The 41422-nt window shown below is 66.3% G+C and carries 39 protein-coding genes and 1 pseudogene; 24 read left to right on the top strand and 16 right to left on the bottom strand.

The genetic code is table 11. The features are described 5' to 3' along the window. Positions 1–282: 282 nt before the first annotated feature. Both ASD15_RS32275 and ASD15_RS12160 read right to left on the bottom strand, forming a co-directional pair. Positions 283–621, bottom strand: coding sequence for a hypothetical protein (locus ASD15_RS32275; protein ID WP_157200913.1), 339 nt, complete (start codon positions 619–621; stop codon positions 283–285). Then, a complete protein-coding gene (locus ASD15_RS12160) occupies positions 605–1723 on the bottom strand; it encodes an RDD family protein (RefSeq protein ID WP_082551784.1) in 1119 nt (372 codons plus the stop codon). The genes ASD15_RS32275 and ASD15_RS12160 overlap by 17 nt, the downstream gene beginning before the upstream one ends. A 370-nt stretch (positions 1724–2093) precedes the next feature. Here ASD15_RS12160 and fdhD point away from each other — a divergent pair, with 370 nt between their 5' ends. Beyond that, complete coding sequence (gene fdhD / locus ASD15_RS12155; protein WP_057155192.1) at positions 2094–2918, top strand: formate dehydrogenase accessory sulfurtransferase FdhD; 825 nt, start codon at positions 2094–2096, stop codon at positions 2916–2918. A 1-nt stretch (position 2919) separates the two neighbouring features. On the opposite strand, the gene ASD15_RS12150 is transcribed toward fdhD, so the two are convergent. Next, positions 2920–4359 (bottom strand): PLP-dependent aminotransferase family protein, encoded by a 1440-nt coding sequence (locus ASD15_RS12150; RefSeq protein WP_057155217.1) that lies wholly within the window; start codon positions 4357–4359, stop codon positions 2920–2922. Positions 4360–4503: 144 nt separating this feature from the next. Between ASD15_RS12150 and ASD15_RS12145 the strand changes: the two genes are divergently transcribed. Further along, on the top strand, positions 4504–4944 hold the full coding sequence (locus tag ASD15_RS12145) for a carboxymuconolactone decarboxylase family protein (RefSeq protein WP_057155191.1): 441 nt from the start codon (positions 4504–4506) through the stop codon (positions 4942–4944). 49 nt (positions 4945–4993) lie between these two features. Beyond that, complete coding sequence (locus tag ASD15_RS12140; RefSeq protein WP_057155189.1) at positions 4994–5515, top strand: GNAT family N-acetyltransferase; 522 nt, start codon at positions 4994–4996, stop codon at positions 5513–5515. Positions 5516–5540: 25 nt separating this feature from the next. Here the strand turns inward: ASD15_RS12140 and ASD15_RS12135 are convergent, their stop codons facing one another. The 3 genes from ASD15_RS12135 to ASD15_RS12120 form a co-directional block, all read right to left on the bottom strand. After that, entirely contained in the window at positions 5541–6086 is a 546-nt protein-coding gene (locus tag ASD15_RS12135; protein WP_082551783.1) for a protein tyrosine phosphatase family protein, read from the bottom strand. A 349-nt stretch (positions 6087–6435) separates the two neighbouring features. Next, entirely contained in the window at positions 6436–7005 is a 570-nt protein-coding gene (locus tag ASD15_RS12125; RefSeq protein ID WP_157200912.1) for a DUF3806 domain-containing protein, read from the bottom strand. A gap of 11 nt (positions 7006–7016) precedes the next feature. Next, positions 7017–7583, bottom strand: a complete 567-nt coding sequence (locus tag ASD15_RS12120) for a dihydrofolate reductase family protein (RefSeq protein ID WP_057155215.1) — start codon at positions 7581–7583, stop codon at positions 7017–7019. Positions 7584–7671: 88 nt separating this feature from the next. Between ASD15_RS12120 and ASD15_RS12115 the strand changes: the two genes are divergently transcribed. From ASD15_RS12115 to ASD15_RS12065, 11 genes are all read left to right on the top strand, one after another. Further along, the gene (locus ASD15_RS12115; RefSeq protein ID WP_057155182.1) at positions 7672–8895 is read left to right on the top strand and encodes an MFS transporter; all 1224 of its coding nucleotides are present in this window, start codon (positions 7672–7674) and stop codon (positions 8893–8895) included. Continuing rightward, positions 8892–9551: a metalloregulator ArsR/SmtB family transcription factor gene (locus ASD15_RS12110; protein ID WP_057155180.1), complete on the top strand. Its 660-nt coding sequence runs from the start codon at positions 8892–8894 to the stop codon at positions 9549–9551. The genes ASD15_RS12115 and ASD15_RS12110 overlap by 4 nt, the downstream gene beginning before the upstream one ends. A 78-nt stretch (positions 9552–9629) precedes the next feature. Beyond that, on the top strand, positions 9630–9920 hold the full coding sequence (locus tag ASD15_RS12105; RefSeq protein WP_057155178.1) for a hypothetical protein: 291 nt from the start codon (positions 9630–9632) through the stop codon (positions 9918–9920). A gap of 17 nt (positions 9921–9937) precedes the next feature. Beyond that, on the top strand, positions 9938–10447 hold the full coding sequence (locus ASD15_RS12100) for a phage tail protein (protein ID WP_057155176.1): 510 nt from the start codon (positions 9938–9940) through the stop codon (positions 10445–10447). Positions 10448–10467: 20 nt separating this feature from the next. Beyond that, a complete protein-coding gene (locus ASD15_RS12095) occupies positions 10468–11001 on the top strand; it encodes a phage tail protein (RefSeq protein WP_082551782.1) in 534 nt (177 codons plus the stop codon). 8 nt (positions 11002–11009) lie between these two features. Next, positions 11010–11531 (top strand): phage tail protein, encoded by a 522-nt coding sequence (locus ASD15_RS12090; protein WP_057155174.1) that lies wholly within the window; start codon positions 11010–11012, stop codon positions 11529–11531. Positions 11532–11533: 2 nt separating this feature from the next. Then, positions 11534–12034, top strand: a complete 501-nt coding sequence (locus ASD15_RS12085) for a GNAT family N-acetyltransferase (RefSeq protein WP_057155172.1) — start codon at positions 11534–11536, stop codon at positions 12032–12034. Between the two features lie 2 nt (positions 12035–12036). Beyond that, positions 12037–12495 carry a hypothetical protein gene (locus ASD15_RS12080; RefSeq protein ID WP_057155170.1) on the top strand — a complete coding sequence of 153 codons (459 nt, stop codon included), beginning with the start codon at positions 12037–12039 and terminating at the stop codon, positions 12493–12495. 59 nt (positions 12496–12554) lie between these two features. Next, positions 12555–22433 (top strand): YDG domain-containing protein, encoded by a 9879-nt coding sequence (locus ASD15_RS12075; RefSeq protein ID WP_057155168.1) that lies wholly within the window; start codon positions 12555–12557, stop codon positions 22431–22433. Then, entirely contained in the window at positions 22433–24160 is a 1728-nt protein-coding gene (locus ASD15_RS12070) for a ShlB/FhaC/HecB family hemolysin secretion/activation protein (protein ID WP_057155166.1), read from the top strand. Before ASD15_RS12075 ends, ASD15_RS12070 begins: the two co-directional genes overlap by 1 nt. Positions 24161–24240: 80 nt before the next feature. Further along, positions 24241–24498 (top strand): hypothetical protein, encoded by a 258-nt coding sequence (locus ASD15_RS12065; RefSeq protein ID WP_057155164.1) that lies wholly within the window; start codon positions 24241–24243, stop codon positions 24496–24498. On the opposite strand, the gene ASD15_RS12060 is transcribed toward ASD15_RS12065, so the two are convergent. Next, positions 24476–25660: a multidrug effflux MFS transporter gene (locus ASD15_RS12060; RefSeq protein ID WP_057155163.1), complete on the bottom strand. Its 1185-nt coding sequence runs from the start codon at positions 25658–25660 to the stop codon at positions 24476–24478. The genes ASD15_RS12065 and ASD15_RS12060 overlap by 23 nt on opposite strands. Positions 25661–25852: 192 nt before the next feature. On the opposite strand from ASD15_RS12060, the gene epsC reads away from it, so the two are divergent. Next, entirely contained in the window at positions 25853–26782 is a 930-nt protein-coding gene (epsC, locus tag ASD15_RS12055; RefSeq protein ID WP_057155161.1) for a serine O-acetyltransferase EpsC, read from the top strand. On the opposite strand, the pseudogene ASD15_RS12050 reads toward epsC, so the two are convergent. The 5 genes and pseudogenes from ASD15_RS12050 to ASD15_RS12030 all read right to left on the bottom strand — a co-directional run. Continuing rightward, positions 26779–27078 (bottom strand): annotated as a pseudogene (locus ASD15_RS12050) (5,10-methylene tetrahydromethanopterin reductase); the annotation flags it as partial. The gene epsC and the pseudogene ASD15_RS12050 sit on opposite strands and share 4 nt — an antisense overlap. A gap of 222 nt (positions 27079–27300) precedes the next feature. Then, on the bottom strand, positions 27301–28164 hold the full coding sequence (locus ASD15_RS12045) for a MetQ/NlpA family ABC transporter substrate-binding protein (protein ID WP_057155157.1): 864 nt from the start codon (positions 28162–28164) through the stop codon (positions 27301–27303). Between the two features lie 15 nt (positions 28165–28179). Beyond that, the gene (locus ASD15_RS12040; RefSeq protein WP_057155155.1) at positions 28180–28842 is read right to left on the bottom strand and encodes a methionine ABC transporter permease; all 663 of its coding nucleotides are present in this window, start codon (positions 28840–28842) and stop codon (positions 28180–28182) included. Then, positions 28835–29668 carry a methionine ABC transporter ATP-binding protein gene (locus tag ASD15_RS12035; protein ID WP_057155153.1) on the bottom strand — a complete coding sequence of 278 codons (834 nt, stop codon included), beginning with the start codon at positions 29666–29668 and terminating at the stop codon, positions 28835–28837. Before ASD15_RS12035 ends, ASD15_RS12040 begins: the two co-directional genes overlap by 8 nt. 10 nt (positions 29669–29678) lie before the next feature. Beyond that, on the bottom strand, positions 29679–30857 hold the full coding sequence (locus tag ASD15_RS12030; RefSeq protein WP_057155151.1) for an acyl-CoA dehydrogenase family protein: 1179 nt from the start codon (positions 30855–30857) through the stop codon (positions 29679–29681). Between the two features lie 205 nt (positions 30858–31062). Here ASD15_RS12030 and ssuE point away from each other — a divergent pair, with 205 nt between their 5' ends. The 8 genes from ssuE to ASD15_RS11990 all read left to right on the top strand — a co-directional run bounded on the left by ssuE (position 31063) and on the right by ASD15_RS11990 (position 38763). Next, positions 31063–31728: an NADPH-dependent FMN reductase gene (ssuE, locus tag ASD15_RS12025; protein WP_082551781.1), complete on the top strand. Its 666-nt coding sequence runs from the start codon at positions 31063–31065 to the stop codon at positions 31726–31728. Positions 31729–31762: 34 nt separating this feature from the next. Further along, the gene (locus tag ASD15_RS12020; protein WP_057155149.1) at positions 31763–32740 is read left to right on the top strand and encodes a sulfonate ABC transporter substrate-binding protein; all 978 of its coding nucleotides are present in this window, start codon (positions 31763–31765) and stop codon (positions 32738–32740) included. Positions 32741–32758: 18 nt separating this feature from the next. After that, positions 32759–33901 carry an FMNH2-dependent alkanesulfonate monooxygenase gene (gene ssuD / locus ASD15_RS12015; RefSeq protein WP_200953961.1) on the top strand — a complete coding sequence of 381 codons (1143 nt, stop codon included), beginning with the start codon at positions 32759–32761 and terminating at the stop codon, positions 33899–33901. A gap of 1 nt (position 33902) precedes the next feature. Next, positions 33903–34802, top strand: coding sequence for an aliphatic sulfonate ABC transporter permease SsuC (gene ssuC / locus ASD15_RS12010; RefSeq protein ID WP_082551780.1), 900 nt, complete (start codon positions 33903–33905; stop codon positions 34800–34802). Positions 34803–34813: 11 nt separating this feature from the next. Beyond that, positions 34814–35707, top strand: coding sequence for an ATP-binding cassette domain-containing protein (locus tag ASD15_RS12005; protein ID WP_057155145.1), 894 nt, complete (start codon positions 34814–34816; stop codon positions 35705–35707). Positions 35708–35927: 220 nt separating this feature from the next. Next, the gene (locus tag ASD15_RS12000; RefSeq protein ID WP_057155143.1) at positions 35928–36494 is read left to right on the top strand and encodes a YceI family protein; all 567 of its coding nucleotides are present in this window, start codon (positions 35928–35930) and stop codon (positions 36492–36494) included. A gap of 77 nt (positions 36495–36571) precedes the next feature. Then, positions 36572–38344, top strand: a complete 1773-nt coding sequence (locus ASD15_RS11995) for an amidohydrolase (RefSeq protein WP_057155141.1) — start codon at positions 36572–36574, stop codon at positions 38342–38344. Further along, positions 38341–38763 carry a DoxX family protein gene (locus ASD15_RS11990; protein WP_057155139.1) on the top strand — a complete coding sequence of 141 codons (423 nt, stop codon included), beginning with the start codon at positions 38341–38343 and terminating at the stop codon, positions 38761–38763. Before ASD15_RS11995 ends, ASD15_RS11990 begins: the two co-directional genes overlap by 4 nt. Positions 38764–38848: 85 nt before the next feature. Here the strand turns inward: ASD15_RS11990 and ASD15_RS11985 are convergent, their stop codons facing one another. The 3 genes from ASD15_RS11985 to ASD15_RS11975 form a co-directional block, all read right to left on the bottom strand. After that, positions 38849–39904, bottom strand: coding sequence for an alkene reductase (locus ASD15_RS11985; protein ID WP_057155138.1), 1056 nt, complete (start codon positions 39902–39904; stop codon positions 38849–38851). A 35-nt stretch (positions 39905–39939) separates the two neighbouring features. After that, complete coding sequence (locus tag ASD15_RS11980; RefSeq protein ID WP_057155137.1) at positions 39940–40242, bottom strand: helix-turn-helix transcriptional regulator; 303 nt, start codon at positions 40240–40242, stop codon at positions 39940–39942. A gap of 105 nt (positions 40243–40347) precedes the next feature. Further along, positions 40348–40707 (bottom strand): DUF1304 domain-containing protein, encoded by a 360-nt coding sequence (locus ASD15_RS11975; protein ID WP_057155135.1) that lies wholly within the window; start codon positions 40705–40707, stop codon positions 40348–40350. Between the two features lie 67 nt (positions 40708–40774). On the opposite strand from ASD15_RS11975, the gene sugE reads away from it, so the two are divergent. Continuing rightward, positions 40775–41089, top strand: coding sequence for a quaternary ammonium compound efflux SMR transporter SugE (gene sugE / locus ASD15_RS11970; protein WP_057155133.1), 315 nt, complete (start codon positions 40775–40777; stop codon positions 41087–41089). Here sugE and ASD15_RS11965 read toward each other — a convergent pair. Further along, the gene (locus tag ASD15_RS11965; protein ID WP_057155131.1) at positions 41086–41409 is read right to left on the bottom strand and encodes a putative quinol monooxygenase; all 324 of its coding nucleotides are present in this window, start codon (positions 41407–41409) and stop codon (positions 41086–41088) included. The two genes, sugE and ASD15_RS11965, sit on opposite strands and share 4 nt — an antisense overlap. Positions 41410–41422 lie beyond the last annotated feature (13 nt).

Genomic DNA, 41422 nt, shown 5'->3' with positions numbered 1-41422 from the left:
CTTTCGCCACTTTTTCACCGTATTTTTCGCTCGCTGAACTTGAATTGCCCCTACTGAGCAAGCTTTGAGCCGCTAAAAACTCAATTGTTCAGCGGCTCCTTAATGCGAACAACCTCAACGAACTCAAATTCCGCGCGTTGCTGGCACGTTGGACATTTGACATCCAAGCGATGGGGCATCGGGTTCCATTCATATGTGCCTGTCATGGTATGTTTAATCTATTTCAAATTTTTGCACGATAGAGGGTAATGGCGTCGCCGGCAGAAAGTCTGCTATTGGGCGTCAATAGAAACTTGATTCATAGCTCTCAGGTGGCTTGCCGTTTAGCTCAATGAAACGTTGCATGATCTCAACTCGCGGAAGTGGTGCCCCTTGCGCCAATTTCTCAATGTACGGTATCAGCCACTGTGAGCCGGTAATCTCAAAGTGCTCTCGCCACTTGCTCTCCAGTGCCTCCGTTGCAGATACCGCGCAACCCGCAGAGCCATGACCAACTCCTTCGCTGAAAGCCACTGGGTGCTGTACTGGTTCGAAGCAAATATCAATGTCAAACGGCCACGGGAAATTTGCGGAATCAGCTAGCGGCTTGGTGCCGTGGCCAAGATTAAAGTACTTTGCCATAAGTCCCCAAGGGCGCTTGCCAGTCTTCTGGTGTATAAACGTAGTTCGTCGAGCGCCACCATGATGCGATGCCGATGTCGTAACCTGACGAGAGTGTCACGGCGATCGCGTGCTGGCGGCGCGCCGCAGGATAATTTGTCAGCGCAACCTGCGCAATGCGTCGTGCGAGTACTTCTTGGTTCGGGGCCGATGCGTCGACGACAGCGTTAATGAACAAACGAGTCGTTGTCCCGTTGTTTGACGAGAGCGAGTTGAGATTGACGCCAACGCGGTCGACACCGGGAAGCGCATCAATCTTCTGTTGTATCAAAGCGAGGTTAGCGAGCGGTTCGGTTTGCAAAAAATGCTTTGAAATCAGCAAGCCTCCAACGGACATGACGAGTATTGCGACGCCTACGACGGCGGCGTGGCCGCGCCAAATCGGCCCGGTGGGCAGGCCTCCTTTACCAGGACCTCCTTTGACAACAAAAGCCCCGACTGCCAAGTCATGTATGGACTGGCGGGTTCTACGGTTAAAGATCAGCATGTAGACCATGCTAAAGATCAGTCCAAAGATCAGCACGGAGATGCCAACGGCGCCCCATTGGTTTGCCCGGCCGAAGTCGAAGCCCGCGCCATTTAGAAAATAGGCGACGCAAAGCACGGCGGCACGAACGAACGCGGCCGGCGCGCTTAGTGCCTCGCCAGTCCGTGATACGACTCTCAGATTCAATGCCCTTTTTCCCAAGGATTGGCCGCCACCTGTTCGGCTTTCTGTGAAGCCAAAGTAGGCGAGCGTAACGATAAATCCAACCACTGTGCCCCACGCGCCAAGCGCGGCAAACTGTGCACCAAAAAGCGCACCAGCAGCAAGTCCGATGATGCCGAGGATAAGCATATCAATGACGAATGCGCCGATTCTCCGCCAAGGCGTGGCAATGGTTGCGGTATGCGGTGCTATTACCGAATTCGGTTCAGCCTCGGCATGCGCGGAGGCTGATGCCATGGCTGAGAGCCGCGCTTCGATCTCCCTTACTCGCTCTGGGTGACGGACAGCATCGATGCGCGTCAATATCTGTCGAAGCTGTGACTCCGTATAGCTGCTGAAATCTGGTTCGTCCATCAATATGCCTTAACGAATGTGGTACTACGCAGCCCCTGTCGCCTACTTATGCAATGCAACGCTACTCGGCAACCGTTCGCATCCGATTTGCCGCGCCAGGCTGGCGTGGCTACGGGCTGATCCAAGGAATCTGGCAGTAATGGTAGTGCGGGCCGGGTGATATGAATGACTGTTTCTGGCAGCATAGCATCTTGCTCAGATGAAAAAATGCGCAAAATCTCACATTTCAGGTCGATGCGCTGCAGCCGCGCCGGAAGACCAGCCAAGTCGGTGTTCACGTCGCGAAGCTCGAACGAGCCCGGGCCGCCGAATGATTGAAGTGTCATCGCCTCATTGTGTAACGTCATTTCGTTTGTGGCATGATGACAGAATGAGTACGCTGCCGCCGGATGATGAAAAGCTGATTTCTTCGCGCTTTGCCGTGCGACGGCTGGCGCGCGGCCAGCTGCTGGACGATATCGACGACCTGGCCGAGGAGGTGCCAGTTGCGCTGGAGTACAACGGCATTTCGCACGCCGTGATGATGGCCACGCCCGCCGACCTGGAAGACTTCGCGCTGGGCTTCTCGCTGTCGGAAGGCATATTGAACGATGCCGCCGAATGCTATGGCATCGATATCAAACAAGCTTGCGAAGGTGTGACGGTGAAGCTGGAAGTGTCAGCCCGTGCGTTCGCGCAGCTCAAAGAGCGGCGGCGCAGCCTGAGCGGGCGCACCGGTTGCGGTCTTTGTGGAGTGGACAGTCTGGATCAAGTCTACCGCACCTTGCCTGTGCTGGCGCCGGACCGCGCGCTGTCTGCACACGGCATCCGCGTGGCGCTGGAAGCGCTGGGTGGCGCGCAGCCGCTGGCGCGGCTCACCGGCGCAACACATGCCGCCGCATGGTGCGCGCCGGACGGCGAGCTGCAGGCCGTGTTCGAGGACGTGGGACGCCACAATGCGCTCGACAAGCTGATTGGCATGATGGCGCGCCGGCGTGTGGACCCGTCCGCTGGCTTTGCGCTCATCACCAGCCGCGCGAGCGTGGAGATGGTGCAGAAGGCAGCCATGGCGCGCGTCTCGGCGCTGGTGGCGATATCGGCGCCAACCGCGACTGCAGTGCGGCTGGCCGAAGAATGCGGCCTGACCCTGGTCGCTTTCGCGCGGGGTGGAAATTTTGTCTGCTATACCAATTCCACCGGCGCCTTGTTCGGCTGAGCTATTCCATTTCAACGAGAATGTCGCGCACGCGGACAAGCGCGGGTTCGATGTCGAGCGTATCGATGGCGCCGTAGCCCAGGTACAGGCCTTGGTGCGGCGGCTGGTCCGCGTAGAAGTTCGCCAGCGAGTACAACCCCACGTCAGCCCTGCGCGCGAGGCGCAGCAGCAGGCCGATGTCAATATGGGGCCCGCGCTTGCACAGCGCTGCCAGGTGGAAGCCCGCTTCGGCCGGCACCAGCTCGAACCATGGCGCCAGCATGGTTGCAAACAATGACTGCAGCCGCTCGCGGCGCGTGGCGTAGACGCCGTGGCAGCGGCGGATATGTTTTTGCAGGTGGCCATCGGTGATGAACTTGGCCAGGGCGTGCTGGTTCATCGTGCTGGTGTGCCAGTCCGTCAGGTGCTTGACCGTCAGCGTGGCGTTGAGCAGTGCCTCAGGCAGAACCATGTAGCCCAGCCTCAGCTCGGGCAGCATCACCTTCGAGAAGGTGCCGACGAAGACTACCATGCCGTGCGTGTCCATGCTTTGCAGCGAGTCCGTGGGCCGGCCTTCGTAGCGGAACTCGCTGTCGTAGTCATCCTCGATGACGATGGCGCCGATATCGCGGGCGCGGGCCAGCAGGGCGCGTCGGCGTGCCACGCTCATTGGCATCCCCAGCGGGAACTGGTGCGCGGGCGTGACGTAGATGAGGCGCGTGCCGTCCGATATGCGATCCACGATGATGCCTTGCTCGTCCACCGGAATGCCTACCACCTGCGCGCCCTGGCTGGCGAACAGCCCGCGTGCTGCTGGGTAACCAGGATCTTCCACCGCCACCACACAACCCGGCTCCAGCAGCACGCGGCCCAGCAAGTCCAGAGCCTGCTGCGCGCCGTTGGTCACCACCACGTTGGCTGGCGTGCACACCACGCCGCGCGCGAATGCTATGTGGCGGGCGATGGCAGCGCGCAGCACTGGCACGCCTTCGGCGTCGCCGTAGCGGCCGCGCAGCGCCGGGTCCTGGCGCAGCGCGTGGGTAACGCAGCGGCGCCATTCGTCCATCGGGAAGTGGCCGGGCGTGGCGCAGCCGCCGATGAATTCATAGCGCGAGCGGCCTTCAGGCTGCGGATGGCGCAGCGGCGTGGCCATGCTGTCCCACTTGCGCACGATGTCGGCGCTGGCCAGGCCGCTGCGCTCCACGTGCTGCGGACGCGGCTCGGCGGGCGCCTGCACGTAGCTGCCAGCGCCCACTCGGCCCATCACCAGCTTGTCCAGCGCGAGGCGGCTGTACGCTTCGGACACGGTCTTGCGCGACAGGCCGAGCTGCTCGGCCAGCAGGCGGGTAGGCGGCAGTTGCTGGCCGGGCGCCAGCCTTCCGCTGCGGATGGCGTCCGACAGCTGGCGATGCAATTGGCCGGTGAGGTCCTTGCGGCCTTCTATAACGATGTGAAGTTCCATGGATTCCAAGGCTGCCCGGATTTGCAGGGATTGGCAAGGGATTGGACTCTTGGCGTGCGCGATTTTCCCGGAATTGGCACCCTGCCTATCCGGCCATGGCTCCTACAATAGCCTCACTGAACAACAAATTGAAGGAGCAGCACGATGAACCCTCGTATCGATTTCTATGCCGCCAACCCGGACGCAATGAAAGCCATGATCGCCCTGGAAGTGGCGGTCGGCAAGCTGGGACTGGAAGCGCCGCTGATGGAACTGATCAAGCTGCGGGCTTCGCAGATCAACGGCTGCGCGTTTTGCGTGGACATGCATACCAGCGACATGCGCAAGGCCGGCGAGACCGAGCGCCGGCTGAGTGGCTTGGTCGTGTGGGAAGAGACGCCGTTCTTCACGGCCCGCGAACGCGCCGCGCTGGCCTGGACCGAGGCACTGACCCGCATTGCGGATACCCGCGCGCCGGACGCGGCCTATGCCGAACTGGCCGAGCATTTCACGCCCGCCGAGATGGTGGCGGTGACGATGGCTATCAACACGATCAATAGCTGGAACCGGCTGGCCATCGGCTTTCGAAAGGGGCCAACACTGTAAGGAGCGGCTACGCCGTGAGGCATCGTAACAGCGCCGCTATAATCGGCGCATGACCGACACCAGCCGCTTTCACATTCCTGCCGTATTGCCTGCCTTGCGTGGCGAGCGCCTGCTCCTCAGGGCTATGAAGGAGGACGACGCGGCGGCGCTGTTCGACATTTATGGCGATCCGCAGGTGATGCAATATACCGGCGAGCGGCCGTTTCCGAACCCAGGGACGGTCCGGCTGATGCTGAAGAGCGTGCGCAAGCTCCTTGCTGAAGGCGAGTCGCTGGAGTGGGCAATCGCCTCGCACGACAGTGGGCTGGTGGTCGGCACTTGCGGTCTCCACAGTTTCGACATGGCGCTGCGGACGGCGGAAGTGGGCTGCTTGCTCAGGCAGTCGGCATGGGGCAAGGGCTACATGGCGGAAGCGCTTGGCCTCGTGACGACTTTTGCCGACGAGGTGCTTGGCCTGTACGGGCTGGCTGCGGATGTAGCGGAAGCCAACGTGCAGGCGCAAAGGCTGTTCGGCAAACTGGGGTATCGGGCGGCCGGTTCGGGGATGCTGGAACTGGCCTTGAAGCGCTAGGCGGTCGGAGACCGGAAGCCAGCGGTCAGTACGGCTCGAACTCGATCCCAGCCTTGCGTAGCTGGGACGTCAGCAGACGATTCCAGGCGCCCCTGGGCGACCAGACCCGCGCGACGGCCTGGTATGCCTGTTCGGGCGGCTCCCGCAATTTAATCACGCGGTACAGAAATGTGAGCGTGGATGCGCGCATATTGACCTGGCAGTGCACCAGTACCTTCCGGTCCTGAAACCGGCTCATCGTTTCGGCGAACTGTTCGAAGTCCGCTTCGGTCGGCTCGCCGAATTCGATGGGGATGTTGACGAACTCAAGCCCTTGGCGGCGCACGATATCCGCTTCGCCAGTGACGGCGTCAGGGACGGTTGGCGGCGCGAGGTAGACGACGGCCTTGAATCCCTGGCCGGCGAGCGCCGCAAGGGAAGCCGCAGTCGGCTGGCCCGATGTCACGATCGTCGGCGAGATGGCGACCACATTCGGTGCCGTGAGGCTTGACTCATCCGCGCGCGCTGCCGCGCTGCACACCAGCAGGGCGATCGCGATCAGGATACTGCCGGGTAGCATTGCAATGCGCATGCGGTGGGCCTTTGTTCAGGAAGATTGTTTGCGCAGCCAGCTCATCGTGCCGGGTTCTCATTCGCGAAAAGAATGGTGAGCTACCTGTATCTCGGCGGCATCAGATTCGTCTTGAAATACTGCACGAGGTCGCCGCTGTCGGACAAAACTGTGCGATACGCTTTTCCATTGGCTATCCGCCATTCCGCGACGTGGGACCCGCCTGCGTCACCAAAAACAGCGCGGACGCTGCAGTTCAGCTTGTCGTAGCAAAAGCCGCATATGTGTGAAGCAAGCTCGCTTTCCCGCTTCACAACTTCAGCCGACGCTGCGCCAGCAAACGGCGTTAGCAGCATGCATAATATGGATTTCAACATTCCGTCTCCGTAGTGGTGTTGCGTTTCATCTGGCCGTCATCAATAGTGGTCATGGTGGCGTAATAGATGCCCTCCATGAAGTTATCGTCATAATTCTCAATTCGCTTCGCTACCGATGCGAGGGGAAATGCAATGACTTCATACTTCCTGGAGCGTACGCCCAAATCTGTTCCATACTCGTCGATCACTTCTACCCACTCCATGTCCAGGTCGGACGCTAACCTGTTGCCCAGGTGGGCTCCCAGCATTTCAATGACAGCTTCGTCAGAAAAGTCGCGCGATTTGTCTTTGCGCCAGCGGCGGAATGCCTCGTCGTATGCTTTCAGGGTTGGGCTCGACCCGTAGCAATAGACCGTCAAAAATTGCGCAGCCGCTGCATCCAGTTCATGCATGCGTTTCAACCTGCCGGCGTCAAGCGAACGCACCTGTTGCGAAACGGGGGCGACCGGGAACGTGGTAATCGGAACCGGACCGGCCGGCGTATCGATCTCCCGTGTTTCTGCTTGTTTGGCCTTGCCGATAAATCGCGCAAGCAGTTGCGAAAAGAACTTTTTACTGCGCATCGTGTGGGCCTTCACGCTTTCGTTGCCGGCTCGTACCGCAGCGCCACGGCCCCGGAACCGAATTCCTGGCGGCCGACGAGCTTCAGGTCCAGGTGCCTGGGAAGGCCTTCGAACAGCCTCGGGCCGTGGCCGGTTATCCTGGGGTGCACGACGAACTCGTACTCATCGATCAGGCCTAGCTGCGCCAGGGCCAACGGCAGCGTCACGCCGCCCAGGAAAATGCCCCTGCCGGGCTGCTGTTTGAGCCGCTGGACCGCCATGCCAAGGTCACCACGCACCAGCTCGGCGTTCCAGTCCACCTGTTTCAAGGTGCTCGATACCACGTACTTGCGCGCCGCGTCGATGGTCTGTCCGAAAGGCGCCATCCATTCCGGCATCCATTCCGGCCTGACGCCGGTGCGCGCCGGCTCGCGCCACGCGGATTCCATCATTTCATAGGTCACCCGGCCAAAGAGCAGGGCGTCGGCCTGGGCGAGCCGGCCGGCCCAGTGGCGATGCAACTCCTCGTCCGTGAGCATTTCCTCGTGGCCGCAGCATCCGTCCAGGGTGAGGTTGATTGAGTACTTCAGGGGCCGCATGTTATTCCTCACATTAAATAAACACTTTTGTTTACTTATCTCGACGGTATAGGTATATTGATAGAACTCAAGCAACCCGAGACATACCATGAAGAATGCACTGCTGATTGCCGCCGCTTGCCTGCTGGCGCTGCTGTCCACTATCGGGGCCTCGCTCCCGTATCCCATTTTGCCACCGTTGTTCGCCTCCGGCGCGGAATCCGGCTTGAACCAGTTCTTCGGCCTGCCGCCCAAGCTGCTGTTCAGCGTTGCCGTGATGATCAACCCCCTCGGTCTGCTGATCGGCTCCGCCGTGCTGGGCGCTTTGTCTGACCGCTATGGCCGCCGCCCGGTGCTGCTGGCAACCGGCCTGGGCGCCGCTGCCGGCCACGCGCTCACGGCCGGCGCCATGATGCTGGAATCCTACCCGCTGTTCCTGGCCGCCCGTTTCGCCACCGGCCTGCTGGAAGGCAACGGCGCGGTGGCGCGGGCCATGCTGGCCGAACGGCTGGAAGGCACGCTGCGCAACCGCGCCATCGGCTGGCTGAACGGCGCTTTCCATTTCGGCTGGCTGGCCGGCCCGCTGCTGGGCGGCCTGACGGTGGGCTACGGCCTGACGGTGCCGTTCTGGATCGCCGCCGTGGCCCTGCTGGCGGTGGCGCTGGTGGTGATGGCGGTGCTGCCGCGCGAGGCGCCGTCCACGCTCACCACCTCGTGGTGGCAGGTGGCGCGCGACCGCCATTCCCTCAACCTGCTCAAGCACACCGAGCTGCGCACGCTGTTCAAGATCCAGCTGGCGGTCACCTGCGGCGTGACGGCGTTCTACGAGTTCTATCCCCTGTGGCTGGTGGAGGTGGGGCGCTACGACGCGCAGGGCATCGCCGCCATCAACGTCGGCCTGTGCGGGCTGATGACCTTGTCCTCGCTGTTCTCCGGCCGCCCCAGTGCCACGGCGCCGCTGCGGCGCGCATCCCTGCATGCGTTCGGCATCGCGTGTGCCGTTGGACTGGTCGGGCTGGGCAACCTGTGGGTGGGCCTGGTGGGTATCGTGCTGTTCGGCCTGCCCAATTCCTTCTACAACGCCGTGATCCAGAACTGGGCGGCCGACCGCTTCGGTGCGCACGGGCAGGGCGCCGTGATGGGACTGTTGTCGACGACTTTCTGTCTGGCGAATATACTGATGGCGCTGGCCGGCGCGGCGCTGACCTTGATCGACACCCGTTTGGTGCTGTTGCTGGGCGCAGCGCTGAGCGCGGCGGCGGCCTGGCAACTGCACGCCTGGCGCCTGCGCCTGCCGCTGGCTCCCATGACCTTCACGAAAACGCCTGAATGAACACTGCCGACAACGTACTTTTCCTGCTCAAGACGCGCGGCCCGCAAACCGCGCAGAAGCTGGCCGAACTGCTCGAGCTGACGTCCATGGGTGCGCGCAGGCAGCTGGAGTCGGCCCAGGAAAAAGGCCTGGTCGGCTTCGAGGACGTGGCCGACAAGGTGGGGCGGCCGTCGCGCCGCTGGCACCTGACCGAGGCGGGCCACGCGCGCTTCCCGGATCGCCATGCCGACCTTACGCTGCAAATGATCCACCAGGTGCGCGCGCTGTTCGGTGAGGAGGGCATGGACAAGCTGATCGCCGCGCGCGAGCAGGAAAGCGAGGCGGCCTACCAGGCCGCGCTGGCGCAGGCGGAAGCCGATGCCGGACCTGCGGAAGCCGCTTCGTCGCATGCGCTGGCTAGCCGCGTCTCCGCCCTGGCCCGGGCGCGCGACGCGGAGGGCTACATGGCCGAAACCGAAGTCCAGCCCGACGGCAGCCTGCTGCTGATCGAGAACCATTGCCCCATTTGCGCGGCCGCCACCAGTTGCCAGGGCTTCTGCCGCTCCGAGCTGCAGGTGTTCCAGCGCGTGCTGGGCAAGGGCTGCCAGGTCGAGCGTGCCGAACACCTCTTGTCGGGCGCGCGGCGCTGCGTTTATGTGATCCGGCAGGTAGGCTAACCGCTATTACCGAACAGTTGTCGAGTGACACCATTGTTTCCTGCAGGTATAATGGTAGTTTATTAAACTGCAACTTACGTGTCATTCGTGCAAGATCTCTCTCTGGAATTCTTCCGTGCCCATGCGGGCGCGTCATTCAGCCTGGCCGATTCCGGCCTGGCGCTGCGCCTGGCCACGGTCAAGCAGGCCGGCATGCCCGGCTATGCGCGCGAGCAAGCTTTTTCCCTGATTTTCGAAGGCCCTGCACAGCCGCGTTTGGAGCAGGCAACGTTGTGTCTTCGCAACGAAACGGCTGGCGAGTTCCATATCTTCCTCGTGCCGGTGGCTGCCGACGCCGGCGCTACCTATTACGAAGCCGTTTTCAACTGAATATTCAGGAGTAATCCATGGCTGAACCGTTCCTTTCCGAAATCCGGCTGATGTCGTTTGTATTCCCGCCGAAAGGCTGGGCGCTGTGCAACGGCCAGTTGTTGCCGATTAACCAGAACCAGGCGCTGTTTTCACTGCTGGGCACCACCTTTGGCGGCGACGGCCGTACCAACTTCGCCTTGCCCGACCTGCGGGGCCGCGTGCCCGCGCACGTGGGGCCGGCCATCACGGCCGGCATGCAGCTCGGTGCGGAAAGTGTCACGCTGACCGAGTCGCACCTGCCGTCCCACAGCCATGTGAGCAAGGTGGGCGACAGCCTGGCCAGCAGCAGCTCGCCAGTTGGCGCCATCGCCGCCCGCAAGGGCCGCCTTGGCCACGATCTGTACGGTGCGCCAGGCAACCTGACCACGCTGAGCACCACGGCTGGCGGCGCCGTTGGCGGCGGCCAGGCGCATAGCAACATGCAGCCTACGCTGACGCTCAGTTTCTGCATTGCGCTGCAAGGCATTTTCCCTTCCCCGACCTAATTCAACGCGGAGCATTACCCATGGCGCAACCTTATGTAGGCGAGATACGCCTGTTCGCTGGCAACTTCGCCCCAGTCGGATGGATGTTTTGCGAAGGCCAGCAACTGCCGATTTCCGAAAACGAAACGCTGTTCCAGCTGATCGGTACAACCTATGGCGGCGACGGCCAGTCGACCTTCGCTTTGCCGGATCTGCGCGGCCGCGTGCCTATGCACCAGGGCACGGGTTCCGGCCTGTCCAGCTACACCCTGGCCGAAGTGGCGGGGGTGGAAACCGTCACCCTGTCGGTCAGCCAGATGCCGCAGCACCGGCACGCCCCTGTGGCCACCAGCAACCGCGCCAGCCCGGCCTACACCGGCAAGACCGGCGTGCCGGCCAGTACCGGCGGCGTGAAGGTGTACGGCCTGGCTGGCGGTGGCACCAGTGCGATGCGCGTGGACGCCGCCGCCAGCAGCAGTGTGGCTGGCGGCAGCCAGCCCCATAACAACATGGCGCCCTCGCTGGGCCTGAACTACATCATTTCAATGTTCGGGATTTTCCCGAGCCCAACCTGAGGACCGCCATGGCTGATCCGTTTGTTGCGGAAATCCGCATCTTCCCGTTCAACTTCGCGCCCAAGGGCTGGGCCTTTTGCGACGGCCAACTGCTGCCCCTGTCGCAGAACACGGCGCTGTTTTCCCTGCTGGGGACCGCCTACGGGGGCGACGGCAGGTCCACGTTCGCCCTGCCGGACTTGCGCGACAGCTACGCCATGGGCGTGGGCCAGGGGCAGGGCCTGAGCGAGCGCTACCTGGGCGAAAAACTGGGTGAAGAAACCGTGACGCTGCTGCCGAGCGAGATCCCGGCCCACGCCCACGCCCAGGGCCTGGGCGGCAGCCCGGCGGGCTATTCCGTGCCGGGCCCGTCGGCCGTGATGGGAACCACGCCCGGCGTGCAGCTTTACTCCGCGTCCGGCGCCACGGCCTACGCCTATACCGGGGCCATGGCGGCCGCCGGCGGCGGACAGCCGCACAACAACCGCCAGCCTACGCTGGGCCTGTACTTCTGCATCGCGCTGCAAGGCGTGTTCCCGCAGCGGCCCTGAGCATGAGCGACGCCTTGCACCTGCGCCCGATCGCCGAAGCGGACATGCCGCTGCTGCTGCGCATCTACGCCAGCACGCGCGCGGCCGAACTGGCCGCCGTGCCGTGGGACGAGGCGGCCAAGGCGGCCTTCGTGCAGATGCAGTTCCAGGCTCAGCACCAGCACTACCGCCAGCAGTACGCGGACGGGCAGTTTTGCGTGGCCGAGGCGCAGCGCGCGGACGGGCAGGGGCGGGTTGCGGTCGGCCGCCTGTACGTGTGGCGCCGGCCCGGCGCGCTGCACATCGTGGAGATCACGGTCCTGCCGGAGTTCCGCCAGCGCGGCTACGGTACGCAACTGCTGCAGGCCTTGCAGCGCGAGGCCGGCGTGGTCAGCATCCACGTGGAGCACGGCAATCCGGCGCTGTCGCTGTACCGGCGGCTGGGCTTTCAGAAAGTCCGCGAAAACGGCATGCACGACCTGATGGAATGGCGCGCGGCTGAACCAACAAATACCCAGGAGTGAAAATGAAACGACGCGATGTGTTGAAACTGTACGCGGGCTCCGCCGTCATGGGCGGCGTGGCCATGGCGGCCACCGGCGCCGCTGCGGCGGCCACCACCACGGCCGCCGGCGCGGCTGCAGCCGCGGCCATCCCCGGCGACGACGGCTACGCCTGGAGCCTGGCCGGCGCCAGCGCGCTGGTGGGCCAGCAATTCTGGCTGAACCACCCAGCGCTGCGCGCCCAGCCGCTGAAGCTGGCGCGCGTGAGCAAGCCGGCCAAACAGCCCGATCCGGCCATGCAGCAGTTCTCGCTGGTGTTCGAGGGCGCGGCCCTGCTGGCCGTGGCGGAAGGCACCTACGAGCTGCAGAACAGCCGCACCGGCACGTTCCAGCTGCACCTGGTGCCGCTGGGCCGCGTCAAGGGCCTGAGCAACTTCCGCGCCGACTTCAACTTGCTGCTCGCGGGCGCCGCCAAGGCCTGATTGGCCGCGCCGCACGCCAGCTTACCGTCTCCACCCGATTCAACCGCTACGGAACTTCCATGCACAAACACGCCACTATGAACCGCTACTACCGCCTTGTCTGGAGCCATGTGCACGCGTGCTGGGTGGCCGTGGCCGAAGGGGCGCGCGGCCATGGCAAGGGCGGCGCGCGGCGCCGCAAGGCCACGCTGATGGCGGCGCTGGCGGCGGCGGGCGTGGCCGGGGCGGGCAGTGCGTACGCGGCGCCGCCTTTGCCGACCGCGCTGCCGACCGGAGGCCAGGTGGTGGCGGGGCAGGCGCAGATCAGCACCAGCGGCAACCACATGACGGTGAGCCAGGCCACCGGGCAGGCCATCCTGAACTGGGGCACGTTCGACATCGGCGCGCAGGCCACGGTGCAGTTCCAGCAGCCGTCGGCCAGCGCCGTGGCGCTGAACCGCGTGCAGTCGGCCAACCCGTCGCAAATCTACGGCAAGCTGGACGCCAACGGCCAGGTGTTCCTGGTCAACCCGAACGGCGTGCTGTTCGCGCCGGGCGCGCAAGTGAACGTGGGCGGCCTGGTGGCCTCGTCGCTGGAGCTGACGGACCGCGACTTCCTGGCGCGCTACTACAGCTTTGCCGGCCAGGGCGGCGGCGCGGTGCGCAACGAAGGCAGCATTGCGGCTGCGGCGGGCGGCTACGTGGCCCTGCTGGGGCCCAGCGTGGCGAACAGTGGCGCAATCAGCGCACCGCAAGGCAGCGTGGCGCTGGCTGCCGGCCGGCAAATCGGCGTGGACTTGCGCGGCGACGGCCTGATCACCGTGCGCACCAGCCAGGGCGCGCTGAACGCGCTGGCCGAGAACCAGGGCCTGATCCAGGCCGGCGGCGGCCAGGTGCTGCTGAGCGCGAGCGCGGCCGATGCGCTGGCGCGCGCCAGCGTCAACAACACCGGCCTGATCCAGGCCGGCGGCCTGAGCACGCACGGCGGCAGCATCCGCCTGGTGGCCGAGGGCGGCGATGTGGCGGCCGGTGCGCTGGACGCGTCCAGCCGCGACGCGCGCGGCGGCAGCATCGCCGTCAGCGGCGCGGCCGTGTCGCTGGGCGGCGCCATCAGCGTGGACGGCAAGCAGGGCGGCAGCGTCGGCGTCACGGCGGCCGGCGCGCTGGCCGCGGGCGGCAGCGTGTCCGCGCAAGGCACGGAGGGCGGCGGCGGCAGCATCAGCTACCGCGCCGGCGGCAGTTTCACGGAAACCAGCGGCGCCACGGCCAACGCCAGCGGCGCGCACAACGGCGGCAATATCGCCGTGCAAGCCGGCGGCAGCCTGCTCACGTCGGGCAGCTACAGCGCGCGCGGCGGTGCGGCTGGCGGCGGCCGCATCGACCTGAGCGGCGACACGGTCAGCCTGCTCAGCGCCAAGATCGACGCATCCGGCGCGCACCAGGGCGGCCTGGTGCGCGTAGGCGGCGCTTTCCAGGGGGGCAAGGCGCAGGACGGCAGCGCCGACCCGCGCTTCGCCCAGCGCTGGGGCCAGACCGCGTCCATCGTCTCGGCTGAACGCACCTTCGTCAACGACAGCAGCGCCATCGACGTCAGCGCGCGCGGCGTGGGCGGCCAGGGCGGCACCGCCGTGATCTGGTCCGACCGGCAGACCACCTTGCTGGGCACGATCAATGCGCGCGGCGGGTCGGGCGCGGGCGCGCGCGGCGGCGCCGTGGAAGTGTCTTCGCTGGGCGACCTGCGCTATGTGGGGCTGGACGGCATCACGCCCGGCCAGGGCGGCGCCTTGCTGCTGGACCCGAAAAACCTGGTCATCGGCGACTTCAACTACGCCTACACCTGGACCGCCGAAGCCATCCTGGGCAGCGGCTACTCGGGCGGCAAGAACGCCAGCGGCGGCCTGCTGGCCAGCGGCGCCAGCTTCGGCTCGTCCGTGGCCATGAGCGCGGACGGCACCGTGCTGGCGGTCGGGGTGCCGATGGATGGCGGCGTGACCAACAGCAACACCGCCGCCAGCCCGAACTATGCGGCCGGCAGCGGCGAGGCGCGCGGCGCGGTGCGCCTGTTCGGCTTTACCGATGGCAATTTCAGCGGCGCCGCGCTGCGCAGCAACATCGGTTCCGGCTACAACGGCACGGCCGACTACAACCTGACCCTGGCCGACGGCGCCCTGTTTGGCAGCTCGGTGGCGCTCAACGCTGCCGGCACCAAGCTGGCCGTGGGCGCGGTGGGCGAGAACAGCGGCGCCGGTTCGGTGCGCCTGTTCGACCTGGCCGCCGGCACCAGCAAGCCGGCTTTGACCAGCACCATCAACGCCGGCGCGGGCGGCTTGAGCGGCACGGCGAACGCCGGGCAGTTCGGCACGTCGGTGGCGCTGAACGGCGATGGCACCAGGCTGGCGGTCGGCGCCGTGAACGACAGCGGCGGCAACGCCAACTGTTTCAGCTGCGGCGCGGTCTACCTGTTTACCAACGGCGCGCTGACCACCACGCTGGGCGCCAATTACGCCAGTCCCTTCATCGCCGGCGCCGGCGCCGACGCGCAATTGGGCTCGGCCGTTGCGCTCAACGCGGCCGGCGACAAGCTGGCGGTGGGCGCGGTCGGCGTGGATGACCTGAAGGGCGCGGTGTACACCTTCAACTGGGGCGGTTCGGTGGCGCAGACCGCCACTTACAGCAGCACCGCCACCACCGGCGGCGCCAACCTGAACGTTAACTTGTCGAGCGGCGAGCTGTTCGGCTCCGCGCTGTCCTTCAGCGCTGACGGCACGCGCCTGGCGGTCGGCTCGCCATCTACCGGCGGCGTGGTCGACGCCGGCCTGGGGCCTGGCAGCGTGCGCCTGATCGACACCTCCGGCGGTACGCCGGTACTGAAGGCGGTGCTGCAGCGCGGCCTGCGGCTGGGTGACGGCACCTTCCACACCGCGCCGGACTATTCCGGCTTTGGCTATGCGGTGGCGCTGAACGGCGCCGGCGACCGGCTGGTCGTTGGCGCGCCCTACGCGAACAGCGCCAGCGGCAGCGTTGAAGGCACGGGCGCCGTGTACGCCTATTCGCTGGCGGCCCCGGTGTTCAGCGACGTGAACTACACCGACGCCACCGGCCTGAACGTGGGCATCGACGCCTCAGGCCTGGCGCAGCAGCTGTTTAACGGCACCTCGGTCACGCTGCGCGCCAGCAACGACTTGCTGGTCAACGGCACCGTGCTGGTCGGCACCGGCGCGGGTATCCGCGGCAACCTCACGCTGGAGGCCGGCCGCAGCATCACCGTCAACCGCAGCATTACCACCAGTGGCGGCAACCTGTCCCTGCTGGCCAATTCCTCCAACAGCCTGGTGTCGGCGGCCGACCGTGACGACGGCGATGCCGGCATCACCGTGGCCAGCGGCTATACCCTGGACAGCGGCAGCGGCCAGACCGCGCTGACCATCGGCACCGGCGCCCGCGCCGGCGACGACGCCAGCGGCGACATCCAGATCGATGGCACCGTGCGCGGCGCGCGCATCAGCCTGATCAACAGCGGCCTGAGCGCCGGCAGCGACGTGCGCGTTGCCAGCACCGGCCGCCTGGTCGGCACCGCCACCTCCGGCACATCGGTGCTGGTGGCGTCGGGCGGCGCCGGCAGCGGCGCCACCGCCAGCGGCACGTTCGTCAGCGCCGCCGGCTCCAATACCATCAGCGCCGGCGCCGGCAGCCGCTACCTGGTGTACTCGGACGCGCCCACCAGCACCACGGAAGGCATGACCGGCTATAACAAGCACTACAACCAGGTCTATACCGGCGCCGACCCCTCGTACGCGGGCAGCGGCAACTGGTTCCTGTACAAGGTGGCGCCGGTGCTGACGGTCACGCCGGCCGGCGGCATCAGCAAGGTCTACGACGGCCTGGCCATGGGCGCCATCGGTTTCGGCTCGGTGAGCGGACTGATCGACGGCGACGCCAACGGCGCGCTGACCGGCAGCCTGTCCGGCATCAACAACAAGAACGTCGGCAGCTACGCAGTGCAGATCGGCTCGCTGGCCAGCTCGCTGGGCTATACCATCGCGGTGGCGCCGGCCACCTACAGCATCACGCCGCGCGCGCTGACAGCCACTGCCACCGGCAACAACAAGGTGTATGACGGACTCACCGCCGCCACCGTGAACCTCGGCGACAACCGCGTCAGCGGCGACGCGCTGAGCCTGAGCGGCACCGCCAGTTTCGGCTCTAAAGGCGTGGGGAATGCCAAGACCATCAGCGTGAGCGGCATTGCGCTGTCCGGCGCGGACGCTGCCAACTACACGCTGGCCAGCAGCACCGCCACCGCCACCGGCAACATCACGCCGCGCACGCTGCACGCCACGGCCGGCAGCGTGAGCAAAGTGTACGACGGCCTGACCGGCGTGACCGACATGAACGGCGTGCTGGGCGACGACCGCGTGGCGGGCGACCTGCTCACGCTGAGCGGCAGCGGCAGCTTCAGCGACAAGAATGCGGGCAACGGCAAGGCCGTCAACTACGCCGGCATCGCCATCAGCGGCGGCGCGGACAGCGCCAACTACGTGCTGGCTTCGGCCACCGCCACCGGCACGGGCACCATCACGCCGCGTTCACTGACTGCAACTGCCACCGGCGTGAGCAAGGTCTACGACGGCCTGACCGGCGCCACCGTCACCCTGGGCGACAACCGCCTGGGCGGCGACCTGCTGACCCTGAGCAGCACCGGCGCGAGCTACACCAACAAGAATGCCGGCAACGGCAAGACCATCAACGTGAGCGGCATTGCCCTGTCGGGCGACGACGCCGGCAACTACACGCTGGCCAACACCACCGCCACGGCGATCGGCAACATCACCAAGCGTACGCTGAACGCCAGCGCCACCGGCGTGGACAAGGTGTACGATGGCCTGGCCACCTCCGCCGTGACGGTGGGCGACGACCGCGTGGCCGGCGACGTGTTTACCACCAGCGGCACCGGCGCGTTTATCGACAAGAACGTCGGCACCGGCAAGACGGTCAACGTCACCGGCATTGCGCTGAACGGCACGGACGCGGGCAATTACACGCTCGCTTCGACCAGCGTCAGCACCACCGGCACCATCACGCAACGCGTGCTGACGGCCGGCGCCGTGGGCGTGAACAAGGTGTATGACGGCCTGGCCACCGCCAGCGCCACGCTGACCGATGACCGCGTGGCCGGCGACGCGCTGACCCTGACCAGCGGCAGCGCCAGCTTCGCCGACAAGAACGCCGGCAACGGCAAGACAGTCACCGTCAACGGCGTTACGCTGGGCGGCGCCGACGCGGGCAACTACACGCTGGCTTCGGCCAGCGCCACCGGCACCGCCAACATCACCAAGCGCGCGCTGACCGCCAGCGCCACCGGCATCGACAAGGTGTACGACGGCCTGACCGGCGCCGCCGTCACGCTGGGCGACGACCGCCTGGCCGGCGATGTGCTGGCGCTGAGCGGCAGCGCCGCCTTCGGCGACAAGAACGTCGGCAGCGGCAAGGCGGTGACGGTGACCGGCATCGCCCTGTCCGGCGCGGACGCGGCCAACTACACGCTGGCCGCCACCACCGCCGGCGCCACCGCCGCCATCACGCCGCGCGCGCTGACCGCCAGCGCCACCGGCATCGACAAGGTGTACGACGGCCTGGCCACGGCCACCGTCACGCTGGGCGACAACCGCGTGGCAGGCGATGCGCTGTCGCTGAGCAGCACGGGCGCCGCCTTCGGCGACAAGAACGCCGGCAACGGCAAAACCGTCTCCGTCAGCGGCATCGCCCTGGGCGGCGCGGACGCCGCCAACTACACCCTGTCGTCCAGCACGGCCAGCACCACCGGCAGCATCACGCCGCGCGCGCTGCACGCCAGCGCCACGGCCAGCGGCAAAGTCTACGACGGCCAGACCGCCGCCAGCGCCACCCTGGGTGACGACCGCCTGGCCGGCGACGTGCTGTCCCTGTCGAGCAGCGGCGCGTCCTTCGCCGACAAGAACGCCGGCGCCGGCAAGACGGTCACCGTGAACGGCATCACCATCTCGGGCGCGGACGCCGGCAACTACGCGCTCGCTTCCAATACCGCCACCGCCACGGCGGACATCTCGCGCCGCACGCTGACGGCCACCACCTCCACCGTGGACAAGGTATACGACGGCCTGGCCGCAGCCACCATCGCCCTCGGCGACGACCGCGTGGCCGGCGACGTGCTGGTCACCAGCGGCAGCGCTGTCTACTCGGACAAGAACGTCGGCAGCGGCAAGACTGTGTCGGTCACCGGCATCGCGCTGTCCGGCGCCGACGCGGGCAACTACACGCTGGCGTCGACTGCCGCCAACAGCACCGGCAGCATCACCGCGCGCACCCTGAACGCGACCACAGTCGGCGGCGGCAAGGTCTACGATGGCCTGACCGCCAGCACGGCCACGCTGGCCGACGACCGCGTGGCCGGCGACGCGCTGACGCTGACCGGCGGCAGCGCCAGCTTCGCGGACAAGAATGCGGGCAGCGGCAAGGCCGTCACCATCGGCGGCCTGGTGCTGACCGGCGCCGACGCGGGCAACTACGTGCTGGCCTCGTCGACCGCCACCGGCAGCGCCGACATCACTGCCCGCACACTGACCGCCGGCGCCACCGCGCTGGACAAGGTATACGACGGCAACCTGGCGGCCGGGGTGAACTATAGCGACAACCGCCTGGCGGGCGATGTGCTGAGCATCAGCGGCAACGCCGTCTTCGCCGACAAGAACGTCGGCAGCGGCAAGTCCGTGGCCATCAGCGGCATGACCCTGAGCGGCGCGGACGCGGGCAACTACACGCTGGCATCTGCCACCGCGACCGGCAGCGCCAGTATCACCGCGCGCCAGCTGACCGTCAGCGCCACCGGCAACAACAAGGTCTACGACGGCCAGACCGGCGCCACCGTCACGCTGGGCGACAACCGCGTGGCCGGTGACGCGCTGACACTGAGCAGCGCCGGCGCGGCCTTCGCGGACAAAAACGCGGGCGCGGGCAAGCTCGTCGCCGTGAACGGCATCGCGCTGTCCGGCGCCGACGCCGCCAACTACACGCTGGCTTCCACCAGCGCCACAGCCAGCGCGGATATCACGCAGCGGGTGCTGAACGCCACCGCCACCGCCGCCAACAAGCTCTACGATGGCTCGGCCGCCGCCACCGTCACGCTGGGCGACGACCGCCTGGCGGGCGACGTGCTGGCCCTGAGCGGCAGCGCGGCCTTCGCCGACAAGAACGCCGGCACCGGCAAGAGCGTCACCGTCAGCGGCATCGCCGCTTCCGGCGCCGACGCGGCCAATTACACGCTCGCTTCGACCACCGCCAGCGCCACGGCCGACATTGGCAAGCGCACGCTGAACGTGGCCGGCGGCAGCGTCACCAAGGTGTACGACGGCCTGCTGGTGAGCAACGCTACCCTGAGCAGCGACGCCATCGCCGGCGACGTGCTGGCCATCACCGGCGCGGCCGCCTTTGCCGACAAGAACGCCGGCAGCGGCAAGGCCGTGAACGTGACCGGCATCGCCGTGAGCGGCGCGGACGCGCTCAACTACACGCTGGCCTCCACCTCGCTGGCGACCACCGGCAGCATCACCCAGCGCGCACTGGTCGCCACCGCCACCGGCAGCACCAAGGTGTACGACGGTAACGTGAGCGCTGCCGTCACCCTGGCAGACAACCGCGTCGTCGGCGACGATCTGGTGCTGGCAGGCACCGGCAGCTACGCCAACAAGAACGCAGGCGCCAACAAGGTCATCACCGTTGGCGGCATCGTCCTGAGCGGAGCGGACGCCGGCAATTACGTGATGGCGCCGGGCGCCGTCAGCACCACCGGCACCATTACGCCACGCGCGCTGAACGCCAGCGCCACCGGCCAGAGCAAGGTGTACGACGGCGGCCTGAACGCCAGCGTCAGCTTCATCTCGGACGCCATTGCGGGCGATAGCGTGTCGCTGGCAGGCCAGGCGGCATTCGGCGACAAGAACGTGGGCAGCGGCAAGGCGATCAACGTGAGCGCCATTTCCCTGTCCGGCGCCGACGCGGCCAACTACGTGCTCGGTTCCACCACGGCGCGCGCCACCGGAAGCATCACGCCGCGCCTGCTCAACGTGAATGCGTCGGCCGCCAGCAAGGTGTACGACGGCACCACCACGGCCACCGTCACGCTGGACGACGACCGCGTGGCGGGCGACTCGCTGGCCCTGGCCGGCGGCGGCGGAGCCTTCGCCGACAAGAACGCCGGCAACGCCAAGGCCGTTTCGGTCAGCGGCATCGAGCTGTCCGGCACGGACGCGGCCAACTACACGCTCGCCTCGACCACGGCCAGCGGCACCGGCAGCATCACACAGCGCACGCTGAACGCGGTCGTCACGGTCAACAGCAAGGTGTACGACGGCACCACCGGCGCCACCGTGGCGCTGGCCGACAACCGCGTCGCGGGTGATGCGCTGTCGCTTACCGGCGGCGCGGCGGCCTTCGCCGACAAGAACGCGGGCAGCGGCAAGGCCGTCAGCGTCAGCGGCATCGCGCTGTCCGGCGCGGACGCGGGCAACTACGTGCTGGCATCGAGCACCGCCAGCGGCACCGGCGCCATCACCCAGCGCGTGCTGAACGCCAGCGCCGCCAACGTGACCAAGGTATACGACGGCAGCACCAGCGCCACCGTGGTGCTGAGCGACGACCGTGTTGCGGGCGATGCGCTGCAGGTGAGCGGCCAGGGCAGCTTCAGCGACGCCAATGCGGGCAGCGGCAAGACGGTTAACATCACCGGCCTGGCGCTGAGCGGCGCGGACGCGGCCAACTACACCTTCACTGGCGGTAGCGCACGCGGCAGCGGCACCATCACGCAGCGCGCGCTGCAGGCCACCATCGCCGGCACCACCGTCAAGACCTACGACGGTACCACCAGCGCCGTGCTCAATCCGGGTTCGGTATCGCTGTCCGGCTTTGTGGCGGGACAGGGCGCCACGCTGCAGAGCGGCAGCACTGGCCGTTACAACGACGCCAACGTGGCGGGCGCCAGCACGGTCACCGCGGACCTGGCGGCGTCGAATTTCAGCGCAACGGGCGGCACGCTGCTGTCGAACTATCTGCTGCCGTCGGTGGCCACCGGCGCGGGCGCCATCACGGCGCGCACCGTCACGGTGACCGGCGTGCAGGCGGCCACCAAGGTGTACGACGGCAGCACCGCCGCCACCTTGAGCAGCCGCGGCACGCTGGCCGGCCTGGTGGCGGGTGAGAGCCTGACCCTGAACGGCCCGGCCAACGGCGCGTTCGACACCCGCAGCGCAGGCAGCGGCAAGACCGTCACCGCCAGCGGCTACTCGCTGGCCGACGGCGGCACCGGCCGCGCATCGAACTACGCGCTGGCCAGCAGCACGGCCAGCGGCACCGGCACCATCTCGCAAGCCACGCTGACGGTGGTGGTGGACGACAAAACGCGCGTGCAGGGAACGGCCAATCCGGCATTCACCAGCAGCGTCAGCGGCCTGGTGGGCGGCGACACGCGCGACATCCTGGGCAACCTCGTCCTGGCCACCAGCGCCACCACGCAATCGGCTGCCGGCCAGTACGCCATCACCGCCAGCGGCGCGGCACTCAATGACTACAAGGTGTTCTACCTGGATGGCGTGCTGACGGTAACGTCGGCCGGGGTCCAGCCGGGCAGGTTCGATCCGGTGGCCGCCATTGTCGGCAGCACCGCTTCGGCCGGCGCCAATGGCGCGGGCAACGGCGGGCTGGGCTTTGGCGGCAATGTGGGCGGCTTTGGCGCTTCCAGCGGCAGCAGCACGCCGCAGACGCTGCTGGCCGAGGCGCGCGACGAAGGCGGCAACCCGAACGGCGGCAACGGCAGCAGCGGCAATAACGCTGCTACGCCGGGTGTGCCTGGCGCACCGGCGGGTGTCACCTATGTGAACGGCAATTCGAAGATCGTGTCGCGCAATGGCGGCGTAAGGAACCTGGAGTAATGAGCAACATGAATCACATGGAAGTCAAAGCCCGCGCCGCCGCACTGGCGATATTGCTGGCGCCCGCCGCCGTGTTCGCGCAGACCGTGCCGGACGCCGGCGGCGTACTGGAATCGAACCGCCCGCCGGCGCTGATCCCGCCGCTGCGCGCCGGCGCCAAGGTGGTGCCGGACGTGAAGCCGCAGAGCAGCGCCGCGCTGCCGGGCGACCAGAAAGTGTTCGTCAAGGGCTACGCTTTCAAGGGCAATAGCGCCTTCACCGAGCAGGAGCTGGCGAAGGTGCTGGCGCCGTACGCCGGCCGTGAAGTGAGCTTCAAGGAACTGGGCGAGGCCGCGCTGGCCGTTTCCGCCCACTACCGTGCCCATGGCTACCTGATCGCGTCGGCCACGCTGCCGGCGCAGGAACTGGCGCAGGGCGTGGTCACCATCCAGGTGCTCGAGGGCCGCCTGTCCAGCGTGCGGCTGGTGCCGGACGCCAGCGTGCGCGTCAGCCAGGCGCTGGTGCGCCGCTACCTCGACGGCGTGCTGCAGACCGGCCAGCCGCTGAAGGAGGCGGAGCTGGAACGCGCCATGCTGCTGGTGGAAGACCTGCCCGGCGTGAACGCGCGCGCCGAGCTGAGCCCCGGCGCGCAGTTCGGCGAGACCGCAGTCGACATCGGCCTGTCGGAAGGCCCCATGTTCAACGGTAACGTCAGCCTGGACAACGCATCGAACCGCTACACCGGCCGCACCCGCATTTCCGGCGGGCTGAATGTGGACGACATCGGCGGGCAGGGCGGACAGCTGTCCGCACTGGCATCCACCACCGGCTCCGACTTCAACTACGGCCGGCTGGGCTACGTGATGCCGGTGGGCGGCGCGGGCACGCGCGCCGGCGTGGCGCACTCGCGCATGCGCTACAAGCTGGGCAAGGAATTCGCGTCGCTCGACTCCAGCGGCAGCGCCAACATCAGCCAGGTGCTGGTCACGCATCCGCTGCTGCGTTCGCGCTTTCGCAGCATCCAGCTGCGCGCCGGCTACGACGACAAGCGCTATGAGAACTCGGCCAAGGACGTCCAGATCAGCGACAAGCTGGTGCGCAACCTCACCGTGGGTGTTAGCCTGAACATGCAGGACAGCCTGGGCGGCGGCGGCCTGGTGTCGGCCATTGCCGACGTCACGCGCGGCGACGTGGACCTGTCGCGCAACGCGGCCTTTGCCGCCGGCGACGCAGCCGGCCCGGGCACCGCCGGCAGGTTCACCCGTTTCAACTACCAGGTCAGCCGCATCCAGGCGCTGGTGCCGGGCGTGACGCTGCTGGCCAGCGTGGGCGGCCAGCTCGCATCGGGCAACCTGGAGTCGGGCGAAAAGCTGTCGCTGGGCGGCGTGGGCCGCGTGCGCGCCTACCCGGCCGGCGAGGCGAGCGGCGACGCAGGCCATACCCTGACGCTGGAAACCCACTGGGACGTGCCGGCCTACAAGCTGGACCTGTCGGTGTTCTACGACATTGGGCGGGTCACGCTGGTGCGTTCGCCTTACGCGGGCGCGCTGGCGGCCGGCGCGGCCAACAAGTACAGCCTGCAGGGCGCGGGCGTGGGCCTGAGCTGGCGCCCGATGGCGAAAACTGTCGCCTCGCTGCAGATCGCCACCAAGATCGGCAGCAATCCGGCGCGCGCCGCCAACGGCGACGACTCGGACGGCACCTCCTCGCGCACCCGTGCCTGGGTGCAGATCGCCCGCTATTTCTAAAGAGGGGTGATAGCCTGCCGTGCGCCCCGGCGCGCTGCGGCAGGCTTATACTGGCTCCAGGGCTATCTTGGAGAACAGCAATGGATGAGCAACAGCGGCGCCAGTTTATCAACGAGGTATGGCAGCGCTTCGAGGAAGTGCAGAACTGGGCCATCGCCAACTGGCCGGACCGCGGCCGGCCGCTTTCCAGTTCCGACTTTGTCGAGGCGCGCAAGGAAATCCTGGCGCTGGGCCTGACGGGAGATGCGCGCCTGGATCATCCCGCCCAGGCGGGCGAACCCGAGCCCGAGCAGGGCGGCGCGCAGTATATCGAGGTTACGCCGGCGCCGTGGCCGTAGTGCGGTGCGCCGCCACCCAGGCGGCGAAGCTGATCGCCAGCCCCGCCATCACGCCGCAAGCCAGTTTGTAGGCGCTGTCGAACAGCAGCGGCGCCACCACGCCTGAAATCAGCGCGAACAAGATCATCTGGATGAAGGACTGCATCGACGAAGCCAGCCCGCTGTTGTTGGGGAAGTGGTTCAGCGCGATGAGCGTCATCGGCGGCATGGCGATGGCCAGTGCGAACGAGTACACGAACAGCGGCAGTACCGCCCACGGCACTTCCGCGGCGAAGTAGTAGTTGTACGCCATGTTGACCGCGCCGGCCGCACCCATGATGGCGTAGCTGGCCCAGATCTGGGCGCTCTGCGAATAGCGCCTGGCCAGCTTGCCCGACAGCGCGGACCCCGCCACCGAACCGCTGATCAGCGGGAAGAACAGCCAGGCAAATGCCGTCTCCGGCAGGTGCAGGATGTGCATCACGAAGTAGGCGGCGGAGCCGATGTATAGCGCAAAGCCGCCGAAGGCCATGCCCACGCTCACGGACAGCAGCAGGAACTGGCGGTGGCACAGCACTTTCCAGTAGTTGGCGGCGATTGCACCGGCGTGGAAGGGATGGCGGTCCTGCCTGGGCAGGCTTTCCGGCAGCAGGCGCAGCACGGCGAAGTACATCAGCACGCCAAAGCCGGTGAGGAACCAGAAGATGGCGCGCCAGCCGAAGGACACCTGCAGCCATCCGCCCAGGATGGGCGCGAGCGCCGGCGCCAGGCCGAACACCATCATCACGTGCGACATGATCTTTTGTGCTTCCGCGCCCTCGAAGCGGTCTTGCACGATGGCGCGGCTGACCACCATGCCGGCGCCGGCCGACAGGCCTTGCAGGATGCGGCAGGCCAGCAGCACGCCGAAGGATGGCGCCAGCGCGGCGCCTATGGAGGCGGCGGTGTAGATCACCAGCGAGACCAGGATGACGGGGCGGCGGCCGAAGGAGTCGGACATGGTGCCGTAAAACAGCATCATGAAGGCGAAGCAGAAGAGGAACAGGCTGAGGGTCTGCTGGATGGCGATGGGGCTGGCATCGAAGGCCAGGGCGATGGCCGGGAAGGATGGCAGATAGGTGTCGATGGCCAGCGGCCCGACCATGGTGAGCCCGGCCAGGAGCAGTGTCAGCAGAATATTCATAGATCGGTTATTGTTGCCTGGAGCGGTATTTTACGTCACGCGCGCAGCTTCTGCCGGTGGCGCCGCCGCAGGCAGGCCGCCAGAGGTATATCGATATGCGTATTTTGCATATCGAACGGCGAAATAATTCCTTCGCTTTGCGGGGGCGGGTGATTATGCTCCCAAGGCTATAACATTGTTTTTTGAGATCCCATGACTATCGATACTTATGACGGCACCGGCGTGCGTCCTCCGCACTGGAATTTGGGACCGGTGATCGAGCAGCTGCGCATCTCGCGCGAGGCGACGCACAATATCCGCCACCAGGGCCGGGTGCGCGAGCTGCCGTCGCGCGAGGCGCTGACCACCATCGTCAATGGCCTGTCGGCCGTGCTGTTCCCCACCCACTACGGCCGGCCCAACCTCACCGACGAGAGCATCGACTACTTCGTCGGCGACACGCTCAACACCACGCTGAACCGCCTCACCGAGCAGGTGCGGCGCGGCTTGCAGTTCCGCGAGCAGTCCAACCACAGCAGCGAGGAAGCGCTGACCGAGCAGGCCAACAACATCACGCGCGAGTTCGCCGCCGGGCTGCCCGGCATCCGCGCGCTGCTGGTGTCGGATGTGCAGGCCGCGTTCGCGGGCGACCCCGCCGCCACGTCGGTGGCCGAGATCATGCTGTGCTACCCGGGCACCATCGCCATCCTGCATTACCGCCTGGCGCACCTGCTGCACCAGCTGGGCGCGCCGTTCATCGCGCGCTTGATCTGCGACATCGCGCACTCCAAGACCGGGGTCGACATCCACCCGGCGGCGCAAATCGGCGCCAGCTTCTTCATCGACCACGGCACCGGCGTGGTGATCGGCGAAACCGCGATCCTGGGGCAGGGCGTGCGGCTGTACCAGCACGTCACGCTGGGCGCCAAGCGCTTCCCGGCCGACGCCAACGGCGCGCTCATCAAGGGAACGCCGCGCCATCCCATCGTCGAGGACGACGTGGTCATCTATGCCGGGGCCACCATCCTGGGCCGCATCACCATCGGCGCCGGTTCCACCATCGGCGGCAATGTGTGGCTCACGCAGAGCGTGCCGGCCAACAGCAACGTGTCCCAGGCGCAGATGCGCAACGACTGCCGCTAGGGCGGCGACGGCAGCCGGCTCCCTGGCTTTTGCCGCAGCGTGCCCGGCGCGTACTCGCGCTGGTAGCGCCCGCGGCGCTGCAGTTCGGGCACGCTGCAGTCCACCACGTCCCGCATCGATTCGTGCGCCACGGCGAACGCCAGGTTGAAGCCGTCGATGCCGGTGTCGTCCTGCCAGCCCTCCAGCTGGTCCGCCACCCGGCGCGCATCGCCCAACAGCACCGGGCCGCGCCCGCCCAGGCCAATGAACCCGGCAGCCTCGCGCACGGTCCATTTGCGCTCCGGGTCGGCCTGGCTGAAGGAAGCCAGCGCCGCTTGCACATCGCCCTGGCAGACGTCGTAAACGCCCAGTACGTCGGCCAGGAACACGGCGTCCAACCGGCCCGCTTCCAGCAGCCGCGCCAGTTCGGTGCTACGGTTCGGTGTAGCGGTGGCTGGTGTCGCGCGGATGGGTCCACAGGCCGGGCGATTGGTGTCCCACCGTGTTCATCTGGAACGCGTTGAAGCGGATTTGCCTGCTCACTTTGCCTCGAGCGCCAGCTGGTAGTCGGTCTTCGAGTAGTCGGCAAAGTGCTTGTTCGTCACGGCAAGGAATTCGCGCGAGCGGTAGGCCGCTTCAAGGTCCTTGGCGAACTGCTTGTCCTTGTCGGCGGTGCGCACCGCCACCAGGTTGATGTAGTTCGGCGAGATTTTCTCCGTTACCAGCGCTTCCTTCAGCTTCAGGCCGGAAGCCAGTGCGTAGTTGCCGTTGACGAAGGAGTAGTCGGTATCCTGCAGGGAGCGCGGCAATTGCGCGGCTTCCAGCGGCACCAGCCTGATCTTCTTGTTGTTGGTGGCGATGTCCTTCTCCGAAGCGCGGATCGGATCGGTGCCGCTGCGCAGCTTGATCCAGCCCAGCTGATCCAGCAGCACCAGCGCGCGCGCCTGGTTGGCCGGGTCGTTGGGCAGGGCCACCGTTGTGCCTTCCCTGGCGTCGTTCAGGGTCTTGTGCTTTTTGCTGTAGATGGCGATGGGCGCGGTGGGAATGGTCACCAGCTCGCTGAGCGCCAGTTTGTGCTCGCTGGCGAACTTCTTCAGGTAGATGATGTGCTGGAAAACGTTGGCGTCCAGCGAACCTTCGGCCAGTGCGAAGTTGGGCTGGATGTAGTCGTTGAACTCAACCAGCTTGACCTTGTAGCCCTGTTTCTCGAGGATGGGCTTGATGCCCAGCTTGATCTGGTCCGCGTAGGGGCCGGCGCTGGTGCCGATTACGACTTCCTTGGGATCTCTGGCGTTGGCGGGCGCGGAGGCCAGGCCGGCAGCCAGGCCGGCGCTGGCCAGCACGGCGATGCTGACGGCGCGAAGGATCAGGGTGCGGCGGCGGGCGTGGTGGAAAGTGGTCATGGGTACTCCTTTGGATTAACGTTTGTCGAGCCGGCGCGCGATGCGGTTGCCGGTGAACTGGATGGTCTGGACGATGAGGATCAGCACGGCGACCGTGGCGATCATGATGTCGGTTTCGAAGCGGTAGTAGCCGTAGCGGATGGCGAGGTCGCCGATGCCGCCGCCGCCCACCACGCCCGCCACGGCGGAATAGGACAGGAAGCTGATGGACAGCACGGTGAGCGCCAGCACCAGGCCGGAACGGGCTTCCACCAGCAGCACGCGCAGCACGATCTGCAGTTCGGACGCGCCCATGGCGTGCGCCGCTTCGAGCACGCCGCGCGGCACTTCGCGCAGCGCCTGTTCGACCATGCGGGCGAAGTAGGGGATGGCCGCGAAGGACAGCGGCACGGCGGCCGCCAGCGGGCCGATCGAGGTGCCGGCGATGATGCGCGTCAGCGGTACCAGCGCCACCAGCAGGATGATGAAGGGGAAGGAGCGCACCGTGTTGACGAACCAGCCCAGCAGCAGTGAGGCAGGCCTGTTCTGCAGCGACTGGCCGTCGGCTACCAGGAACAGCAGCACGCCCAGCGGGCCGCCGATTACCACGGCGGCGGACAGGCCGATGCCCAGCATGGTGAGCGTCTGGCCCAGCGCGGTCCACAGCTCGGGCAGCAGGGTGATGATTTTCTCAAGCATGGGCGGCCTCCTGGCGGAGGGCCGCTGCCGCTGTTGCTGCCGCGGTTGCTGCTACGGGACGCAGGCTGGCGAGTTCGCGGCCGAGGGCCGTCTGGCGGACTTCGCTGCCGTTGAGCGAGAATTGTTCGGCGATGGCGCCATCCTCGATCACGGCCACGCGGTCGCAAATGGCGTCCAGCACGGAAAGTTCGTGGCTGACGATGACGATGGTGACGTCCAGCCGCTGGTTGATGTCCTTCAGCGTGGCGAGCAGGGCGCGCGTGGTCTCCGCGTCCAGCGCCGAAGTAGGCTCGTCGCACAGCAGCACCGCCGGTCCGCTGGCCAGCGCCCGCGCAATGGCAACGCGCTGCTTCTGCCCGCCCGACAGCTGGGCCGGATAACTGTCGGCCTTCCCGCCCAGTTCCACCAGCTCCAGGCAGTCGCGCACGCGCGCCGCGATTTGCGCCGCGTTGCGTCCGCCGTGGATGCGCAAGGGGAAGGCCACGTTGTCGAACACGCAGGCGTTCTGCAGCAGGTTGAACTGCTGGAAGATCATGCCGATGTTCTGCCGTGCCTCGCGCAGATCGCGCTTGCCCAGCGTGGTCAGCTCGCGGCCATCGACCGTCACGCTGCCGCCGTCCGGCCGCTCCAGCAGGTTAATCAAACGCAGCAAGGTGGACTTGCCGGCGCCGCTCTTGCCTATCAGGCCAAAGATTTCGCCCTCGCGTACTTCCAGCGACACGTTTTTGACGGCGTGGAATTGGCCGCCCTTGGGAAGGGCGAACGTTTTGCTGGCGCCACGGATCTGTATCAGCGGCGCGCGGGGGACTTGCGTGGTTTTCGTCATGAAGCTCGTTTCAGGAATAGGCGCTTGGTTCAGGAAGCGCGCCTTGCAACGCAAAGCGCCCCAGGTCGCGGTACTTGTAGTCGACCGGATCGCGCAAGGTATGCACGCGCGCATTGCGCCAGTAGTGGTCGAAGCCATATTTGGACGGGGTTGAACGCGCGCCGGTCAGCTCGAACAGCTGGCTGCTGATCTCGCCCCCGGCCTTGTGCGCCAGCACCTTCGCTTCCGCCACGGCGACCGCCAGTTCGCCGCGCGTGCGCGCGCCCACTTGCGCGCCTTGTGCGAATACCCGGTCCAGCTCTTGCGCGGCGTGGTCCGCCAGCACTTGGGCCGGCCGCAGCAGCGTCCACAACTGGCCGTAGCGGTGCTGCACCAGCGGGTCGTCGCTGGCGGACGGCACGCCGGACTGGAGCCACGGCCGCGCCTCGTCGTTGGTGTAGCGGCGCGCCGCCTCGAACGCGCCTTCGGCGATACCCAGATAGAGATTGGCCATGATCAGCTGCGCGACCTGCGAACGCAGCGTGGCCTGCGGCGTGGGCGTCTGGCCCGGAGCCTGTAGCACCAGTTCCTCCGGCAGGCGCACGCCGTTGAATGAGACGTTGCCGCTGTCGGCCTGGCGCTGGCCGAAGGCGTCCCAGTCTGCCTGCACGCGCAGACCTTCCTGGCGCGTGGGCAGCACCGCGATCAGCGCGCTTTGCGTGGGCGCGTGCCAGGCCGACAGCGTGAGCCAGTCGGAGCCGACAGAGCCGGACGCAAAGCTATTCAGGCCATTCAGTTCGTAACCGCCGCGAGTTTCCGCTGCTGTGGTGCGCTTGTCCAGCGGATTGAGGGCGTTGCCCCAGAACAGATTCTGTTCGACGGTGTCCGAGAGCAGGCGGCGCTGCTGCTGCGCGCTGCCGGATAGCCTGATGCCCGCCAGTTGCAGGTGGTGGCAGCCGAAGACATGGGCCAGTGCGCTGTCGGCGCGCGCCAGGACGCGGATCACCTGGCAGACGGTGCTCCAGCTTGCGCCTTGGCCGCCATGCTCCTTTGGAATGGACAGCGTGAGCAGGCCCGAGGCGCGTATCCATTCGCGTTCGGTGGCGGCATGGCCACCGGCGCGGTCGCGCGCGACGGCGCTTTCCGCCAGCCGGGCGGCCAGGGCCGAGGCGACTGCGATAGGGTCTTCGGCGAAGAAGGGTTCATCCATGGTACAGATCCATGATACGGATTCCGGTGGTATCGATGCGGACCAGTATCGCACCGGGATTGCGACGCCGTACACGAAGAAATCCGGCTTTCAATATGCGGAAACGTCATGCGGCGGAAACCAAATATCGATGCGCAAAACAATTCGTTCTGCTTTCAGGCGGACGGCCGTAGTCTGAAAAAACCATCCAGACACGGGGAGAAAAATGAGCATCCTACTTCTTGGCGGCAGTCCAGCGCTTCCTTCCAGTTCGAGCCGGCTGCTGCTGCACATCGGCGACAAGCTGGCGGTGCACGGCCATCAGCTGCAGCGGGTGCATGTGCGCGACCTGCCGGCGCAGGCCTTGCTGCATGCCGAAATCGGCGATGAAGGCGTCCAGCGCGCCATCCGGGCGGTGGCCTCCGCCCAGGCCATCGTGATCGCCACGCCGGTCTACAAGGCTTCTTACTCGGGCGTGCTGAAGGCTTTCCTGGACCTGCTGCCGCAGGACGGCCTGGCGGGCAAGGTGGTGCTGCCGATCGCCACCGGCGGCACGCAGTCGCACATGCTGGCGCTGGACTACGCGCTGCGGCCGGTGCTGCATGCGCTGGCCGCGAAGCAGGTGTTGACCAGCATCTTCGCCACCAGCCAGCAGCTGGTTTGGCAGGATGAGGAAGGGCTGGCCCTGGCGCCGCCGATTGCGGTGCGCGTGGCCGCCGGCGTGGACGAGCTGGTGGCCGCGCTCGCGCCGCTGGGCCGCCCGCGCGCCGTCGGCGGCGCCGCTGCGATCGGCCTGGGCGGGCACGCCGCGCACGGCGTCCACATCGCAAACGGCGCCCCGGTGCGCACCTTGCAAGAGCATCCGTACACGCCTGCGAGCCAGGCAGCATAAGAACAAAGAAAAAAGACAGAAGCGAGAAAACTACATGAGCAATCAACACAAGCGCGCCGCCCGCCGCCGCACCCTGGGCTACCTGTTCGCGGGCGCCGCCGGGGCGGCCGTGGCCGGCCTGCCGGGCATGGCCCAGGCGCAGGCTCGCCCGGTGCTGCGCATCGGCTACCAGAAATACGGCACGCTGACGCTGCTGAAAGGGCGCGGTACGCTGGAAAAGCGCCTGGCAGCCAAAGGCGTGGACGTGAAGTGGACCGAGTTCCCCGCCGGCCCGGTGCTGCTGGAAGGCCTGAACGTGGGCAGCATCGATTTCGGCACGGTGGGCGAAGCGCCGCCGATCTTCGCGCAGGCCGCCGGCGCCAACCTGGTCTACGTGGGCAACGAGCCGCCGTCGCCGTCCAGCGAGGCCATCGTGGTGCCCAGGGACTCCAGGGCGCGCAGCCTGGCCGACCTGAAAGGCAAGAAGATCGCCCTGAACAAAGGCTCCAACGTCCACTACCTGCTGGTGAAAGCGCTGGAGAGGGCCGGGCTCGCGTACAAGGACGTGGAAGTGGTATTCCTGCCGCCGGCCGACGCGCGCGCCGCCTTCGAGCGCGGCAGCGTGGACGCCTGGGCGATTTGGGACCCGTTCCTGGCGGCAGCCGAGAAGCAGCTGGGCGCGCGGGTCCTGGTGGACGGGCAGGGCCTGGTCGCCAACCACCAGTTCTACCTGGCGGCGCGGCCCTACGCCGAAACGAATCAGGAAATCGTCCGTATCGTCATCGATGAGCTGGCCAAGGTGGACCAATGGGGCGTGAAGAACCAGAAGGAAGTTGCCGCCATCCTGGCCGTGCAGACCGGCCTGGATACCGGCGTGGTGGAGCTGGCGGCATCGCGCTACGCCTACGGCGTGAAACCGGTGACGCCGGAAGTGATCGCCGCGCAGCAGAAGGTCGCGGATGCGTTCGCGGGCCTGAAGCTGATACCCAAGCCGATCGCCGTCAAGGATGCGCTGCTGCCGTTTAAGCTTTAAAGAGGATTTGCAATGCCGTTGAATATTCTCTGGTTCATTCCCACGCATGGCGACAGCCGCTACCTCGGTACGTCCAAGGGCGCGCGTGCGGTCGATGCGGACTATCTGCAGCAAGTGGCCGTGGCGGCCGACACGCTCGGCTACGACGGTGTGCTGCTACCCACCGGCCGTTCCTGCGAGGACGCGTGGGTGGTGGCGTCGTCGCTGATCAACGTCACTAAAGAGCTGAAGTTCCTGGTGGCGGTGCGTCCCGGCCTGTCCACGCCCGGCCTGGCGGTGCGCATGGCCTCCACTTTCGACCGGCTGTCGAATGGCCGCCTGCTGATCAACGTGGTCACCGGTGGTGACCAGGGCGAGCTGGAGGCCGACGGCCTGTTCGCCGACCACGCCAAGCGCTACGAGATCTCCGATGAGTTCATCCGCGTGTGGCGCGCTTCGCTGGCGGGCGAGGGCGGCGACGCGGGTTACGATTTCGAGGGCAAGCATATCCAGGTGAGGGGCGCGCGCACTCTGTATCCGCCGGTGCAGAAGCCGTATCCGCCGCTGTACTTCGGCGGCTCGTCCGAACCGGCGCACGACCTGGCGGCGGAGCAGATGGATGTGTACCTGACGTGGGGCGAGCCGCCCGCCGCCGTGGCCGATAAGATAGCCGATATCCGCGCACGCGCCGCCAGGCACGGCCGCACGGTGCGTTTCGGCATCCGCCTGCACGTGATCGTGCGCGAGACCAATGAGGCGGCGTGGCGCGCGGCCGAGGAGTTGATCAGCCATCTGGACGATGAGGTAATCGCCAAGGCGCAGGCGGCGTTCAGCAAGATGGACTCGGTAGGCCAGCGCCGCATGGCCGAGCTGCATGGCGGCCGGCGCGACAAGCTGGAAGTGTCGCCCAACCTGTGGGCCGGCGTGGGCCTGGTGCGCGGCGGCGCGGGCACCGCGCTGGTGGGCGACGCCGAGACGGTGCATGCCCGCATCCAGGAATACGCGGACCTGGGCATCGATACCTTCATCTTCTCCGGCTATCCGCACCTGGAAGAATCGTACCGCTTCGCGGAGCTGGTGTTTCCGCTGCTGGGCAAGGGCAAGGCCGCCACCGAGCAGTCGCTGAGCGGACCGTTCGGCGAAATCATGGCCAGCAATATCCTGCCGAAGAAGGCGGCCTGACATGGCGCACACCGGGGAGCGCGCCGACACTTGCTCATCCTGCGACGCCGTGCCGGCCAGCGGGCGCCCGGCTGCAGCGGGCTGGCTGGCGGCCTTTCTGGCGCTGGCGCGCGGCGCGCTGAAGGGGAGTGGCCCTGCGGCCGCGCGGCGGGTGCCCGCACTCGCGCCTTGGCTGCTGCCGGTGGGGCTGCTGCTGTCATGGGAAGTGTCGGCCCGCATGGGCTGGCTGTCCAGCCGTGTGCTGCCGGAGCCGTGGTCGGTGGCGCAGGCCTTCTGGACGCTGGCGGTCTCCGGTGAGTTGTGGACGCACCTGCACACCAGCCTGTGGCGCGCCGGCACCGGCTTTGCGATTGGCGCCGGGGCCGGGCTGGCGCTGGGACTGCTGACCGGCAGCTTCCGCCGGGCCGAAACGCTGCTCGACACCACGCTGCAGATGATACGCAACATCCCCGCGCTGGCGCTGATACCGCTGGTGATCCTGTGGTTCGGGATCGACGAGACGGCCAAACTGTTCCTGCTGGCGGTGGGCGTGTTCTTCCCGGTCTACCTGAATACCTTTCACGGAATCCGCTCCACCGACCCGGCGCTGATCGAGATGGCGCGCAGCTATGGCGTGGGCGGCTGGGCGCTGTACCGCGACGTGATCCTGCCCGGCGCGTTGCCTTCGATACTGGTGGGCGTGCGTTTCTCGCTTGGCCTGGTGTGGGTGCTGCTGATCGTGGCCGAGACCATTTCGGCGCAAGCCGGCATCGGCTACATGACCATGAACGCGCGCGAATTCCTGCAAACGGACGTGGTGCTGGTCGGCATATTGCTGTACGCCTTGCTCGGCAAGCTCGCCGACCTGGCCTCGCGCGCCATGGAGAAGCACTTCCTGCGCTGGAATCCCGCCTACCGTTGACAAGGAGCGCCATGCTGCCCGCACCCACTTACTTTGAATCCGACCTGCTGGCCGATGCGCAGGAACGCGCCTTGCCGGACGAGGTCCGGCCGCAGCCGCGGCAGCTACGGCGTCCGGCGGCGCGCGGCGCACCCGGACGCACGGGCGTCGCCGTCGGCATCTCGGCGCTGAGGAAGTCTTACGGCGCGCGGGAGGTGCTGCGCGGCGTGGACCTGCAACTGCAGGCGGGGGAGTTCGTCGCCATTGTCGGCCGCAGCGGCTGTGGCAAGAGCACCTTGCTGCGCGCGCTGGCGGGCCTGGAGCGTCCCGACAGCGGCGATATCGGCTTCGGCGCCGCCGGCAACCGGGCCGAGGACGACAGCGCCGGCCTGCGTTCGGCGCAGCTGCGCATCATGTTCCAGGAAGCGCGCCTGCTGCCCTGGAAAACCGTGGTGGAAAACGTGGCGCTCGGCCTGCCGCACGCGCTGAACGCCGCTGCCGCCGCGCTGTCCACGGTCGGCCTGGGCGAGCGCGCCGACGACTGGCCGTCGGCCTTGTCCGGCGGGCAGAAGCAGCGCGTGGCGCTGGCGCGCGCGCTGGTGCACCAGCCGCAAGTACTGCTGCTGGACGAACCGCTGGGCGCGCTGGACGCGCTGACCCGCATTGAAATGCAGCAGCTGATCGAATCCCTGTGGCTGGCGCGCGGCTTCACCGCCGTGCTGGTGACGCATGACGTGAGCGAAGCCGTGGCCCTGGCCGACCGCGTGCTGCTGATCGAGGATGGCGCCATTGCGCTGGACCTGGCGATCGATCTCCCCCGTCCCCGCGCCGCCGTGCGCACCGCTGGACACGACGGCGGTGCCGCCGCCGCCTTTGCCGCGTTCGAGCAGCGCATTCTCTCGCACGTACTGCGCGCACAAGCCTGAGTTAAAGATGCTACCTTTGGCAGATGGGCGCTGCGTGCGCCCATCTGTACACTGCGCACATGATTGCTTCAGTCTACGCGACTATGATCGATTTTTTCGATAATAAACCGGTATATTTTCCGTTTTACAATCGATTTGTGCCAGCGCATAATCGCCTTCAATCACAAAGATCACGGGCAACCAGCCCGTTCCGATAATCATTACCGACTGGAGTCTTACTATGAAAAAAATCGTTGCTCTGCTGATCGCCGCTGGCGTGTCCATGGCTGCCAATGCTGCACCGGAAACCTACGTTCTGGACGCCGCCCACACCGCGCCGCGCTTCGAGTACTCGCACTTCGGCTATTCCAACCAGGTCAGCCGTTTCGATAAGACCGAAGGCAAGATCGTGATCGACAAAGCGGCGAAAACCGGCTCGGTGGACGTGACCATCGACACCAAGTCGGTCAACACCGGCTTCCCGCTGTTTAACACCCACATCCAGGGTGCGGACTTCCTGGACACCGCCAAGTTCCCGGCCATCACCTACAAATCGACCAAGGTGAACTTCGCCGGCGACAAAGTGGCTTCGGTGGACGGCAACCTGACCATCAAAGGCATCACCAAGCCGGTGACCCTGACCGTGACCTCGTTCCAGTGCATGCCGCATCCGATGCTGAAGAAGGACGCCTGCGGCGCCAACGCCGTCGCCAAGATCCTGCGGTCCGACTTCAACGCCGGCAAATACGCCCCGCACGTGGGCGATGAAGTAACCCTGACCTTCGCCATCGAAGCGATCAAGGAATAAGTATTTGAAGTAAGCAGTAAAGCAGTGCCGGCCGGCCGCCATTTTTGATGTGCCCTAGAAAAAACAAGGACTACAACATGAATCCGGTATTCACCAGGCTGGTGCTGCCTGCGGCATTGTCCGCGGCGTTCCTCACGCCGGCCTTCGCGGCCGACCTTATCATCACCAACGGCAAAGTGGCCACCATGGTCAAGGAGGGCAGTTTTGCCCAGGCCGTGGCGATGAAAGACGGCAAAATCGAAGCCGTCGGCAGCAATGCCCAGATCCTCAAGCTCAAAAAAGCCAACACGCAAGTGATCGACGCCGGCGGACGCACCGTCATTCCCGGCCTGAACGACTCGCACCTGCACGTCATCCGCGAAGGCCTGAACTATAACGCCGAGCTGCGCTGGGACGGCGTGACCTCGCTGAAAAAAGCGATGGAAATGCTGAAGGAGCAGGCCGCGCGCACGCCGGACGGCGCCTGGATCAAGGTGGTGGGCGGCTGGAACGAATTCCAGTTCGAGGAAAAGCGCTTGCCGACGCTGGAGGAAATCAACGCCGCCGTGCCGGACAAACCGGTCTTCCTGCTGTACCTGTACGGCCTGGGCTTCCTGAACCAGAAGGGTATCGAGACCCTGGGCTACAACAAGGACACCAAGTTCAAGGACGGCGTGGTGGAGCTGGACGCGCAAGGCAAGCCGACCGGCAAGCTGATCGCCAAGCCGAACGCGCTGATCCTGTACACCACGCTGGCCAAGACCAACGTGCTGCCGCGCGACCAGCAGATCAACTCCACGCTGCACTACTACCGCGAGCTGAACCGCCTGGGCGTGACCAGCGCGATCGACGCTGGCGGCGGCGGCCAGAACTTCCCGGACGACTACGGCGTGACCGTCGAGCTTGCCAAGGACGGCAAGCTGACCGTGCGCACCTCCTACTACCTGTTCGCGCAAAAGCCGGGCAAGGAACTGGAAGACTACCAGCGCTGGCTCACGCTGACCAAGCCGGACAGCAACCAGCACATGTTCTATGCCAACGGCTACACCACCGAAGGCGCAGGCGAAAACCTGGTCTGGAGCGCGGCCGACTTCGAGAACTTCCTCGAACCGCGTCCCGACATGCCGGAGCACATGGAAGGCGAACTGGAAGCCGTGCTGCGCCTGCTGGTGAAGAACCGCTGGCCGTTCCGCATCCACGCCACCTACGGCGAATCGATCGACCGCGACCTGGCGGTGATCGAGAAAGTGAACAAAGAAATGCCGCTGAAAGGCCTGCGCTGGTTCTTCGACCACGCTGAAACCATCAGCGACGCGCAGCTGGCGCGGGTGAAAGCGCTGGGCGGCGGCATCGCCGTGCAGGACCGCATGTACTTCCAGGGCGAGCACTACTGGAAGCAATACGGCGCCCAAACCCGCCAGATGCCGCCGATCCGCAAGATGCTGGAGATGAAAGTGCCGGTCGGCCTGGGCACGGACGGCACCCGCGTGAGCAGCTACGGCCCGTGGCCGTCGGTGTACTGGGCGGTGACGGGCAAGACCGCCGGCGGCCTGAGCCTGTGGCAGCCGAAGGACATCCTGAGCCGCTACGAAGCACTCAAGCTGATGACCAGCGGCAGCGCCTGGATGAGCGGCGAAGAAAAGGTCAAGGGCACGCTTGCCAAGGGCCAGTACGCCGACCTGGTGATTTTGCCGCAGGACTACTTCAGCATGCCGGTAGAGCAGATCAAGAACCTGGAAAGCGCGCTCACCGTGGTCAACGGCAAGGTGGTGTATGCGGGCAAGGAATTCGGCCAGTACGCGCAGCCGGTGCCGGACGTTTCGCCTGACTGGAGCCCGGTCAAATACTACGGCGGGTACCAGAACAAATGACGGCGCAAAAGACGGCGCTGCTGCGTAGACTGATTGGCCCCTTCATGCCCGATGCGGGGCTGCTGTTTGCCCGCATCGCGGGGGCGGCCCTGCTGCTGCACGTGCACGGCGTGCCCAAGATCGTGCACTACCAGCAAGAGCTGGCGCACATCGACGATCCGCTAGGCATGGGGCGCGCGCTCACCCTGTGGTGCGCGCTGTTTGCCGAGGTGGTGTGTCCGGTGCTGATCGCGCTGGGGCTGTTTACCCGCCTGGCGGCATTGCCGGTGGTGTTCCTGCTGGCCGTGTCCATGGTGCTGGTGCACCCGGACTGGAGCATTGCAGAAGGGCAGTTCGGCTGGCTGCTGGTGATCGTGTTCGGCACCATCGCGCTGGCCGGCGCTGGACGGTATTCGGTTGACGCCAAGCTGGTGGGCTAGATAAGGCCGGCGCCTTACGGCGCCGGTAGATGCCGTAGGGCGGGTTAGCGGCGCAGCCGCGCAACCCGCCGGAACCGCCGATGGCTTACGCCAGGGCAGGGTAGTCCGTGTAACCTTCCGCCGTCGAATGGTAGAAGGTTTCCGGACGCTGCGGATTCAGCGCCGCGTCCTGCCGCAGGCGCGCGGGCAGGTCGGGGTTGGCGATGAAGTCCTTGCCCCAGGCCACCGCATCGGCGGTGCCCGCCGCCAGGATGGCGTTGGCCGTAGCCTTGTCCATCTTCTCATTGGCGATGTAAATGCCGCCGAATGCTTTCTTCAGCAGCGGCCCCAGGCTATCCTCGCCCACCGCTTCGCGCGCGCAGATGAAAGCGATGCCGCGCTTGCCCAGCTCGCGCGCCACATAGCCGAAGGTCTCGGCCGGGTTGGAATCGCTCATATCGTGGGCGTCGCCGCGTGGCGCCAGGTGCATGCCGACACGGCCCGCACCCCACACCTCGACCACGGCGTCGGTCACTTCCAGCATCAGGCGGGCGCGGTTCTCGATCGGGCCGCCGTAGGCGTCGGTGCGCTTGTTGGTACCGTCCTGCAGGAACTGGTCCAGCAGGTAGCCGTTGGCGCCGTGGATCTCCACGCCGTCAAAACCGGCCAGCTTGGCGTTTTCCGCACCCTTGCGGTAGGCGGCCACGATGCCCGGGATTTCTTCCAGGTCCAGCGCGCGCGGCACCGGATACTCGCGCTGCGGGCGCAGCAGGCTGACATGGCCCTTGGCCGCGATGGCGCTTGGCGCCACCGGCGCGTCGCCGTTCAGGAAGCTCGGGTCCGAAATGCGGCCCACGTGCCACAGCTGCAGGAAGATCTTGCCGCCGGCCGCGTGCATCGCGTCGGTGACCACTTTCCAGCCCGCAACCTGTTCATCGGACCAGATCCCCGGCGTGTCCGCGTAGCCCACCCCCTGCGGCGTGACGGCGGTCGCTTCGCTCAGGATCAGGCCGGCGGAGGCGCGCTGCACGTAGTATTCCGCCATCAGCGCGTTCGGCACCCGGCCGCCGCCCACGGCGCGGGCGCGCGTCAGCGGCGCCATGATGACGCGGTTGTTCAGGGTCAGGTCGCCGATCTTGATAGGGTCAAACAGGTTAGCCATGGTTATCTTCCTTGAGTTGCCGGGCCGGTCATTGATTACAGGCCCTGGTTCATATGGTCGATAAAGCCCTGGATCACGTCGTCGTTGCGTTTGAAGAAATTCCACTGTCCCACCCGCTGCACCGTCACCAGGCCTGCTTTTTGCAAGGTCGCCAGGTGGGCCGACACGGTCGATTGCGACAGGCCGGTGCGCTGGTCGATCAGGCCCGCGCAGACACCGAAGGTCAGCGGGTGGGCCTGGTCGGCGAAATAGGCTTCCGGCTCCTTGAGCCAGGCCAGGATCTGGCGCCGGACCGGATTGGCCAGCGCCTTGTGGATTGCGTCGATGTCAATGTCCATATTGGGCTTTAGCGATACTCGCATCTATAAAATCCGATGCGTATATCGGTATTATACGATATAAAGAAAAAACGTGCTGGCGGCACGTCGGCAACTCAAAGAAGGTCAGGCCAGCTGGAGCAGCAGCAGGGCGATCCCCGCCGGCACCGTCTGCACGAACAGGATGCGGCGCGCTACCGTGGCCGCGCCCCACACACCCGCCACCGCCACGCAGCACAGGCCGAACACGGTGAAAGCGCGCGCCGTGGCCGGGTCCGGGTGCAAAAATCCCACCGCCAATGCGGCCACCAGGAAACCGTTGTAACAGCCCTGGTTGGACATGGCCGGCTGCACGATCTCCGCCTTTTCGGCGCTCAGGCCGAATACGCGGCGGCCGCGCGTGCGGAACAGCACCGTCTCCAGCAGCACAATATAGACGTGGATCAACAGCACCAGGCCGGTGACGACTTGTGCAATGAATATCATCGGGCGTCCTTTTCATGATGGAAATGTTGCAATGATATACTGCGCGCTGGCCCGATAAGGAGAGAAAATGGCGTGGATGTTCCTGTTTGTTGCCGGACTGCTGGAGATAGGCTGGGCGGTCGGCCTGAAATACACGGAAGGCTTCAGCAAGCTGGTACCGTCGGTGCTGACCCTGCTGTCCATGGGCGGCAGCATGGCGCTGCTGGGCCTGGCGCTGCGCGATTTGCCGCTGGGTACGGCTTACGCCGTGTGGACCGGCATCGGCACCGTGGGCACGGCGCTGTTCGGCATCCTGGTGCTGGGCGAACCAGCCGGCGTGCTGCGGCTGGTCTGCATCTCCATGATTACCTGCGGCATTCTGGGCCTGAAACTGGCGCACTAAGCGCTGCGGCCCGGATACGAAGCGACGATATCGAGGAAATCGATGGTGCGCTCCTTCGCCAGCAGCTCGGGCAGCAAGGCCTCGTACTGCACACGGTAGTCCTTGGCCAGGTGGGTGCCGAGGAAGAAGTCGCGGCTGCAGCCCCAGGTTTCGTACAGCACAAAGGTGTTGCGGTCGTTGGCATCCTCATGCACCCAGGTGTTGATGAAGTCAGGCTCCTGCGCCATGCGGTTCACGACATTGAACAGTTCGGCGCGAAAACGCTCGCGCACTTCGGGTTTGGCGGTCAGGCGGACGATGAAGGCAGTTTGATCGGACATGATGGTTTCCTGT

Source organism: Massilia sp. Root351 (assembly GCF_001425045.1).
Lineage (GTDB): Bacteria > Pseudomonadota > Gammaproteobacteria > Burkholderiales > Burkholderiaceae_D > Rugamonas.
Note: the sequence above shows the minus strand (reverse complement) of the source record. Positions and strands in the feature narration are given on the sequence as shown.

Coding starts and splice junctions, on each gene's coding strand:
- ASD15_RS12095 (WP_082551782.1), top strand. CDS start 10,468: ATGGCGCAACCTTATGTAGGCGAGATACGCCTGTTCGCTGGCAACTTC.
- ASD15_RS11980 (WP_057155137.1), bottom strand. CDS start 40,242: ATGGACATTGACATCGACGCAATCCACAAGGCGCTGGCCAATCCGGTC.
- ASD15_RS12125 (WP_157200912.1), bottom strand. CDS start 7,005: ATGCGCAGTAAAAAGTTCTTTTCGCAACTGCTTGCGCGATTTATCGGC.
- ASD15_RS12090 (WP_057155174.1), top strand. CDS start 11,010: ATGGCTGATCCGTTTGTTGCGGAAATCCGCATCTTCCCGTTCAACTTC.
- ASD15_RS12005 (WP_057155145.1), top strand. CDS start 34,814: ATGCTGCCCGCACCCACTTACTTTGAATCCGACCTGCTGGCCGATGCG.
- ASD15_RS11990 (WP_057155139.1), top strand. CDS start 38,341: ATGACGGCGCAAAAGACGGCGCTGCTGCGTAGACTGATTGGCCCCTTC.
- ASD15_RS11975 (WP_057155135.1), bottom strand. CDS start 40,707: ATGATATTCATTGCACAAGTCGTCACCGGCCTGGTGCTGTTGATCCAC.
- ASD15_RS12020 (WP_057155149.1), top strand. CDS start 31,763: ATGAGCAATCAACACAAGCGCGCCGCCCGCCGCCGCACCCTGGGCTAC.
- ASD15_RS12120 (WP_057155215.1), bottom strand. CDS start 7,583: ATGCGGCCCCTGAAGTACTCAATCAACCTCACCCTGGACGGATGCTGC.
- ssuE (WP_082551781.1), top strand. CDS start 31,063: ATGAGCATCCTACTTCTTGGCGGCAGTCCAGCGCTTCCTTCCAGTTCG.
- ASD15_RS12035 (WP_057155153.1), bottom strand. CDS start 29,668: ATGACGAAAACCACGCAAGTCCCCCGCGCGCCGCTGATACAGATCCGT.
- ASD15_RS11965 (WP_057155131.1), bottom strand. CDS start 41,409: ATGTCCGATCAAACTGCCTTCATCGTCCGCCTGACCGCCAAACCCGAA.
- ASD15_RS12160 (WP_082551784.1), bottom strand. CDS start 1,723: ATGGACGAACCAGATTTCAGCAGCTATACGGAGTCACAGCTTCGACAG.
- ASD15_RS12000 (WP_057155143.1), top strand. CDS start 35,928: ATGAAAAAAATCGTTGCTCTGCTGATCGCCGCTGGCGTGTCCATGGCT.
- ASD15_RS12070 (WP_057155166.1), top strand. CDS start 22,433: ATGAGCAACATGAATCACATGGAAGTCAAAGCCCGCGCCGCCGCACTG.
- ASD15_RS12040 (WP_057155155.1), bottom strand. CDS start 28,842: ATGCTTGAGAAAATCATCACCCTGCTGCCCGAGCTGTGGACCGCGCTG.
- ASD15_RS12030 (WP_057155151.1), bottom strand. CDS start 30,857: ATGGATGAACCCTTCTTCGCCGAAGACCCTATCGCAGTCGCCTCGGCC.
- ASD15_RS12060 (WP_057155163.1), bottom strand. CDS start 25,660: ATGAATATTCTGCTGACACTGCTCCTGGCCGGGCTCACCATGGTCGGG.
- ASD15_RS12085 (WP_057155172.1), top strand. CDS start 11,534: ATGAGCGACGCCTTGCACCTGCGCCCGATCGCCGAAGCGGACATGCCG.
- ASD15_RS12045 (WP_057155157.1), bottom strand. CDS start 28,164: ATGACCACTTTCCACCACGCCCGCCGCCGCACCCTGATCCTTCGCGCC.
- ASD15_RS11985 (WP_057155138.1), bottom strand. CDS start 39,904: ATGGCTAACCTGTTTGACCCTATCAAGATCGGCGACCTGACCCTGAAC.
- ASD15_RS12080 (WP_057155170.1), top strand. CDS start 12,037: ATGAAACGACGCGATGTGTTGAAACTGTACGCGGGCTCCGCCGTCATG.
- ASD15_RS12100 (WP_057155176.1), top strand. CDS start 9,938: ATGGCTGAACCGTTCCTTTCCGAAATCCGGCTGATGTCGTTTGTATTC.
- ssuC (WP_082551780.1), top strand. CDS start 33,903: ATGGCGCACACCGGGGAGCGCGCCGACACTTGCTCATCCTGCGACGCC.
- ASD15_RS12115 (WP_057155182.1), top strand. CDS start 7,672: ATGAAGAATGCACTGCTGATTGCCGCCGCTTGCCTGCTGGCGCTGCTG.
- ASD15_RS12145 (WP_057155191.1), top strand. CDS start 4,504: ATGAACCCTCGTATCGATTTCTATGCCGCCAACCCGGACGCAATGAAA.
- ASD15_RS32275 (WP_157200913.1), bottom strand. CDS start 621: ATGGCAAAGTACTTTAATCTTGGCCACGGCACCAAGCCGCTAGCTGAT.
- fdhD (WP_057155192.1), top strand. CDS start 2,094: ATGAGTACGCTGCCGCCGGATGATGAAAAGCTGATTTCTTCGCGCTTT.
- ASD15_RS12075 (WP_057155168.1), top strand. CDS start 12,555: ATGCACAAACACGCCACTATGAACCGCTACTACCGCCTTGTCTGGAGC.
- sugE (WP_057155133.1), top strand. CDS start 40,775: ATGGCGTGGATGTTCCTGTTTGTTGCCGGACTGCTGGAGATAGGCTGG.
- ASD15_RS12135 (WP_082551783.1), bottom strand. CDS start 6,086: ATGCGCATTGCAATGCTACCCGGCAGTATCCTGATCGCGATCGCCCTG.
- ASD15_RS12140 (WP_057155189.1), top strand. CDS start 4,994: ATGACCGACACCAGCCGCTTTCACATTCCTGCCGTATTGCCTGCCTTG.
- epsC (WP_057155161.1), top strand. CDS start 25,853: ATGACTATCGATACTTATGACGGCACCGGCGTGCGTCCTCCGCACTGG.
- ASD15_RS12110 (WP_057155180.1), top strand. CDS start 8,892: ATGAACACTGCCGACAACGTACTTTTCCTGCTCAAGACGCGCGGCCCG.
- ASD15_RS12065 (WP_057155164.1), top strand. CDS start 24,241: ATGGATGAGCAACAGCGGCGCCAGTTTATCAACGAGGTATGGCAGCGC.
- ASD15_RS11995 (WP_057155141.1), top strand. CDS start 36,572: ATGAATCCGGTATTCACCAGGCTGGTGCTGCCTGCGGCATTGTCCGCG.
- ASD15_RS12150 (WP_057155217.1), bottom strand. CDS start 4,359: ATGGAACTTCACATCGTTATAGAAGGCCGCAAGGACCTCACCGGCCAA.